Below are 57,275 nucleotides of genomic sequence, written 5' to 3'. Positions count from 1 at the left end.
GGAGCGCGGTGGGGGTGCGCGGGCAGCGGGACGGCCGGGCCGCCCTCACCGTCCTCGCACCGCTCGGGCGGCTCACGGCGGCCCAGGTCGAGGCGCTCGCCGAGGCGGCGGACGACGGCGCAGGCGAGGTGCGGCTGACGCCGTGGCGCGCGGTCGTCGTGCCCGACCTGCCGCCGGGAGCCGCGGACGCGTGGCGGGCCGGGCTCGCGGAGAAGGGCCTGGTCACCGACCCGGCGTCCCCGTGGCTCGGCGTGACCGCCTGCGCCGGTCGCCCCGGCTGCGCGAAGTCCCTCGCGGACGTCCACGCCGACATCCGCGCCGCCCTCCCCGCCCCCCGGGCGGATGCGGACGTTCCGGGCGATGCCGTACGCTCACCGTCCGTTGGCGGCGGCCCGCTCCCCGTGCACTGGGCGGGCTGCGAGCGGCGCTGCGGGCGGCCGCGCGGCCGGGTCGTGGACGTGATCGCGACCGTGCACGGATACCGCGTCGAGGCGGACGGCGTCAGCCGTACGTTCGCCGACGCCGAGCAGACGAGCGCCGCCGTCGCGGCGACCAGAGAGGGACAGTGATCGACTACATCCGGGACGGGGCGGAGATCTACCGCCGGTCCTTCTCCACCATCCGCGCCGAGACCGACCTGAGCGGGATGCCGCCGGGCGTGGCCCGGGTCGCCGTCCGCATGATCCACGCCTGCGGCATGGTCGATCTGGTCGACGACCTGGCCTGGTCGCCGGGCGTCGTGACGGCGGCGCGCGAGGCGCTGCTCGCCGGTGCGCCCATCCTGTGCGACGCCATGATGGTCGCCTCCGGTGTGACCCGGCGCCGCCTCCCGGCGGACAACGAGGTGATCTGCACCCTCGGCGATCCCCGGGTTCCCGAGCTGGCCGAACGGCTCGGCACCACCCGCAGCGCCGCCGCGCTGGAGCTGTGGCGCGACCGGCTCGACAACGCGGTGGTCGCGATCGGCAACGCGCCGACCGCGCTGTTCCGCCTCCTGGAGATGGTCGAGGAGGGCGCGGGCCGCCCCGCCGCCGTGCTCGGCGTCCCCGTCGGCTTCATCGGCGCCGCCGAGTCCAAGGCGGCCCTGGCCGAGCACCCGTCCGGCCTGGAGCACCTCGTGGTGCGCGGGCGCAGGGGCGGCAGCGCCATGGCGGCGGCCGCCGTCAACGCGATCGCGAGCGAGGAGGAGTGAACGGCATGAGCGGACAGCCCGGTCGCCTGTACGGGGTGGGCCTCGGCCCCGGAGACCCGGAACTCGTGACGGTGAAGGCGGCGCGGCTTCTCGGCGCCGCCGACGTGATCGCCTACCACAGCGCCAGGCACGGGCGCAGCATCGCCAGGTCGGTGGCCCTGCCGTACCTGCGGGGCGACCAGATCGAGGAAGCGCTGATCTATCCGGTCACGACCGAGACCACCGACCACCCCGGGGGCTACCAGGGCGCGCTGGACGACTTCTACGTCGAATGCGCCGCCCGCCTGGCCGCGCACCTGGACGCGGGCCGGGACGTGGTCGTGCTGTGCGAGGGCGACCCGCTCTTCTACGGCTCCTACATGCACATGCACAAGCGGCTCGCCCATCGCTACGCGACCGAGGTGGTGCCGGGGGTGACCTCCGTCAGCGGGGCGGCGGCCGTGCTGGGCCGCCCGCTGGTCGAACGGGACGAGACGCTGACGGTGCTGCCGGGCACCCTCCCGGCCGGCGTCCTGGCCGAACGGCTCGCCGCCGCCGACTCCGCCGCCGTGCTGAAGCTCGGCCGCACCTTCGAGAAGGTCCGTACGGCTCTCGCCGAGGCGGGGCGGCTCGACGACGCCTGGTACGTCGAACGGGCCACCACCGAGAAGCAGCGCGTCGAGCCGCTGGCCGACGTGGACCCGGCCACCGTCCCGTACTTCTCGCTCGCGCTGCTGCCGAGCCCGCTCGGCGCTCCGGTGACGCGGACCGGCGGGCCGGCGCGGGGATCGGGCGAACGCGACGCGGCGGCGAGCGCCGGAGGAACCGGCCCCGGCGTGGAACCGGTCGCGGCCGCCCACCCCGGCACCGACCACGCGGGCGTCGGCGAGGTGGTGGTGGTCGGGCTCGGCCCGGCGGGGCGGCCGTGGCTGACCCCCGAGGCGCAGGAGGCCCTCGCCGCCGCCGACGAGCTGGTCGGCTACGGCCCCTACCTGGACCGGGTGCCGTCCAACCCGCGCCAGCGCCGCCACCCCACCGACAACCGGGTCGAGGCCGAGCGCGCCGCGCACGCGCTGGAGCTGGCCGCCGCCGGATCGCGGGTGGCCGTGGTCTCCTCGGGCGACCCCGGCGTGTTCGCCATGGCGAGCGCGGTGCTGGAGGCGGCGGCCGAGCCCAGGTTCGCCGGCGTCGCCGTACGCGTGCTGCCCGGACTCACCGCCGCCCAGGCGGTGGCGAGCCGGGCCGGCGCGCCGCTCGGCCACGACTACTGCGTGTTGTCGCTGTCGGACCTGCTCAAACCGTGGGAGGTCGTCGCCGGACGGATCACCGCCGTGGCCAGGGCCGACCTCGTGCTCGCCATCTACAACCCGGCGTCGCGCAGCCGGACGTGGCAGGTGGCCGCCGCGCGCGACCTGCTGCTCGAACACCGCGCCCCCGACACCCCGGTCGTCATCGGCCGGGACGTCGGCGGCCCGCGCGAGAGCGTCCGCGTCGTCGAGCTGGGCGCCCTCGACCCGGCGGAGATCGACATGCGTTGCCTGCTGATCGTGGGCTCGTCCACGACGAGGGTCGCCGAGCGGGACGGGCGGCCCGTCGTCTACACGCCGCGCCGCTATCCGGCGTGAGCTCCCACCCAGGCCACGGCCGCCTCGACGGTGTCCACGAGCGGGACGCCGCCGGGCGGTGGCGGCCGCCGTACGACGACCACGGGAAGCCCCAGCTCGCGGGCGGCGGCCAGCTTGGCCGTGGTCATCTCGCCGCCGCTGTCCTTGGTGACCAGCACGTCGATCCGGTGCTCGCGCATCAGCGCCAGCTCGCCCGGCACCGTGTACGGCCCGCGCGACAACACCACGTGCGTGCGCCGGGGCATCGGCGGCTCGGGCGGGTCCACCGACCTGGCCAGGAACCACAGGCCGTCCAGCCCGGCGAAGACGGCCAGGCTGCGGCGGCCGGTGGTGAGGAACACCCGACCGCCCTCGCCCGCCAGGCCGGGCAGCAGCGCGGCGGCCTCCTCCAGCCCGGCCGCCCAGCGCCAGTCGTCGTCCGGCCGCTGCCGCCAACCGGGACGTCGCAGCACCAGCAGCGGCACCCCCGTCTCGGCCGACGCCGTGACGGCGGAGGCGGTCATCCGCCGGGCGAAGGGGTGCGTGGCGTCCACGACGGCGTCGACGCGGTGCTCCCGCAACCAGGCGGCCAGGCCCTCCGGCCCGCCGAAACCGCCCTCGCGCACCTCGCCGACCGGGAGCCGGGGGTCGGCCACCCTGCCCGCCAGCGACGACACCACATGCAGTCCCGGACGCCCGGCCAGCCGCTCGGCGAGCCCCCTGGCCTCCGCGGTGCCGCCCAGGATCAGGAGCCGCCTCGTCATGCCTCCACCTCCGTCATCCCTTCCCGATCGGCGATGCTCCCCGGGGCGACGGTTCGCTCCGGGACGATGACCCCTTTCGGGGGCGCCGGCCCGCCGGCCGCGGTCGTCCGCCCCGCCTCCGACGTCCCCTTCACCTCACCGAGGCCGATGCCATGAGCACGCCACTGCGCCACGGATGGACCACCGGCGCCTGCGCCACGGCCGCGACGACCGCCGCCTACACCGCGCTGCTCACCGGCGCCTTCCCCGACCCGGTGGAGATCGTCCTGCCGAAGGGGCGGCGCCCCGCGTTCGCCCTGGCCCGCGAACGGCTCGGCGACGCCGAGGCGACCGCCGCGGTGGTCAAGGACGCGGGCGACGACCCCGACGTCACCCACGGGGCGCTCATCTCCGCGACCGTACGGCACGGCGCCCCCGGCAGCGGCGTGACCTTCCGCGCCGGGCCCGGCGTCGGCACCGTGACCAAGCCGGGGCTGCCGCTCGACGTCGGCGAGCCCGCCATCAACCCGGTGCCCCGGCGGATGATGCGCGAGCACGTCGCCGAGGTGGCCGCGCGCTTCGGCGGGACCGGCGACGTGCTCGTGGAGATCTCCGTCGAAGGAGGCGAGGAGCTCGCCCGCCGCACCTGGAACCCCCGGCTCGGCATCCTGGGCGGCCTGTCCATCCTGGGCACGACCGGCGTCGTCGTCCCCTACTCGTGTTCGGCCTGGATCGACAGCATCCGGCGCGGCGTGGACGTCGCCCGCGCGGCCGGCCGCACACACGTGGCGGGCTGCACCGGGAGCACCTCCGAGCGGGTGGCCGCCGAGCTGCACGGCCTGCCCGAGGACGCGCTGCTCGACATGGGCGACTTCGCCGGAGCCGTCCTGAAATACCTGCGCCGCCATCCGGTGCCGCGGCTCACCGTGGCCGGCGGCATCGGGAAACTGTCCAAGCTCGCCGACGGGCACCTCGACCTGCACTCCGGCCGCTCCCAGGTCAACCCCGACCTGCTCGCCGGGCTCGTGCTCGGCGCGGGCGGCGACCAGGCCCTCGCCGAGCGGGTACGCGCGGCGAACACGGCGCTGCACGCGTTGCGGCTGTGCCAGGAGGCCGGCCTCCCGCTCGGCGACCTGGTCGCGGAGCGGGCGCTGCGCACCGCGCTCGGCGTGCTGCGCGGCGCGCCGGTCGAGGTGGACGTCGTGGTCATCGACAGATCCGGCGTGATCGTCGGCCGCGCCGGCCCCGAGGGCGGCCCGGGCGTACGCATCGCCGGAGAGCGGGCGAGCCGGGCCGGCGACGAGGGCGGCGCCGGTCACTCGCGGCATCGGTCCGCCGAGTAGAGGTGGCTGTCGGGGAACGCCGACGCGGTCAGCACCCGCCCCACCACGATCACGGCGGTGCGCACCACCCCGGCCTCGCGGACCCGCTCCGCGATGTCGGCCAGCGTGCCGCGCAGGATCATCTCGTCGTCCCTGCTCGCCCGGGCCACCACCGCGACCGGGCAGCCCGCGCCGTAGGCGGGGAGCAGCTCCTCGACCACCGCCTCGATCCGCTGTACGGCCAGGTGCAGCACCATGGTCGCCCGGCTCGCGCCCAGCGTGGCCAGGTCCTCACCCTCCGGCATCGGCGTCGCGCGCGCCGCCGTACGGGTGAGGACGATCGACTGGCCCACGCCGGGCACCGTGAGCTCCCGCTTGAGCGCGGCGGCGGCCGCCGCGAAGGCCGGGACCCCGGGCACCACCTCGTACGGCACGCCGAGCGCGTCCAGTCTCCGCATCTGCTCCGCCATCGCGCTGAACACCGACGGGTCGCCCGAGTGCAGCCGGGCGACGTCCAGCCCGGCGGAGTGCGCGGCCGCCATCTCGGCGACGATCTCGTCCAGCGTGAGCCGGGACGTGTCCACCAGCCGAGCTCCCGGAGGGCAGTCCTCCAGCAGCTCCCGGGGCACCAGCGACCCGGCGTACAGGCACACCGGGGAGGCGGCGAGCACACGCAGGCCGCGCACGGTGATGAGGTCGGCCGCGCCCGGCCCCGCCCCGATGAAGCGCACCACGCCCGTCCGCGTGTCCGTCACGATCGTTCCTCCTCGTTCACTTCCTCCGCCCGCCCGGCTGAGGGGGCACGCCCGACCGTCCCGCCGGCGTGGTGTCCGCCTGTCCCGACGGCCGCGCCGAAAGCTCCCCACCCGACGCCGGCTCCACGTCCGGCTCCGGCTCCACGTCCGACGCCGGCTCCATGTCAGGGTCCGTCACGGGCTTCACCACCGACCAGACGGTCACGGGCATCATGGCGCGCCAACCGGTGAAGCCGCCGACCGGGGCCGCGCGGTTGACCGCCAGACGCACCAGGTCTCCGCCGAGCCTGCCGTACCAGGCGGCCACGACGGCCTCCGACTCCATGGTGACCGCGTTGACGACCAGCCTCCCGCCGGGCCGCAGCGCGGCCCAGCAGGCGTCGAGCAGGCCGGGGACGGTCGCGCCGCCGCCGACGAAGACGGCGTCGGGGACCGCGAGCCCGGCGAGCGCGGCGGGGGCGGCTCCGACGACGACCTCCAGGCCGGGCACGCCCAGCGCCGCCGCGTTGCGCGCCGCGCGTTCGGCCCGCTCACGGCGGCTCTCCACGGCGATCGCCCGGCAGGCCGGATGGCTGCGCATCCACTCGATCGCGATGCTCCCCGCGCCCGCGCCCACGTCCCACAGCAGTTCCCCGGGCACCGGCGCGAGCCGCGACAGCGTGACCGCGCGCACCTCCCGCTTGGTGAGCTGCCCGTCGTGCTCGAACGCGTCGTCCGGCAGCCCCGGCACGCGCGGTAGCGGAGTCACCCCCGGATCGGCCCGGCACTCCACCGCGATCACCCGCAACGGGGACGGTCCCCGCGGGCGGGGCGATCCGGCCGCGGCGGCGAGGACGCCGGCCTGCCCGGGCCGGTCGGGGGAGCCGGACGCCGTGTGGGCGGCGGCGGAAGCCGCCCACCGCTCCGCCGTACCGGAGGACCGGCTCTCGCCGGGACCGCCGAGGTCGGACAGCACGGTCATCTCGCTCCGGCCGTACCCGCGCGCGGCGAGGAGGGCGGCCACCCGGGCCGGGGCGTCCCTCGCCGAGCAGAGCACCAGCACCCTGCGTCCGGGCAGGATCGCCGGGTGCAGCAGTTCGTCCGGGCGGCCGACCAGGCTCACCACCTCGGTCTCCTGCACCGCCCAGCCCATCCGCGCGCAGGCGAGCGACAACGACGACAGGTGCGGGATCACTCGTACGCGGCCGGCGCCGAGGAGGCGGACCAGCGTCGAGCCGATGCCGAAGAACAGGGGGTCGCCGCTGGCCAGGACGCACACGGTCCGTCCCCGGTGCGCGGCGAGCAGGCCGGGCAGCGCGGGAAGCAGCGGCGACGGCCAGGTCACCCGCCGCGCGCCGGTCTCCGGGACCAGGCCGAGCTGCCGGGCGCTGCCCATGAGCACCTCGGCGTCCTGGAGGGCCGCGCGAGCCGCCGGGCCGAGGCCGTTCCACCCGTCCGTCCCGACGCCGACGACGGTGACGGCAGGTCCGCCGCCGTCGCGGACGTCGGGATCCACCTGCCCCTCAGGTGCCGTGGGAAGACCGTCGCCGGGAGCGCCGGGGAGGCGGGGGAGGCCGTGGGGCGGCTCAGACATTGCCGAGCACCCGGGCGATCCGGATCTCGATCACGACGCGGCGCGGATTCTCCCTCGGGACCTTGTACCGCAGCGCGTACCGGCGCTCGGCGTCGGCGACCTCCTCCGGGGTGTCCCGGATCACGGCGCGTCCCTCCAGCGTGGACCAGCGGCGCCCGTCCACCTGGCACACCGCCACGGCCGCGCCGCCGGGTCCGGCCGCGGCCACCAGCCGGGCCTTGTGCGAGTCCCGCGAGGTGATCACGCGGGCGACCGCCGCTCCGGGGTCGAGCGTCACCCCGACCGGCACGACATGGGGTGTCCCGTCGGGACGCACGGTGGTCAGCGTGCACAGGTGCCGCTCACGCCAGAAGGCGGCGAATCCCTCGCCGAGCCCGGTCAGGTCGAGCGGCGCGGCTCCCGCCGGCATCACGTTCACCTCGAACAATCCTCAGTGTGGTCGCGGGAGGCGCGAACGATCACGGGCATCCCCTTGGCGGGGCGTCAGTTTACGGGAGTGATCGGCGCGGCCCGCAGGCGGGCGTGCCCGCCCCACATACCGCGCGGTGGGACGATCATCAGCCACCCTTCCCCGCTCTCCTCGTCCCCGATGCCTCCTCCCGGCGGCCCGCGGCGCGCTGATAGCGGGCGGCGAGACCGGCGAGGTGCTCGTCGAGCCCGGGCGGCTCGACGACGTCGAAGTCCTCGTCGAGAAAACCCAGGATCACCGCGATGGTCCGGAGCGAGTCGCCGGAGACGGTCAGCGCGCAGCTCCGGTCGTCGATCGGCTCCACCACCCCGCTGATCCTCCCGGCGACGGCCTCGGCGGGCGCGTGGACCCGCACCCGCGCCCGGCACGGCCACATCTCGGCGCCCATCCGCCGCGCGACGAAGGCGACGACGTCGCCGCCGGGGAAGTCCCGAGGAGCGAACCTGGGGCCGGTAGGAGTGCGGGGCCGGATCCGGTCGGCCCGGAAGACGCGCCAGTCGCCGCGGCCGAGGTCCCACGCCACCAGATACCAGCGGCCGTCCCGGCTCACCAGGCGGTGCGGCTCGACGAAGCGCTCGCTCGCGGAACCGTCGTGGCCGGTGTAGTCGAACCGCAGCCGCTCATGGTCGCGGCAGGCGGCCGTCAACGCGGTGAGCACGTCCACGTCGACGGCCGGGCCCGTGCCGGGCATCGCGACGGTGAACGCCTGGAACGCGTTGACGCGGCGCCGCAGCCGGGATGGCAGCACCTGTTCGAGTTTGGCGAGGGCGCGCACGGAGGTCTCCTCGATCCCGGCGACGCCTCCGGCGGCTCCCGACCGGAGCGTCACCGCGACCGCGACCGCCTCCTCGTCGTCGAGCAGCAGCGGCGGCAGGGCGGCGCCCACGCCGAGCCGGTATCCGCCCGCGACGCCGGGGGTCGCGTGGACCGGATAGCCGAGGTCGCGGAGCCGTTCCACGTCCCGGCGGAGCGTGCGCGCCGACACGCCGAGCCGTTCCGCGAGCTCTGGGCCGCCCCAGTCACGGCGCGTCTGGAGCAGCGACAGCAGGCGGAGCAGGCGGGCCGAGGTGTCCAGCACGCCGCCAAGTCTCGCACCGATCGCGGCCGGAACCTGACCGCGATCGTTCCTACGGTCAACCTATGGATGACATGGACGACATGAACGCCATGACCGAGATCCGCCCGTTCCGCATCGACATCCCCCAGGCCGACCTGGACGACCTGCGCGCCCGCGTCGCCGCCGCCCGGTGGCCGGACGAGATCCCCGGCACCGGATGGTCCTACGGCGTGCCGCTCGCCCGGGTGAGGGAGCTGGCCGGCTACTGGACCACGGGCTACGACTGGCGTGCCCACGAGGCGGCGCTGAACGCGTTCCCGCAGTTCACCACGACCATCGACGGCCAGAACGTGCACTTCCTGCACGTGCGCTCGCCCGAGCCCGGCGCGCTGCCGCTGGTCCTCACCCACGGCTGGCCCGGGTCGGTGGCCGAGTTCCTGCACGTGATCGGGCCGCTGGCCGATCCCCGCGCGCACGGCGGCGACCCCGCCGACGCGTTCCACGTGGTGGTCCCGTCGATCCCCGGCTACGGGTTCTCCGGGCCGACCACGGCGACCGGGTGGGACGTCCCCCGCGTCGCCCGCGCCTGGGCGGAGCTGATGCGCCGCCTCGGCTACCAGCGGTACGGCGCCCAGGGCGGCGACTGGGGCGCGCGGATCTCCCCGGAGCTGGCCAGGACCGCGCCCGACCACGTCGCCGGCCTGCACGTGAACGCGTTCTTCGCGCTCCCGTCGGGCGACCCGGCCGAGACGGACGGGTTGACCGACGCCGAACGCGCCCGCCTTGCGGGGGTCGCCCGCTGGCAGGGGGAGCGGTCCGGCTACGCCGCGATCCAGAGCACCCGCCAGCAGACCCTCGCCTACGCCCTGCTCGACTCGCCGGTCGGGCAGCTCGCCTGGAACCTCGAATGGTTCGACGGGTACGGGGAGGACGTCGGCGGTGTGGACCGGGACGCGATCCTCACCAACGTCACGCTGTACTGGCTGACCCGCACCGCCGGCTCGGCGGCGCGCCTCTACAAGGAGGCCGCCGCCTCCTGGGGACGGCGGTCCGAGCACTGCCCGGTCCCGACCGGCATGGCGGTCTTCCCCGGAGACTCCACCGTGCGGGCCTTCGCCGAACGCGAGCACGCCGTCGTGCACTGGACGGAATTCGACCGCGGCGGCCACTTCGCCGCGCTCCAGGCGCCGGACCTGCTGGTCGGGGACGTCCGCGCCTTCTTCCGCCGAGTCCGGTGAGTCCGCCGGGACCCGCGCCCACGACCGGAAGGGGCGCGGCCCGCACGGTCGCGTCTGACACCGTTGCGGCCGGCACGTCCGTCCTGACATCGCCCACCATCCGGGAGCCGAATTCTGATACTTGACATTTGATATCAGATACTTGACGATCCTCTCCCAAGAGCGCGACTTTTGGGAGGTTTCGGGTGAATGCTCCGACGGGCCACGACGGAGTCGTGCCCGCGCACTGGCTACGTGACGCGGTCGGCGCGGTTTTCGCGGCGGCCGGGTTCAGCGCGGGCGCCGCGCGGGACGTGGCCGAGGCGCTGGTCGAGGCCGACATGCGCGGCGTCGCCTCGCACGGCACCATGCTCGTGCCGATGTACGTCGACCGGGTGCGGGCCGGCTCCGTCAGCCGCCGCGAGCAGGCCGACGTCGTCGTGGACAAGGGCGCGGTCGCCGTGCTCGACGCCGGGCACGCGCTCGGCCAGCTCACCGGCGACCAGGCCATGGCCCTGGCCGTGCGCAAGGCGCGCGACTTCGGCGTCGGAGCGGTCACCGTGCGCCGCGCCTTCCACTTCGGCGGCGCGTTCCGCTACGTCGAGGCGGCGGCGCGGGAGGGCTGCGTCGGGATCGCCGCCGCGAACACCCGCCCGCTGATGCCCGCGATCGGCGGTGCCCGCCCTGTCGTCGGGAACAACCCCCTCGCGGTGGGCGTGCCGGTCGCGGACGGCGCGCCGATGGTGCTCGACATGGCGCTCTCGGAGGCCGCCCTCGGGAAGATCAGGCTCGCCGGGCAGGAGGGCCGGGAGATCCCGCCGACCTGGGCCACCGACGCCGAGGGCCGTCCCACCACGGACCCGGCGGCCGCCATCGCCGGGATGCTGCTGCCCGCCGCCGGGCACAAGGGCTTCGGCCTCGCCCTGGTCGTCGACGTGCTGACCGGCGTGCTCTCCGGGGGCGCCTTCGGGCAGGGTGTCCGGGGACTCTACGCGGACACGTCGGTGCCCAACGACTGCGCCCACTTCTTCCTCGCGCTGGACGTCGCCGCCTTCGGCGACCCGGACGAGTTCGCCGGGCGGCTGGCCCGGCTCACCGGCGAGGTCACCGGTTCGCCCACCGCCCCGGGCGTCGACCGGGTGCTGCTGCCCGGCCAGATCGAGGCGGAGCGGCGCGCCGCCGCGCTGGCGGGCGGCGTGCCGATCGGGGCGAGCGTGCTCGACGCGCTGCGCCGCACCGCCGCCGACGTGGGGGCCGCGCTGCCCCCGATGCCCGGTGCCGACGACCCCGCCGGCGCGTGAGCCGGGCCGGGCGACAGGAGGAGACGACCATGAGGATGAGTTTCGACGCGACCGGCCAGGTGGTCGTGGTCACCGGCGGGGCGAGCGGCATCGGCGCGGCCCTGGCCCGCGCGGTCGGCGCGGCGGGCGGCACGGCCGTGGTGCTCGACGTGCTCCACACGGCCGACCTGGACGGCGCGCCCGGCGTGGAGCAGGTCGCCGTGGACGTGTCCGATCGCGACGCGGTCACCGCCGCCGTGGCCGGGGTGCTCGCCCGGCACGGACACGTCGACGGCCTGGTGGCCGGCGCCGCGATCCAGCCGCGTACCAAGGTGGCGGACATGCCGGCCGACGAGTGGCGGCGGGTGCTCGGGGTCAACCTCGACGGCGTCGTCTGGGCCTGCCAGGCCGTCCTGCCCTCGATGACCGAGCGCCGCTCCGGCTCGATCGTGGTCTTCAGCTCGGGCCTCGCCCACATGGGCCGGGCGGAGGCGTCCGCGTACGCCGCGAGCAAGGGCGCGCTGGTCGCGTTCGCCAAGTCGCTGGCCGCCGAGGTCGCCGAGCACCGGATCCGGGTCAACGTCATCGCCCCCGGGGTCGTCGACACCCCGCAGTTCCAGGCGGCCAACCCGACCGGGGGCGAGCGGGAGCACTGGCTGCGCACTACCGGCATCGGCACGCCGGAGGACGTCGTGGGCCCCCTGCTCTTCCTGCTCTCCGACGCCGCGACCATGACGGGCTCGCTGCTGAGCCGCGACCGCGCCTACCCGAAGGAGTGAGACGACGTTGACCGAAACGACAACGCGGGCCGGAGCGGGCGGGGAGATCCTCCCCGTCGCGGTCGTCGGCGCCGGCCCGGTCGGCCTCATCACCGCGCTCGGCCTGGCCCACTACGGCGTGCCGGTGGCCGTGTTCGAGGAGGACGACCGGCTGTCGCTGGACACCAAGGCGGGCACCGTCCTCACCCGCACCCTCGAGGTGCTGCACCGGTACGGCGCGCTGCCGGAGGTGTTGCGGGCGTCGCTGCGCATCGACGAGATCGGCGAGATCGACCGGGTCACCAACGAGCCGACCCTGAGCGTGCGGACCGGCGAGCTGACCGAGGACACCCGCTTCCCCTTCGTGATCAACATCCCGCAGCACCATCTGGAGCCGGTGTTGCGCGGCGCCTTCGAGCGGCGCGCCCCCGGCGCCCTGCGGATGGCGCACCGGCTGACCGGTTTCACCCAGCACGACGATCACGTCGAGCTGACGCTGGACACACCGGACGGCGAGACGACCGTGCGGGCGCGCTACCTGCTCGCCTGCGACGGCGGCCGCTCCCAGGTCCGCGAACGGCTCGGCATCACGGTCGAGGGGCACACGCTCGAAGACCGCTACATGCTGGTCGACCTCAAGGTGGACCTCGACGTCGGCAACCCGCGCGACTACCCCTACCTGGCGTACTTCTCCGACCCGTCGGAGTGGATGATCCTGGTCCGCCAGCCGCACTGCTGGCGGTTCCTCTACCCGCTGGCCAGGGACGCCGCCGAGCCGACGCACCGGGAGCTGTGCGACAAGGCGCTGCGCTTCATCGGCGAGGTGGACGACATCGAGGTGCTCGGCACCAACGTCTACACCGTCCACCACCGGGTGGCGGGGCGGTGGCGGGACGGCCGGGTCTTCCTCATGGGCGACGCCGCCCACCTGATCACGCCGATGTGGGCGCTCGGGCTGAACACCGGGGTGCTCGACGCCTCCAACCTCCCGTGGCGGCTCGCCTGGGTGCTGCGCGGCTGGGCCGACGAGTCGCTGCTGGCCGGCTACGAGGTCGAGCAGGCGCCGGTCGCGATCAAGGGGTCCGGCGAGATGGCCGAGGCCGCGCGGGCGTACATGAGCCACCGCGGCGAGGCGGTCGACGCGATGACCGAGGGCAACTGGGGCAACGCGTTCACCCGCGGCCTGCTCGGCGTCAGCCTCGACGTGGACGGCACCGGCGACTGGTCGATGGTGAAGACCGGCGACGAGCCGGCCCCGGTGCGCGCCGGGGACCGCGCCCCCGACCTGCCGCTCTTCGGCGCGGACGGCCCGGTCCACCTGCACGACCTCACCTCGGACGCGTTCGTCGCGCTGTACTTCACCGACACCCGGCGCCGCCCGCGCGTCCCGGCCCAGGACAGCCCGGCGCTGCGGCGCTACGCGGTGTCCCGGTGGGACGCGCCGCACGACTCCGGCCTGCGCGACCGCGCCCTGTTCGACCCGGCCGAGCGGGTACGGCGGCGCTTCGGCGTCGGCCCCGACACGCTCGTCCTGCTGCGCCCGGACGCCCACGTCGCGGCGATCCTGCCCTACGACCCGGCCTCGGACGAGGACGCCGCCGGGGCGGTCTACGAGCGGATCACCGGCCGCAGGCCGCCCCTGACCCCGTGAACGACGAGTCCCAGTCCCTAGCCACCCCGACCACTGGAGGAAGCATGACCGGTCCCGACCCCGCGAACGAGCCCCTGACCGGGCCCGACGGCGCGCCCGTCACCCTCGGCCCCGTCGGCCAGGAGATCGTCTTCGAGAACGAGCAGGTGCGCGTCTGGGAGATCGAGCTGACCCCCGGCCAGTCGCAGCCCTGGCACCACCACCTCAACCCGTACCTGGTGATCGCCCTGGAGGCGGCGGACAACCGGATCGACTCGATCAAGGGAGGCGAGCCGCGGCTGGTCCACGAGGCCGTCGGCGGCGTGGTCTACCGCGAGCCCGGCGAGATCCACATGCTCACCAACCACGGCGACACCCGCTACCGCTGCCGCCTGGTCGAGCTGAAGTGCCTGGGGGAGAACCGTGGCTGAGCGCGTCCGCCCCGCCCGCCCGGAGGGGATCTCGCAGGAGGAGTGGGACAACAACCTCTCCGAGCCCGCGGCGTACTCCGGGGAGGCGCCCGACCGGTCCCGCGAGCGGGAGGCGACCGGCCCGGACGGCGAGGCGCTGGCCCGCTTCCGGGAGATCCTCCTGCACACCGGCGACCTGGAATGGGCCGACAAGACCCTCGCCGGGTTGTCGCACAAGATGTTGTGGCGTGACGACGCGACCGGCGCCTCGATCGCGCTGGTGCGCTTCGCCCGCGGATCGGGCATCCCGTCGCGGCACTCGCACGCCTCGAACCAGTTCATGTTCTGCCTGAGTGGCCGCTACACGTACGTGCCGACCGGGCTGACCCTGACGGAGGGCTCCTTCTACTGGAACCCCAAGGGCAGCCTGCACGGCCCCACCCGCGCCGAGGAGGACACCGTGCTCCTCGAGGTGTACGACGGGCCGCACTATCCCACCCAGCCGGAGTGGTACTCCGACCCCGACGACGCCCGCTGACCCGCGGCTTCCCGACAGCCAACCCCCAGAAAGCAGGAGCACCCATGCCCAAGCGAGAGATCCGCAGTCCCGAGCTGGCCGTGCCGAACGGGCACTTCGCCCAGGCCACGACGACCGAGGCCCGGGGACGGCTGGTCTTCATCTCCGGGATGACCGCCCGCAACAAGGACGGCGGCGTCACCGGAGTCGGCGACGTCAGCGCGCAGACCCACCAGGTGTGCCAGAACCTCAAGGCGGCGGTGGAGGCCGCCGGGGGCACGCTCGACGACATCGCCAAGGTGGACGTCTACGTGCGGAACATGGAGGACTTCGCCGCCATCCACGAGGTGCGGCGGCAGTACTTCACCGGCGTCGCGCCCGCGTCCACGCTGGTGGAGGTCTCCAAGTTCGTCAACAAGGACTACCTGATCGAGATCAACGCGATCGCGGTCGTGGACGACGGGGACGGCCGATGAGGCTGGCCGCCGTCCGGCTCGGCGGCGAGGTCCGCACGGCCGTGGTCGCGGACGGCGAGGCCGCGGTGCTCCCGGCGGCCGCGCCCTCGGTCGACGACGTCGTACGCGGCGGGGCGGAGGCGCTCGACGCCGTGCGCCGCGCCGCCGCGTCCGCGCCCCGGCGCCCCCTCGACGGCCTGGACCTGGCCGCGCCGCTGCGCCGCTTCAACCGCGACGTCCTCTGCACGGGGTGGAACTACTGGGACCACTTCGAGGAGTCCAAGGGCAGACGGGAGGGCCAGGACCCGAAGGAGCGGCCCGAGCACCCCACCTTCTTCACCAAGGGCCCGGACACCGTGATCGGCCCGTACGACGACATCGCCTGGGACCCGCGGATCTCCGCCAAGTGGGACTACGAGGCAGAGGTCGCCCTGGTGATCGGGCGGGACGGCAGGTCCATCCCCGAGGAGCGGGCGCTCGACCACGTCGCGGGCTACCTGGTGGCCAACGACGTGTCGCAGCGCGACCTGCAGCGGGCCCACGGCGGCCAGTGGCTCAAGGGCAAGAGCGTGGACCGCACGATGCCCCTCGGCCCCTGGCTGACCACCGCCGACGAGGTGCCCGACCCGCACGCGCTGGCGATCAGCTGCGAGCTCAACGGCGAGCGGCTCCAGGACGCGAGCACCCGGCAGACCGCGTTCTCGTTCGCGCGGATCATCGCCGAGCTGAGCTGGGGGATGACCCTTCGGGCCGGCGACGTGGTCCTGACCGGCACACCCAGCGGCATCGGCAACGCGCGCGACCCCCAGGTCTTCCTCACCGGGGGAGACGTGCTCGTCACCCGGGTCGAGGGGCTGGGCGAGCTGCGCAACCGCGTGGTCCACGTTCCGCTCACCAGCGACTGAGGAGGCCCGGCGCGATGGCCGGCATCGATCTGCACACCCATCTGGCGCCCTCCCTGGGCGCCGCCGAGCCGGCCGGGCTGCCGGGCCTGGCCGCCGTCGACGGGCGGCTGTCCGTCGACGGCGCGCCCGTCGGCCCGCCGTCGCTCTACCGCCCCGAGGCGCTGGAGGCGTGGCTCGGCGAGCGCGGCCTCGACGCGGCCGCGGTCTCGCCGCCGCCGCCGTTCTTCCGCCAGCACCTGCCCGCCCACGAGGCCGCGACCTGGGTCCGCGCCCTGAACGACGGGATCCTGCGCGCCGTCGCGGACCGCCCCCGGTTGCTGCCGATGGCGTACCTGCCGCTGGAGCACCCCGAGGTCGCCGCGGCCGAGTACGACCGGCTGCGCGACGCGGCACCGCCGGGCGAGGGGCGCTGGGCCGGGTTCGCGGCCTCCGCCGGAGGCCGGTCGGTCAGCCTCGCCGACGCCTCCCTCGAACCGCTCTGGTCCCGCCTGGCCGAGGACGGCCGCCCGCTCCTGCTGCATCCGGGGGCGAGCCCCGACGAGCGGCTGGAGGAGTTCTATCTCGCCAACCTGCTCGGCAACCCGTACGAGACGGCCGTGGCGGTGGCGCAGCTCCTCTTCGGCGAGGTGACGGCCCGCCACCCCGGGCTGCGGTTCCTCCTCGTCCACTGCGGGGGATGTGTACCCGCGGTGCTCGGGCGCTGGCAGCGCGGCGCCGACACCGCCCGGCCGGGCGTGCCCGCGCTTTCGGCGCCGCTCCGGGAGGCGATCCGCGGCTTCTACGCCGACTGCCTCGCCCACGACCCGGCCGTCGTCGATCTGGCCGCGGACCTCTTCGGGGCCGACCGGATCGTCCTCGGCAGCGACTGGCCGTTCCCGATGGGCAGCGACGACCCCGCCGTGCTGGTCGCCCACCGCGGGCCCGAGTTCGTACGGCGGGCCGGCGTGGAGAACGCGCGGGCCCTCCTGGGCGGGAGTGACCCCGTCCGGCGTCTCGGAATATGAGATACGCCTTCCGGTCATCAGATATTTGATATTCGATATGCGCTTATTGAAGGGAGTGTCAATGAAGGTCACCTGGTTCGCCCGCCTGGCCGGCGCCACCGCGGTCGTGCTCGTGACCGCCGCCTGCGGCTCGGGCGGCGGCTCCGGCGACGGGGGCTCCGGCGCCCCGGCCGCCGAGAAGGTCGAGTACCTGACGTCGTTCAACACGTTCGGCCGCGACGCGTACGCGTACGTGGCGCAGGAGAAGGGCTACTTCAAGGAGGCGGGACTCGACGTCTCGATCAAGCCGGGCAGCGGCACGGTCGACGTCATGAAGCTGCTGGCGAGCGGCCGGGCCGACTTCGGCGCCGGCGACTTCACCACCGTCCTGATCACCGCGGCCAGGGAGAAGCTGCCCGTCACCGCCGTCGCCATGGTGCAGCAGAAGTCGCTCGCCGCGATCGTGGCCCTCGACGGCGGCGGCATCAAGGCGCCCAAGGACCTCGAGGGCAGGACGGTCGCCGACCAGCCGGGCTCGACCAACCAGGTGACCTTCCCGGTCTACGCCAAGGCCGCCGGGGTCGACGCGGCGAAGGTGAAGTTCGTGCCCTCCGCCCCGCCCGCGCTGCCGCAGCTCCTGGCCGGCGGCAAAGTCGACGCGATCGGCCAGTTCGTCGTCGGCAAGCCGCTCGTCGAGAAGGCCGCCCAGGGCAGGACCGCCGTCCTGCTGCCCTACGGCGACGCGCTCCCCGACCTGTACGGCAACGCGCTGCTGACCTCGGCGAAGCTGGCCAAGGAGAAGCCCGAACTGGTCGGGAAGTTCACCGCGGCCCTGATGAAGGGCCTGGAGTACTCGGTCGCCCACCCCGAGGAGACCGGCGAGATCCTCAAGAAGAACCAGCCCACCCAGGACCCGGCCGTCGCCGCCGCCGAGGTGCGGGCGATGGCGCCGTACGTCCCGTCCGCCGACGGCAAGGTCGGCGTCGTCGACAGGGCGCGGGTCGAGACCAACATCAGGCTCCTGACCGAGGCGGGCGCGATCACGGCCGGGGTGACGCCCGACCAGGTCGTGGACTTCGCCGTCACCCCGCGGGGCTAGGGAGGCGCGATGATCCAGCTCTCGCACGTCTCCCAGGTCTTCGCGGGCCGCCAGGGCCAGGTCCACGCCCTCGACGACATCGACCTGGAGGTGCGCCGCAACGAGTTCGTGACGCTGGTCGGCCGCTCCGGGTGCGGCAAGTCCACGATGCTCCGGATGATCGCGGGCCTGCTCACCCCCACGTCCGGGACGGTGACCGTCGCCGGCGAACCGGTGACCAAGCCGCGCCGCGACGTCAGCTTCATGTTCCAGCGACCGGCGCTGCTCCCCTGGCGTCCGGTCCTGGAGAACGTGCTGCTGCCGGTGGAGATCCTCGGCCTCGACCGGGACTCCCACCGGCGGCGGGCGCACGAGCTGCTCGAACTCGTCGGCCTGGCCGGCTTCGAGAAGCGGCTGCCGCACGAGCTCTCCGGCGGGATGCAGCAGCGGGTCTCGCTGTGCCGCTCCCTGATCCAGAACCCCAACGTCCTGCTGATGGACGAGCCCTTCTCCGCGCTCGACGCGCTCACCCGGGAGGAGCTCTCGGTCGAGCTCCAGCGGATCCGCATGGAGCAGGAGACGACGATCGTCTTCGTCACCCACTCGATCGAGGAGGCGGTGCTGCTCGCCGACCGTGTGGTCGTGCTCAGCGCCCGCCCCGGACGGCTGCGCCGGATCGTGGAGGTCGACATCCCCCGGCCGCGCACGCTGGGGCACAACGCGCACGCCGACCGCGTCACCGAGGTCAGCGCCGAGCTGCACGAGCTGCTCATGCCCGTGCGGACGGGAGAGACGGCATGAGCGGGGTGGGTGGAGTGAACGGCGTGGACGCTTCGCGGGCGCGCACCGAACCGGCGGCCGCCGCCCCGGCCGAGGCCCGTGGCGCGGGCGGGACCGGGATCCGCGAACGGCTGGCCGACTGGGGCTTCCCCGTCCTCGGCATGGTCGTCGTCATCGCGCTGTGGTGGCTGGCGACGGTCGTCTTCTCGATCGAGAAGTTCCTCGTCCCCTCGCCCAAAGACGTCGTCGACGCGTTCACCGAGCACGCCGGGTTCCTGCTCGCGCAGTCCTGGGTGACCCTGCTGGAGACGGTCGAGGGGTTCGCGCTCTCCATCGTGGTCGGCGTGCCGATCGCGGTGCTGATCGCGAGCTCGCGGCTGATCGAGCGCATGATCTACCCGCTGCTGCTCGTGGTCAACGCGGTGCCCAAGATCGCCATCGCGCCCATCCTCGTCGTGTGGATGGGGTTCGGGCAGCTCCCGAAGATCGTCATGGTCTTCCTGCTATGCTTCTTCCCAATTGTGATCTCGACCGCGTCCGGTCTGCGTTCCACACCGGCCGAGCTGGTCGAGCTCGTCCGCTCGCTGGACGCGAGTCGGGTGCAGGCATTCTTCAAGGTGCGCTTCCCCTATGCGCTTCCGCAGGTCTTGGTGGGTTTCAAGGTGGCCATTTCTCTGGCGGTCATCGGCGCGGTCATCGCCGAGTTCGTCGGTGCCGACGCCGGGCTCGGCTTCGTGATCGTGCAGTCGGGAGCCAGCGCCGACACACCGCTGGCCTTCGCGGCGATGGCGTTGCTCGGGTTGATCAGCATCGTCCTGTTCTACGGCCTGGCCGCCCTCGAGCGGCGGCTGCTCCCGTGGGCGGAGGAGAACCGATGAGCGGCGGCGGGCGGGGCGGGCTCTTCGAGCTCTCCCCGGACAACTCGGGCCCGCGCCGCACGCTCGCCGAGACGGCGGCCGCGGAGCTGCACGGCATGATCCTGGCCGGCGCCCTGCCGGCCGGGTCCCCGCTGAAGCTGACCGAGCTGGCCGCCCAGCTCGACATGAGCCCCATGCCGGTGCGCGAGGCGCTGCGCCGGCTGGAGGCGCTCGGTCTGGTCGAGATCGTGCCGCACAAGGGCGCCAGGGTCCGCGAGCTCAGCGAGGCCGACCTGCGCGACACCTACGAGATCCGCATCGAGCTGGAGTCGCTGGCCGTCGCCCGCGCCGCCGCGGCCATCGGCCCCGACGACGTGCGCCGCGCGGAGACGGCCCTCGCCGAGCACGAGACCCTGCTCGCCCGGGGCGACGTCGACCGGGCCCGCCGGGCGCACACCGAGTTCCACTTCGCGATCTACCACGCGTCCGGCTCCCGCTGGCTGCCGCGGGCGATCGAGCCGGTGTGGCAGAACAGCGAGCGGTACCGCTTCGCCTCCACCCAGGACGCGGAGCGGCAGCGCCTCAGCCATCTGGAGCACCAGGCCATCCTCGACGCGTGCGTCGCGCACGAGCCCGAGCGCGCGGTGACCGCGCTGCGCGGGCACCTGGAGGGCGCGATGTCGCGCATCCTCGCCGGGATGTCCCGTACGCGCTGAGCGGGTTCGCGGCGCCCCGCCGGAACCCCGGCGGGGCCGCGCGCGTTAGGCGGACGAACAAGCGCGGAAGAACCCCGTACACCCGGCCCGACGCCGTGGCATGCCGAGCAGCGGCGACGGGCGACCCGCGTGGACCGTCGCGGACGTGGTGGAGGAAATCCCGGTGCTGGAGGTAACCGCGGTCGGCTGGGCGCTGACCATCGGAGTGGTCGTCGCCCTGTTCGCGCTCGATCTGACCCTCGGGGTGGTCCGGCCGCACACGGTCGGCTTCCGCGAGGCGGTCGGCTGGTCGGTGTTCTACATCGCGGTCGCGGTGGCCTTCGGCCTCGTCTTCGCGTACTACGCGGGCTGGGAGTACGGCGCCGAGTACTTCGCCGGGTACGTCGTCGAGAAGAGCCTCTCGGTCGACAACCTCTTCGTCTTCGTGATCATCATGAGCACGTTCGCGGTGCCCGGCGAGTACCAGCGCAAGGCCCTGACCTTCGGCATCATGATCGCCCTCGTGCTGCGGGTGATCTTCATCGTGCTCGGCGCGGCCCTGCTGTCGCTGTTCTCGTTCATGTTCCTCGTGTTCGGGCTGCTGCTGATCTGGACCGCGGTGCAGCTCTACCGGCACCGCGACGAGGACCCGAGCGCCGAGGACAACGCGCTGGTCCGGCTGACCCGCCGGGTGTTGCCGACCTCCTCCGAGTACGTCGGCGGCAGGATGATCGCGCGGGTCGGCGGGCGGCGGGTGGTCACGCCGCTGTTCGTGGTGCTGGTCGCGATCGGCAGCACGGACCTGCTCTTCGCGCTCGACTCGATCCCCGCGGTGTTCGGCGTCACCGAGGAGCCGTACATCGTCCTGGTGGCCAACGTGTTCGCCCTGCTGGGGTTGCGGGCGCTGTTCTTCCTCGTCAAGGGGCTGCTCGACCGGCTGGTCTACCTGTCCACCGGGCTGGCGCTGATCCTCGCGTTCATCGGCGTGAAGCTGGTGCTGCACTGGGCGCACGGGCTCAGCGACGCGGTGCCGCAGATCCCGACCCCCCTCTCGCTGGGCGTGATCATGGCCGTGCTGGCCGCGACCACCGTGGCCAGCCTGCTGAAGTCGCGCCGCGACCCCGCCGCCCGCGCCCACGCGGGCACCCTGCGCGCCCCCGCCGAGGACGGGGCGGAGCCGGATGCCGGGACCGGGGCGGAGGCGGGCACGGACCGCCGCGAGCAGTGACCGGCGGTCGGCGGGTCAATCCGCGGCCGGGGTGACCGCGCGATCGACGGTGCCGGGCGCGAGCACGTGCTCGACCACCATGACCGCGGCTCCGACGACGCCCGCCCGGTCGCCCAGCTCGCTGGCCCGGATGGTCAGGTGCTGGGTGGCGAGGGGGAGTGAGCGGCTGTAGATCGCCTCGCGTACCCCGGCGAGGACGTGCTCGCCCGCCTCGGCGATGTCGCCGCCGACGACGATGACCGACGGGTTGAAGAAGTTCACGATCGCGGCGAGTACGCCGCCGATGTCCCGCCCCGCCTGCCGGATGACCTGGGCGGCCTGCGCGCTGCCCCCGCGGATGAGCTGTACGACGTCGCGGCTGCCGGCGGCGTCGACCCCCGCGGCGCGCAGCTTCGCGGCCATCGCCGCGCCGCTCGCGACCGCCTCCAGGCAGCCCGTGTTGCCGCACCGGCACAGCGCGTCGCCCGCGGAGGTGACCCGGATGTGCCCGACGTCGCCGGCCGCGCCCTGCGCGCCCCGGTGCAGCCGCCGGTCGGCGATGACGCCGCAGCCGATGCCCGTGCCGATCTTCACGAAGAGCAGGTGGTCGACCTCCGGGCTGGCGATCCAGTGCTCGCCGAGGGCCATGATGTTCACGTCGTTGTCGACCAGGACGGGGGCGGCGAGCCGCTCGCCGAGCCACTCGGGGACGGGGAAGTCGTCCCAGCCCGGCATGATCGGCGGGTTCACCGGCCGGCCGGAGACGTGCTCCACGGGGCCGGGCAGGCCGATCCCGACGCCGCAGACCTGGGAGAGCGGATGCCCGGTCGCGGCCAGCATCTCCTCGAACGAGTCGACCAGCCAGGACAGGGTCGGCTCCGGGCCGCGCTCGATCGGCAGCTCGGCCGCGCGCTCGGCCAGCACCGCCATGCCGAGGTCGGTGACGGCGAGGCGGGCGTGCGTCGCGCCGAGGTCGGCCGACAGCACGATGCGGGCGCCGCGGTTGAACGCGAACGCGGTGGCCGGCCGGCCACCGGAGGAGACCGTGTCCTCGGACGGGACGATCCAGTCGTGGTCGATCAGGGCGTCGAGCCGCTGGGACACGGTCGACCTCGCCAGGCCGGTGAGCTGAGCCAGCTCGGCCCGCGTGCGGGCCTGGCCGTCCCTGAGGATCGAGAGCAGGGCTCCCGCGCCGGGGGCCGCGCCTCCGCCGGGCCCGCTCAGTGTGCCGTGCGTCAAGCGCCTCTCCCATCACGTCCGGACCCGATGCTTCACCGTGATGTTACATCAGCAGATCAGTGCCTTTCGTTGACAATCGGCGTAAGTCGGGCTTAGCTTCCCGAAATATGGGCGACATACGACGCATGTCGCCGATAACCGCCCCCGTAAGCCGCACCCTGTAGCCGGGCCCGGACGCCCGCGCCGCCGTCGCGCCGAGACGGCGGGGCGGGACGAGTGCCACCCGGGCCCACCCTCCCCGCTCTCCGCCCCGCGCCCGGCCGACCCCCGGACGCGACACCCCCCGAGTGAAGGGAAGCCCCGCCATGTCTTCCAGGCGGCGTACCACCCGCTGGGTCGCGCAGACCTGCGCCTTACTCCTGGCTCTCACGAGCCTCACCGCATTCTCCTTGGTCACCGGAGCCGCCGCTCCCGCCCGGGCCCACGCGGCCGTCGACCCCGCCGACTACCAGCGGGTCGAGCTGGCCAAGGGCGTGGCCGAGATGGGCGAGCCGATGACGATGACCGTGCTCCCCGACCTGTCCGTGCTGCACACCTCGCGTGACGGGACGCTGCGCCGTACGGACGCGGCCGGCAACACGACGGTCGTCGGCGCGCTCAACGTCTACACGCACGACGAGGAGGGACTGCAGGGCGTGGCGGCCGACCCCGGCTTCGCCGCCAACCGGTTCGTCTACCTCTACTACGCGCCGCGCCTGAACACCCCCGCCGGGGACGCACCGGCGGCCGGCGCCGACTTCTCCGCCTGGCAGGGCGTGAACCGGCTGTCCCGGTTCACCGTGAAGGCGGACTGGACGCTGGACATGTCCAGCGAGGTGACGGTGCTCGACGTGGCCGCCGACCGCGGCATGTGCTGCCACGTCGGCGGCGACATCGACTTCGACGCCCAGGGCAACCTCTACCTGTCCACCGGCGACGACTCCAACCCGTTCGACTCGGCCGGCTACTCCCCGCTCGACGAGCGGCCCGACCGCAACCCGGCGTACGACGCCCAGCGCAGCGCCGGCAACACCAACGACCTGCGCGGCAAGATCCTGCGGATCAAGGTCAGGCCGGACGGGACGTACGAGATCCCCGAGGGCAACCTGTTCCCGCCCGGCACGCCGAAGACCCGGCCCGAGATCTACGCCATGGGCTTCCGCAACCCGTTCCGGATGAGCGTCGACAAGACCACCGGCGTCGTCTACGTCGGCGACTACGGTCCCGACGCGGGCAGCAGCGACCCCAACCGGGGGCCGAGCGGCCAGGTCGAGTTCGACCGCGTCACCAAGCCCGGCAACTACGGCTGGCCGTACTGCACCGGCACGAACACCCTCGCCGAGACCTACAACGAGTTCACGTTCCCGTCGGGGCCCTCCGGCCCGAAGTACGACTGCGCGACGGGCGGCCCGGCCAACGACTCGTTCCGCAACACCGGCATGGCCAAGCTGCCGCCCGCGCAGCCCGCGTGGATCAAGTACGGGGGCGACGAGGGCTCCCCGCCGGAGTTCGGCGGCGGGTCGGAGTCACCGATGGGCGGCCCGATCTACCACTACGCCCCGGAGCTGGACTCCCAGGTCAAGTTCCCGGCCGACCTGGACGGCCACTTCTTCGCCGGTGAGTTCGGCCGTCGCTGGATCAAGGCGATCGACGTGGCCGCCGACGGGACCCGCGGCGAGATCGCGAACTTCCCGTGGACCGGCACGCAGGTGATGGACCTGGCCTTCGGCCCCGACGGCGCGCTGTACGTGCTCGACTACGGCTCGGGCTACTTCGGCGGCGACGCGAACTCCGCGCTGTACCGCATCGAGTACATCAAGGGGCGCGACCGCGCGCCGCTCGCCGTGGCCAAGGCCGACAAGACCTCCGGCAGGACGCCGCTGACGGTCGCCTTCTCCTCGGCCGGCTCGGCCGACCCCGAGGGCGGGCCGCTCACCTACGCGTGGGACTTCGGCGACGGGACGTCCTCCACCGAGCCGAACCCGACCACGACCTACACCGAGGACGGGGAGTACACGGCCACGCTCACGGTGAAGGATCCCGGCGGCAACACGGGCCGCGCCAGCGTGCTGATCACCGTCGGCAACACCGCGCCGACCGTCGCCATCGAGACGCCCGGCCCGGGACGGCTCTTCACCTGGGGCGACACCGTCCCCTTCGAAATCAAGGTGACCGACCCCGAGGACGGGGACGTCGACTGCGCCAAGGTCACGATGACGTACGTCCTCGGCCACGACAGCCACGGCCACCAGATCACGTCCAAGAACGGCTGCTCCGGCGAGCTGACCATCCCCTCGGACGGCGAGCACGACGACGCGGCCAACATCTTCGCGGTCTTCGACGCCGAATACACCGACAAGGGCGGGCTGACCACCCATACCCAGCACATCCTGCAGCCCCGCCACCGCCAGGCCGAGCACTACACCGCGATGTCCGGCGTCTCCCAGATCGGCAAGGCGGCCGCGCACGGCGGCAAGACGGTCGGCGACGTCCACAACGGGGACTGGATCTCGTTCAAGCCGTACGAGCTGAGCGACGCGAAGAGCTTCACCGCGCGGGTCTCCTCCGGCGGCGTGGGCGGCACGATCGAGGTCCGCGCGGGCTCCGTCACCGGCCCCCTTCTCGGCAGGGCGTCCGTGCCGGTGACCGGCGGCTGGGAGACCTTCGCCGACGTCTCGGCGCCCCTGAACGGCGCGCCGTCCGGCACGACCGAGCTGTTCCTCGTCTTCACCGGCGGCTCGGGCGCGCTGTTCGACGTGGACGACTTCACCCTGCTGAAGGAGCCCGGAGGCCCCGGCCCGGCCGTCGGGCCGATCACCGGCCCCGGCGGCCTGTGCGTCGACGTCGCGGGGCCAACAGCGCGAACGGCACCAAGGTGCAGCTCTACACCTGCAACGGCACCGGCGCGCAGGTCTGGACGATCGAGGGGACGACCGTCAAGGCGCTGGGCAAGTGCCTGGACATCGCGGGCGGCGCCACGGCCGACGGCACCAAGGTGCAGATCTACACCTGCAACAACACCGGCGCCCAGCAGTGGACCGCCGGGCCGAGCGGCTCGCTGAAGAACCCGCAGTCCGGCCGGTGCCTCGACGGCGCCGACACCGGCCAGCTCGTCATCAGGAGCTGTGACGGCGGCGCCGCCCAGAGGTTCGTCCTGCCGGCCTCCGGCGGCCCCGGGGGCTCAGGCGACGTGCTCGTCTTCTCCCGTACGGCGGGCTTCCGGCACGACTCGATCCCGGCGGGCATCCAGGCGATCAAGGACCTGGGCTTCACCGTCACCGCGACCGAGGACCCGGGCGCCTTCACCGCCGCCAACCTGGCGAAGTACAAGGCCGTCGTCTTCCTCAGCACCACCGGCGACGTGCTCGACGCCACCCAGCAGGCGGCGTTCGAGTCCTACATCAAGGGCGGAGGCGGCTACGCCGGCGTGCACGCCGCCGCCGACACCGAGTACGACTGGCCGTGGTACGGCGGCCTGGTCGGCGCGTGGTTCGCCTCGCACCCGGCGGTCCAGCAGGCCACGGTCAAGGTGGAGGACCGGGCGCACCCGGCCACCGCGCACCTCGGCCCGGCCTGGAGCCGGACCGACGAGTGGTACGACTACCGGACGAACGCCAGGACTACGGCCCATGTGCTCGCCACGCTGGACGAGTCCACCTACTCCGGCGGGAAGATGGGCGCCGACCACCCCATCGCCTGGTGCAAGCCGTACGACGGGGGCCGGTCGTTCTACACCGGCGGCGGGCACACCGCGGCGTCGTTCGCCGAGCCCGCCTTCCGCGAGCACCTGCGCGGCGGCATCGCGTACGCGATGGGTGACGCGAAGGCGGACTGCCGGCCGGAGACCGGCTACACCGCGATCTACAACGGCTCCACGACCGGCTGGCAGCAGGCGGGGCCGGGCGGCTTCGCGAACGCCGACGGCACGCTGACCTCCCAGGGCGGCATGGGGCTGTTCTGGTACAAGGCACAGGAGTTCCACTCCTACTCGCTCAAACTCGACTGGAAGATGCGCGGCGACGACAACTCCGGCGTCTTCGTCGGCTTCCCCGCCTCCGACGACCCGTGGTCGGCGGTGAACAACGGGTACGAGATCCAGATCGACGCCACCGACGCCCCGGACAAGACCACCGGGTCCGTCTACGGCTTCAAGTCCGCCGACCTCGCCGCCCGCGACGCCGCGCTGAACCCGCCGGGACAGTGGAACACGTACGAGATCCGGGTCGAGGGCGAGCGGCTGCGGGTCTTCCTCAACGGCGTCCAGATCAACGACTTCACCAACACCGACCCGGCCCGTTCGCTCCAGCAGGGGTACGTGGGCATCCAGAACCACGGCGCGGGAGACGAGGTGGTGTTCCGCAACATCCGGGTCAAGGAGCTCGGGCCGGCCACCGGCGACGTCACCGTCCAGGCGGAGAACTGGTCGCAGGCGAACGGCGTGCAGACCTACCCGCACACCCCGGCACACGGCGGGACCGTGCTCGGCTACGTCGACCCGGGCGACTGGGCGGCCTACGACGACCTCGACCTGACCGGGGTCACCGGCTTCACCGCCCGGGTCGCCTCGCCGGGGCCGAGCGGCGGCTTCGAGGTCCGCACCGGCTCTCCGACCGGTCCCGTGCACGGCCGCGTCACCGTGCCGAACACCGGCGGATGGGAGTCGTACGCCGACGTCTCCACGGCGCTGACCGGCCTCCCCTCCGGTGGCGCGAAGCTGTACCTGGTCTTCACCGGGGCGAACTTCGACGTCGACGACTTCACCCTCACCCGCGCCGCAGCGGACAAGACGGCGCCGGTGACCAGCGCCGCGCTCACCCCGGAGGCGGGGCCGGCCGGATGGCACACCGCGCCGGTGACCGTCACCCTGACGGCCGCCGACGAGGGCTCGGGCGTCGCCACCACCGAGTACCGCCTCGGCGACGGCGACTGGATCGCCTACACCGAGCCGTTCACCGTCAAGAAGGACGGCGCCCACACGGTCGCGTTCCGTTCCACGGACAAGGCCGGCAACAAGGAGGAGGCCGAGAAGATCTCCCTGAAACTCGACGCCACCGAGCCGACGCTGACCGTCGGAGGACTGAACGACGACGGGAAGTACGGCGACGCCGCGCGCGTCACCGTCACCGCCGAAGGCGCGGACGACGGCTCGGGGCTCGACGCGGTCGCCGCCACCCTCGACGGCGAGAAGCTGACGCTGGGCGAGCCGCTCGACCTGCACACGCTGGCGCTCGGCGAGCATGTCCTGAAGGTGACCGCGGCCGACAAGGCGGGCAACACCGCCGAGAAGACCCGGACGCTGACGGTGAGCACGTCGTTCGGTGACGTGGAGGCGCTGCTCGACAGGTTCTCCGTCGACGGCCCGCTGGGCGCCCAACTCGCCAACTTCCTGAAGGCGGCGAACCACCAGGACGTCAAGGACCACCCGGACCAGGCGATCCACCACCTGGAGAAGTTCCGGTCCGCGGCGGCCGAGGCGACCGACGAGGCCGCGCGCGCGGTGCTCGTCCGCGACGCGGACGCTCTCATCGCGGCGCTCCGCTGACCGCCTGAATCCTGTTTAGCCGACGTGGCGCACGAGGGTATAGACCCGAAGGTCCCCCCAAACGGATAGAAGCGACGAACCGTGAAGGGGGACCCGTGCGCAACGAGGACGTCGAGAAGGACGAGAAGCAGCGGCAGCTCGACCAGCACCGTGTCGATCTCCAGGGCACCCGGCTCACCAGCGACCATGGCGTGCTGATCGACGACACCGACAACTCGCTCCGGGCCGGGGAGCGGGGGCCGACCCTGCTGGAGGACTTCCACTTCCGCGAGAAGATCATGCGGTTCGACCACGAGCGGATCCCCGAGCGTGTGGTCCACGCCCGGGGATCCGGCGCGTACGGGCAGTTCCGCGTGTACGAGTCGCTCGCCGAGTACACCGTCGCCGACTTCCTGTGCGACCCGTCGCTGGTCACGCCGGTGTTCGTGCGCTTCTCCACGGTCGCCGGCTCGCGCGGCTCGGCCGACACCGTGCGGGACGTGCGCGGCTTCGCGACCAAGTTCTACACCCGGCAGGGCAACTACGACCTGGTCGCGAACAACATGCCGGTGTTCCCCATCCAGGACGGCATCAAGTTCCTCGACTTCGTGCACTCCATCAAGCCGGAGCCGCACAACGAGATCCCGCAGGCGCAGTCGGCGCACGACACGTTCTGGGACTTCGTGCAGTGCCAGCCGGAGACCCTGCACTTCGTCATGTGGCTGATGTCGGACCGGGCGATCCCGCGCAGCTTCCGCATGATGCAGGGGTTCGGCGTGCACACCTTCCGGCTGGTGAACGCGGAGGGGCGGGGCACGTTCGTGAAGTTCCACTGGACGCCCCTCCTCGGCACGCACTCGCTGGTCTGGGACGAGGTGCTGCGCATCCAGGGCAACGACCCCGACTTCAACCGGCGTGACCTGTGGGAGGCGATCGAGCGCGGGGCCTTCCCGGAGTGGGAGCTCGGCCTGCAGCTCGTGCCCGAGTCGGACGAGCACGCCTTCGACTTCGACCTGCTCGACCCTACGAAGATCATCCCTGAGGAGATCGTGCCGCTGCGTCCGGTCGGCAGGCTGACCCTGAACCGCAACCCCGAGAACTTCTTCGCCGAGACCGAGCAGGTGGCCTTCTGCACCGCCAACGTCGTGCCCGGCATCGACTTCACCAACGACCCGCTGTTGCAGGCCAGGAACTTCTCGTACTTCGACACCCAGCTCATCCGGCTGGGCGGGCCGAACTTCGCGCAGATCCCGGTCAACCAGCCGGTCGCGCCGGTGCACAACGACAACCGCGACGGCTACCACCAGCACATGATCCACCAGAGCAGGACCAGCTACTCCATCAACTCGATCAGCGGCGGCTGCCCGATGTCGGGGATGCTGAGCGGTGACTTCTCCGGGGTCTTCCAGCACTACCAGGAGCGGGTGGACGGCCGGAAGATCCGCAAGCGGAGCCCCAGCTTCGAGGACCACTACAGCCAGGCCACGCTCTTCTGGAACAGCATGTCCTTCTGGGAGAAGCGGCACATCGTGAACGCCCTCCTCTTCGAGCTCGGGCACGTGGAGCGGCGCGACGTCAAGGAGAAGGTCGTCGAGCACCTCGTCCGGATCGACCTGGAGCTCGCCACCCAGGTCGCCCTCGGGCTCGGGATGCCGGTGCCGGCGGGCGGCCCGGCCAACCACGGCAAGTCCTCGCCCGCGCTGAGCCAGGCCAACTCGGCGCGCGAGTCGATCGCCACCCGCAAAATCGCGATCCTGGTTTCCGACTCCACCGACGCGGGCGCGCTCACGCCCGTCAAGGAGGCGCTGGAGGGCCAGGGGGCGATCTGCGAGCTGATCGCGCCGCACGAGGGGACGGTCGCCGCGATGCCCGTGGACCGCCAGCTCACCGCGACGAACTCCGTGCTCTACGACGCCGTCCTGCTCGCCGACGGAGGCGTCCTCGCCGAGGACGGCCCCGCCGTCCACTTCGTCCGCGAGGCGTTCAAGCACGGCAAGGCCATCGCCGCGCTGCCCGGGGGCGCGGCACTGCTGGAGGCGGCCCGGCTGCCGGGCACCCAGGGCGTGGTCGGGCCCGACGCGTCCGGCGACGCGCTCGTCCGGGCGTTCGCCGACGCCATCAAGGTCCACCGCCACTACGACCGGGACGTGGCGACGTTCTCGGCCTGACCCCGGTCGCGGAGGGCCGGGGGCGGCGGCGGGCCGCGTAAGGATCGGCCCCCTGGGCAGTCGCTGGACTGTGGCCGGAACCGGGCCCGGGGCGCGGGCCGAGGTGGACGCGGTCGTGGTGGGCGCCGGGCCGAACGGGCTCACGGCGGCCGTCACGCTCGCCCGGGCGGGCCTCGCCGTCCACGTGTACGAGGCGGAGGCGACCGTCGGCGGCGGGGCGCGGACGGCGGAGCTGACCCTCCCCGGCTTCCACCACGACGTCTGCTCGGCGGTCCACCCGCTGGGCGCCGGGTCGCCCGCGTTCCGGGAGCTGGGGCTGGAGGAGCACGGCCTGACCTGGGTGGAGCCGCCGCTGCCGCTCGCCCACCCGTTCCCGGACGGCTCGGCGGCGGTGCTCGCCCGCTCCGCCGAGGAGACGGCGGCCTCGCTCGTCGGCGGCGCCGCTCCGGGCGGTGCGGCTCGGGACCGCGCGGCGTACCTGAGGCTGGTGCGGCCGTTCCTCGGGCGGTGGTGGGACGCGCTCGCGCCGGACGTGCTGCGCGCGCCGCTCGCCGGGCCGCCCCGCCACCCGCTACTGCTCGCCCGGTTCGGCCTGCGCGCGGCGGCGCCCGCCGCACTGCTCGCCCGCGTCTTCCGGGGGGAGCGGGCGCGCGGCCTGCTCGCCGGGCTGGCCGCGCACGTGATCGCCCCGCTCGGCTCCCCGGCGACGGGCGGCGTCGCGCTGCTGTTCGCGCTCGCCGCCCACGACGTGGGCTGGCCGTTCCCGCGCGGCGGGTCGCAGGCGGTCTCGGACGCACTCGCGGCGCGCCTGCGCGCGCTCGGCGGGCGCATCGAGACCGGGCACCCGGTCGCGAGCCTCGCCGAACTGCCTCCCGCCCGCGCGTACCTGCTCGACGTCATGCCGGAGGACCTCGCGGCGCTGGCGGGGGACCGGCTCCCGGAGCGGTTCGCCGCCGGGCTGCGCCGCTACGCGCACGGCCCCGGCGTCTTCAAGATCGACTACGCGCTGTCCGGGCCGGTCCCGTGGCGGGCCGGGGAGTGCGCCCGCGCCGGCACCGTCCACCTCGGGCCGACGATCGGGGAGATCGGCGCGGCCCTGCGCGCCGTGTACCGGGGCGAAGCGCCGGCCGTGCCGTTCCTGATCGCCGCGCAGCCCAGCCTGTTCGACGGGACGCGGGCCCCGGACGGCCGGCACGTCCTGTGGGTGTACGGGCACGTGCCGAACGGCTGGCGCGGCGACCTCACCGGGGCGATCGAGCGCCAGATCGAACGGTTCGCCCCCGGCTTCGGCGAGCGTGTCCTGGCCCGCGCCGCCGCCGGGCCCGCCGAGATCGAGAGCCGCGACCGCAATAACGCGGGCGGCGACATCGCGGCAGGCCGGTGCGACCGGCTGCGCCTGCTGGTGCGCCCGCGCCCGGCGATCGTGCCGTACGCGACACCGGACCGGTCGGTGTACCTGTGCTCGTCCGCCACCCCGCCCGGTCCGGGCGTGCACGGCATGTGCGGCTACCACGCGGCGCGCACCGCGCTGCGGCGGGTCTTCGGGATCACGTCGGGGGAGTAGCTCCGAGGGGGTGACGATCATGGACTGGTTCGCCGCGCCGGACTACTGGCTCAGCCGCGTGGTGTTCCAGCGGGGCCTGGCCGCGATCTATCTGGTCGGGTTCCTTGTCGCGCTGAACCAGTTCCCCGCGCTGCTCGGGGAGAGAGGGCTGACGCCGGTGCCCGCGTTCATACGCCGGGTGCCGTTCCGCCGCGCGCCGAGCCTCTTCCACCTCCACTATTCGGACCGGTTCCTCTCGCTGGTGGCGGGGAGCGGCGCGCTGCTGTCGGCGGTCCTCCTGGCCGGGCTCGCCGACCTGGTCCCGCTCTGGGGCGCGATGTCGTTGTGGGCGCTCCTGTGGGTCCTCTACCTGTCCATCGTCAACGTGGGACAGGTGTGGTACTCCTTCGGCTGGGAGTCGCTGCTGTGCGAGGCCGGGTTCCTCGCGATCTTCCTCGGCAACGCGGAGGCCGCGCCGCCCGTGCTCGTGCTGTGGCTGCTGCGCTGGTTGTTGTTCCGGCTGGAGTTCGGCGCCGGACTGATCAAGATACGCGGCGACCGCTGCTGGCGGGACCTGACCTGCCTGTACTACCACCACGAGACCCAGCCGATGCCCGGCCCGCTGAGCTGGTACTTCCACCGGCTTCCCGGGCCCGCGCACCGGGTCGAGGTCGCGGGCAACCACGTCGCCCAGCTCGTCGCGCCGTTCGGGCTGTTCGCGCCGCAGCCGTACGCGAGCGTGGCGGCGGGGGTCATGATCGCGACGCAGCTCTGGCTGATCCTGTCGGGGAACTTCGCCTGGCTGAACTGGCTCACGGTCGTGCTCGCGGCGTCGGTGGTCTCCTGGGGCGACCTGGTCCGCATGGCGGGGCTCGGACCGCTGCCGCACCCCACGGCCGTGCCGCCGTGGTTCGCGGGCGTGGTCCTGGCGGCCACCGTGCTGATCGTCGCGCTCAGCTACTGGCCGGCCCGCAACCTCGTGTCCCGCCACCAGCTGATGAACGCCAGCTTCAACCCGTTCCACCTGGTCAACACGTACGGCGCGTTCGGCAGCGTGACCAAGACCCGGTACGAGGTCGTGATCGAGGGCACCCGCGACCCGCAGGTCACGCCGGAGACGGTGTGGCGCGAGTACGGCTTCAAGGGCAAACCGGGGGCGCCGCGGCGGCGGCCGCCCCAGTTCGCCCCATACCACCTGCGGCTGGACTGGCTGATGTGGTTCGCCGGGTTGTCGGCCGCGTACGCGCACCCGTGGCTCGTGCCGTTCGTGCGGAAACTGCTGGTGAACGACCGGGCGACGCTGCGGCTGCTGCGGGACGACCCGTTCCCCGACGCCCCGCCGACGTTCGTCCGTGCCCTCCTCTACCGCTACAGCTTCACCACCGGGCGGGAGCGGCGGGCGACCGGCGACTGGTGGGAGCGCGAGCTGGTGGAGGAGTACCTCCCGCCGCTCACGCTGGGCCGCTCCCGCCGGTGAGGCCACCGGACGTGGCCCGCATCCCGGCGAGCAGGCATCCGCGGCCCACTCCCGCCTTCCTGACGATGACGGTCACCCACCCCGGGAAAGGCGGTCCTCCAGTGCCCGGGGCAGCGGATAGGCGCGCTCCGGGGGGAACAGCCGGTGGGCCTTCGCGGCCTGCCCGGCCTGGATCAGGGACGCGGCCCTGTGGACCTTGGGGGTGAGGTCGGTGAGGCCGACGATCCAGTCGTCGGCGAACGTGCGGACCAGGCGGCGGCCGATGCCGACCTGGATGTTGTAGTGGTTCAACGCCGCCCCGCGCGGCGAGCGCTCCGGGTCCCACTGGACATGTACCGCCGCCTCGGCCACGGCCGCCGGGTCCGCGGTCGTGAGCACGGCCAGGGACAGGGCCTCCTCCCAGCCGTCCCGGGTCATCCGCACCGCGAGAACCCGCTCCTGACCGGGTTTGCGGCCCCAGTTGCTGCGGTGCATCAGCCACAGGAACGACGGCTTGATCCACGTCATCCGATGGAACGAGAACGGCGCGACGAAGCGGCCCGTCCGCAACGCCGCGTCGGCGATCGCGGGCGCGTACGCCTGGTAGACGACGATCGTGTGAGCGTCGTAGTCGGCACGGATCTGGTACTGGGGCGCCATGCGCCGCAGCCTGCCATCCGCCCCGCCGGCTCCGCGAGCCGTTTAGAGCCGGGCCAGGTCGGCCGCGATCGCGCGCAGCGTGTCCCGGTGGTGATGGCGGCGGATCGGAGCCGTGCTCGGTTCGCTCTGCTGGATGGTGACCGCTGCGCTGCGGCGGGCGGTTGCTCCGGCGTAAACGGTGACGGCGGCGGAACGCATGGTTTCGCGCTGCTGGACGGTGACCGCTGCGCTGCGGCGGGCGGTTGCTCCGGCGTAAACGGTGACGGCGGCGGAACGCATGGTTTCGCTCTGCTGGATGGTGACCGCTGCGCTGCGGCGGGCGGCTGCTCCGGCGCGCCGTGATAGCTGGTCTCTGGTGATTCCCCGCTTCGCGGCTTCGGGCGCGGTGGTACAGGGCACGGTCCTACGCGCGCCGGAGCAACCGCCCGCACTCCGCTCCGCTCGCCACGGCCCTGCCTTCCTCGCCGTCACCGCACCGTCTCGTCCTCGGCCTGCTTCTCGCCGCAGGCCGGAAACCAGATTCATAGCTCGCGCCGTCTGAGATCACGCTGCGCTGCGACGGGCGGGTCCTCCGGCGCGCCGTGACAGCTGATCTCTGGTGCAACCGCTTCGCGGCTCCGGGCGCGGTGGTACAGGGCACGGTCCTACGCGCGCCGGAGGCCCCACCCGCCTCCGCTCCGCTTCCCCGCCGCCCGTCGTATGCCCAACCTTCGGGGCTGCGTGTCTGACCAGGTTGCCGTGCTCTTCACGGTGGCGTTCGGGGCGGGTGTCGTGGGCTTCGGCCGGGTCGTCGGCGCTTTTCGGACCGGGTGGAGCGCAGGGAGGGGAGAACGGCCCGGGCCGCAGTCCGGACCGCGGTCGGGGTGGTCAGGGGGTTGTGGCGGCCTGCTGGTACAGGGTGATCAGACGGGCCAGGTGCCGGCCGGCGGCCTCGAGCGGCTTGACACTCCGGGAGACCTGGGCGGTCAGTTCGGCGCCCTCCAGCGTGTTGATCACTGTCCAGGCCAGGTCGTCGGCGTCCTCGTCGCGGATGCCGGCGGCGCGGAGCTTGTCGAGGACCAGGGCGTGCCAGTGCTCGAACGCTTCGGCGGCGGCCTGCTGGATGTCGGGGAAGCGGCCGGCCGTCCCCAGAGCGGTGGCCGTGACCGGGCAGCCGTCGACCCAGTCGGACTCGCGCAGGCCCTCGGCGAGGCTCCTGGTACAGGCCATGACGGCCGCCGCGGGGTCCGGCTCGCTGTCGAGGATCTCGCGCAGGAGATCGGCGAACTCGCGGTCGCCGTGGCGGACCGCCGCGACCGCGAGCTGCTGCTTCCCGCCCGGGAAGAAGTGGTAGACCGAACCGAGCGTGGCACCGGCCTCCTGGGCGATCTGCTTGATCCCGGTGCCGTCGAACCCCTGGCGCTGCATCAGCGCCGAGGTCGCCCGGACGACTCGCTCGCGGGTGCCGAGGGTGTCGTCCCGGCCGGTGGCCGTGTCGCGGTGCTTGGTTCTCACGCCCCAACCCTACTGGATAGAACGTTCGCTCCAATTCCGTGTTAGGGTCCAGGCTCTAGATAGAGCGTTCGTTCTAGGAGGTTCCCTATGGACAGGCAGGCAGTGACGGTCATCGGACTCGGCCCGATGGGCACGGCGATGGTGAACGCGTTCCTGGACCGCGGTCACCCCGTGACCGTGTGGAACAGGACGGCGAGCAAGGCGGACGCCCTGGTGGCGAGAGGGGCCGTCCGGGCGGCGACGGCCGGCGAGGCGCTGGCCGAAAGTGAGTTGACGGTGCTGAGTCTGACGGACTACGACGCGATGTACGCCATCCTCGAACCGGCCGCGGACGCCTTGCCGGGCCGCGTCCTCGTCAACCTCAGCTCGGACACGCCGGAGAAGACCCGCGCGGGGGCGCGCTGGGTCACCGAGCGCGGCGCGGTCCACATCTCCGGAGGCGTCACGGTCCCGCCCTCCGGCATCGGACGGCCGGAGTCGTCGACCTTCTACAGCGGGCCGCGTGAGGTCTTCGAGAGGCACCGCTCCACTCTGGAAGCGCTGACCGGAACGGACTACCGAGGTGAGGACCCCGGCCTGGCGGCGCTGATGTACCAGATAGGCATGACCATGTTCTGGACGTCGATGCTCAGCTACTGGCAGGCCGTCGCCCTCGCCGACGCGAGCGGCCTCAAGGCGGCGGACATCCTCCCGCACGCCACCGACACCATGACGAGCATGCCGGGCTTTCTCGACTTCTACGCGGCGCGCATCGACGCGGGTGTCCACGACGGAGACGTCGACCGGCTCGCCATGGGCGTGGCCAGCGTCGAGCACGTCCTGCACACGCATGCCGACGCGGGCGTGGACACCGCGCTCCCGGCCGCTGTCGTCGCGCTGTTCCGCCGGGGGATGGAGGCCGGGCACGCGGCCGACAGCTTCTCCAGCCTGGTGGAGCTGATGAAGAAGCGACAGGCGGCCTGACCGCCTCAGGACGCGGGCTGCCCGGAAGCCTCGATGCGCAGGCCGTCGAGGAGCGCCTGGAGCCCGGTCTCGAAGAGGTCGTCGAGGTCGAAGTCGTAGCCTTCCGTGTCGAGCCGCATGATCGTCTTGGTGAACAGGGGGTATCGGCCGGAGGCGACGAGGGCGTTCATCGCCCGTCCCTGGGCGTCGAGCCACTGGTCGCTGGACAGCCCGGTGGCCGACATCGCCTGCGCCTCCCGTTCGATGTGCACGGCGAACCCCTGCACGTAGGCGTAGATCAGGACCTCGATCGTGAGCATGGCCTCGGGCGCGAGCCCGAGGCCGTCCAGTGCGCGCAGCAGTTGCTCGCCGTGCTGGAGCAGCCCGGGCAGCGGAAGGGGGCGGTCGAGCGGAGTCAGGTGGGGCAGCCACGGATGGCGTCGATAGATCTGCCACAGCGTGCGCGCGACCGTCTCCAGCCGCTCCCTCCTGCTGAGCGTGTCCGCCGGGTAGCGCGACTCGCCGTAGGCGAGATCGGCCATGCCGCGGACCAGCTCGTCCCTGCCCCGCACGTGCCGGTGGACCGTCGCCGCCGCGACACCGAGCCGCGCGGCCACGGCGCGGATGGTCACCGCGCCGAGCCCCTCGGCGTCGGCGATCGCGATCCCCTCGCGCACGATCCCCTCGCGTGTCAGCTCCACCCGCCCGGTGCGCCGACGCGGCCGGCTCACCGTGGCGGCGACCACCGTCGCCGACCTCGGTCTGGCCTCCGCGAGGCCCTCTTCCTTGAGTACGGCCAGCGCCCGCGCCGCGGTGGCCGGCGCCACCTTGAAGTCACGGGCGACGGCGCGGGTCGAGGGCACCTTGTCGCCGGGGGCGAGTTCGCCGGTCTGGATGCGCCGCCGGAGCTCGGCCGCGATCCGCAGATAGGGGGACTCCATCGATCTGTCCTAGTACAGCTGAGCCGGGGACGGGCGCATCTGTTCTAGCACAGTTGGGCGCTTGCCCGTAGGCCGGGATACCAAGGACCCATGACTTCCATCCTCATCTCCGGTGCGAGCGTCGCCGGACCCGCGCTCGCGTACCTTCTCCGCCGTCGCGGCTTCACCGTCACCGTGGTCGAACGCGCCCCCGCCCCGCGCCCCGGCGGTCAGGCGATCGACGTGCGCGGCGCCGCGCTCACGGTCGCCGAACGCCTGGGAATCCTCGCCGACCTGCAGCGGTGCCGTACGCGCATGAAGGGCATGTCCATGCTGGACGGCGACGGCAACGAGCTGTGGCGGTCCACGGAGGTGGCGTTCTCCAGCGGCCGGCTCGACAGCGACGACGTGGAGGTGCTCCGCGACGACCTCACCGGCCTCCTCTACGACAGGACGCGCCAGGACGTCGAGTACGTCTTCGGGGACTCCATCACCTCGCTCGTCCAGGACGAGCACGGCGCGCACGTCACCTTCGAACGGTCGGCTCCGCGCACCTTCGACCTCGTCGTCGGCGCGGACGGCCTGCATTCGAACGTGCGCGGGCTCGCCTTCGGCCCGGAGCGCGACTTCGTCCATCACCTCGGGACGTACGTGTCGATCTTCTCGACAGACAACTACCTGGGCATGGAGGACTGGCAGACCTGGTTCAACGACGGCACGGTGGGCGGCGCCATCTACCCCGTGCGCGGCAACGCCGAGCTCCGCGTCAACATCGGCTTCCAGAGCGAGGACCCGGTCGAGTACGACCACCGCGACGTCCAGGCGCAGAAGCGGCTCGTGGCCGAACGCCTCGCGCACGCGGGCTGGGAGGTGCCCCGCCTGCTCAAGGCGATGTGGGGCGCGCCGGACTTCTACTTCGACTCGATGGCCCAGGTCCGCATGGACCGCTGGTCGGCCGGCCGGGTGACCCTGCTCGGTGACGCGGGCTACTGCGCCTCACCTCTGTCCGGGCAGGGCTCCAGCCTGGCACTGATCGGCGCGTACGTCCTGGCCGCCGAACTGGGCAGATCCGACCACGAAACGGCGTTGGCCGCCTACGAGGCCCGGATGCGGCCGTTCGTCGAGCTCAACCAAGGGCTGATCGAGCAGAACCGCGAGCACATGGAGCAGGACCCGACCGGCGACAGCCCGGTCGACCGCGTCAAGAACGCGATCCGGCTCCCGGAGCTGTGAGCGGCCCGAGATAGGGGACGCCGCCGTCCAGGAGGCACTGCCCGTGGCCCAACCGGAGGTGCTCTCCTGCGTCGCTCGTCAACGCCCTGCACGCCCACGGTTTGATCACACGTTCGCGCCTGCCTACGATGCACGGGCCTCGTCCTGACCACCCGATATGAGGCCACCTCCAGGGGGGACGCGATCAACACGGCCCCACCTGCCGATTCTCTGGGCGGCTCGCTCATGCCGTCGCCATACAGCCCGAGCCGAGGAGGCGAAGCGATCGTGAGCTACGGCCGCGACTGAACCGGGGCGGGAAGCGGAGCGGAGGCGGGTGGGGCCTCCGGCGCGCGTAGGACCGTGCCCTGTACCACCGCGCCCGGAGCCGCGAAGCGGTTGCACCAGAGATCAGCTGTCACGGCGCGCCGGAGGACCCGCCCGTCGCAGCGCAGCGTGATCTCAGACGGCGCGAGCTATGAATCTGGTTTCCGGCCTGCGGCGAGAAGCAGGCCGAGGACGAGACGGTGCGGTGACGGCGACGGGGGCAGGGCGGTGGCGAGCGGAGCGGAGTGCGGGCGGTTGCTCCGGCGCGCGTAGGACCGTGCCCTGTACCACCGCGCCCGAAGCCGCGAAGCGGGGATCGGCAGAGCGCAACTATCACGGCGCGCCGGAGCGGCCGCCCGCCGCAGCGCAGCGGTCGCTCTTCAGCAGCGCGAAACCATGCACGGCTCCGTTCCGCTGCCGTCACCGTTCAGCAGCGCGAACCGCGCACGGCTTCGTTGCCTGGCGGCCCGCGCCGTGACCGGGGCGCGGGCCGCGCGGAGGCGATCCCGCGGGTTACGGGCGGTAGAGCGTGGCGAAGGTGGCGCCTCCGTCGGTGGACTCGTACACGCTGCCGTCCATCGAGGCGGCGAGCAGGCGGTCGGCGGAGACGGCGGTGAAGGCGACGGCCTGCATGGGCAGCCGCCCGCGCGCCGTCCAAGCACCGCCGCCGCGCTCGGTGACCTGTACGCGGCCGTCCGGAGCCACGCCGATCAGCCCGCCTCCGTCGGTCACGTCCAGGAACGAGAGCAGGGGAGCACCCTTGAGCGGACGGAAGGTCCGGCCCGCGTCCGTGCTGACCTTCACCCCGTCCGGCGTGGTGGCGTAGACCGTGCCCGGCTCGCCGGCTCCCGCGGCCAGGTCGAGCAGGTCGAGCCGGGCCTCGGCGGTGAGTGCCCCGCCGTCGCCGCGCCACACCTGGCCGGTCTGCGCGTCGTAGCCGTACACCCTCGCGCCCGCGACCTGGAGCGCGTGGAAGTCCGCCTTCCCGGCGAGCGCCACCTGGTCCCAGGTCGCTCCGGCGTCGGCCGAGCGGATCAGCCCCAGGTGCGGCGGCTGCCCGGCGGCGACGTCCTCGGCGGACGGGTGCCCGCTGGCGTAGAACGTGCCGGGGCCGGCGACGGTGAAGCCCATGTGGTCGGCGTCCCGGTCGCCCACGCGGACCAGCTTCCCGGCCTCGACCGTGAACAGGCCGAAGTGTCCCGCGACGTACACCTTGCCGGTGGCCGGATCGACCCCGAGGCCGTGGACGTGCCCGACGCCGGGGTCCGCGGCCTCGGCGGCCGTGGTCCCGGGCGCCGGCGCCTCGCCCGAACCGCATCCGGTGAGCCCCGCCGCGAGCAGGAGGGCCCCGGCGGCCAGGCCGAACTTCTTGAGCATCTCGAGTCCCCTTTCAGACCTGGTAGCCGAGCAGGCTCATCATCCCGGCCTCGGCGTGGTAGACGTTGTGGCAGTGGATCATCCAGATGCCCGGATTGTCGGCTTCGAAGTCGGCGTTCACCGTCGCGCCCGGCAGCACGATCGCGGTGTCCTTGCGCACGCCGCTCGTCCCGAGGGCGAAGGTGTGGCCGTGCAGGTGCATCGGGTGCCACATCAGGCTCCGGTTCACGAAGGACAGTCGCACCCGTTCGCCCGGCCGGACCGGCTCGATCACCTTCGGGTCGTACTTCCTCCCGTTGATCGCCCAGTCGTACTTCGCCATGCTGCCGGTGAGCGCCAGCGTGATCGTGCGGTCCGGCGCCCTGCCGCCCAGCCGTACGGCGTCCGCCGGGACGAGCGCGTCGTAGGAGACGAGCCGGCCGTCCAGCTCGGACGGCCGCGCGCCGGCCTCGGGAGCGCGGGCGCCCGCGGAGGTGCGCACCAGCGCGCGGCCGAGCGCGCGCTTGCCCTCCGCCAGCGCGACCAGGGGGAACACCCCGTCCTTGAGGGTGACGAGCACGTCGTAGCGCTCGCCCATGCCGATCAGCAGGGCGTCGGTCTCCACGGGCGCGACCGGGTAGCCGTCGGTGTGCGTCACGGTCATGGCGTGGCCGCCCAGCGCGACCCGGAACGCCGTGTCGCCGCCCGCGTTGATCAGCCGGATCCGCAGCCGGGTGCCCGGCCGCGCCGTACGGGTCTCCGGGGACGCGGCGACCCTGCCGTTGACCAGGAAGTGCGGGTAGTACACGTCCCCGGCGTCGCCGCCGAGGAGGTCGCTCTCCGCGTTCATCATCATGTGCGGCCACCTGGCCGAGGGGGAGGGCATCGCCATGTCGCCGTGCCCGCCGCCGTGGTCCATGCCCTGGTCCATGTCCTGGCTCATGCCGTGGTCCATGCCCGCCATGGAGGTGAGCTCGGCGAGCACCTCGTCGGGGGTTCCGCTGACGCCGTCCAGCCAGTCGTCCAGGACGACGACCCACTCCTCGTCGTGGCCGAGCGGCTCGTCCGGGTCCTCCACGATGAGCGGCGCGTACAGCCCGCGGTCGAGCTGCGGCCCGTGGTGCGGATGGAACCAGTACGTGCCCGGGTGGGCGGCGGTGAACTCGTAGACCAGCTCGCCTCCGGAGGGGACGGGCGGCTGGGTGACGCCCGGCACGCCGTCCGCGTCGTTGCGCAGGGCGAGGCCGTGCCAGTGGACGGTGGTCTCCTGGGGCAGCCGGTTGGTCAGGCGGGCCCGGACCACCTCGCCGGCCCTGACCCGGATCGGCTCTCCGGGGAGCCGGTCGCCGTACATCCAGGTGCGTACGGTGGGGCCGCCCAGGTCGGCCCGCCCCTCCTGGGCGACCAGCCGGAACTCGCGCACCCGGCCGGGACGGCGGGCGGCCTCGGCTGCGCGCACCTCGTCGCCGGCCGGCTGGACGAAGGCGGTGCTCTCGCGGGAGCACGCGGTGACAAGGGCTCCGCCCGCCGCGGCCAGGCCGGCGCGCAGGAAGAGCCGTCGATCGATCGAAGGCATGGGAAAGTCCGCTCACGGTTCGCTGATGGAAAGAGGATCAGGAGGGACCGGGCGGGCGACGACGCCCGTCCGGCCGGGAGCCTCTATACGCGCAGGACCGTGACGCGCCGGAGCGAGAGGGCGAAGGGCGGCGGCGACCCGCGTACGGCGGGCAGGCGGGCGGGCCGCTCGCGCCCGAAGGCGACGCCGGCGGGCGGGCGGCCCACGAGGATCAGGCCGAGCACCGCGGCGGCGAGGACGGCGGCGACCGCCGTCAGGCAGAGCACGAAGGGGTTGGCGCCGCTCGTCCCCTCCTGCTGCGGGGCCGCGGTCTGGGAGGCCGCGGCGTGATGCGCCGTTCCGGCCCGCTCCGGCGCCGGGCCGTGCATGGAGGAGTGCGACAGGGAGGACCCCGTCATGGGCATCCCGCAGAAGTGCGCGGTCGCGTGGCTCAGGCCGACGCCGAGCAGCACGGACGCGAGCAGGACGAGCTTGGGCAGCACCGCCGCGACCGCGCTCCTGCCGGTCTCCCGCCGAGTGCGCACCGTTTCACACTACCGGCGACACACCCCGCCCCCGTATCCGCCACAGGGCCGCGGACACGGGGGCCGGGCGGTCGGCGGGCGGTCAGGCGGGGCGCAGGACGGCGAAGTCGCCGAGCGAGATCGAGATGCGGAAGGCGCGCGAGGTGATCCGCCAGCCGTCCGGGGTGCGCTCCCAGCGGTCGTCGTACTCGCCGAGGCATTCGTACGACCGGCCCTCGAACGGGCCCGCCCCCTGGTGGTAGACCCGCGCGTACGTCAGCGACCGCGCCCGGTCCCCGTCGATCTCGACGCGGTGGTTCCCCAGCAGGTGCTGGGACGGCCCGCAGCCGCCCAGGTGGTCGCGCACCGTCTCGACGATCGCCGCCCGGCCGGTGCGGCGGTAGCCGGTGGCCGTCTCGGTGAAGGCGGCGCCGATCGCGTCCCAGTCGCGCCGGTCGAGCGCCGAGGCCAGCTCGGCCAGCCGTTCCACGATCCGGTCCCGGTCCCCGGCGGGGGCGGCGGAGGTCACGCGGGCTCCCCGGCGCCGGTGAACTTCCTGGCCAGCAGCTCGGGCGACTCGGTACGGCCGTCGAGCACGCGGTTGGTCCGGTCGGTGACCCGCCAGCCGTCCGGCCCCCGGCGCAGCCGCCACAGGTTGGCGGTGGCGCGGCGCAGCGTGAAGGCGCCGGACGCCCGGTCCCGGACGATCATCAGCGTGTAACCGGTGGCGACCGCGTCGTCGCCGGTCACCGTGACGTGCGGCGCGCCGACGAAGTGGGCGCAGCCGCCGGTGATCCACCGCTGGTGCATGTCCGAGAGGACCATGGCCCTGATCTCGTCCTGGCCGGTCATCAGCAGCTCGTCGACGTCGTAGACGCCGTCCCGCTCCCACAGTGCCGCGACGGCGTCCGCGCTGCCGCTGTCCACGAGCGGGCCGTACGAGAGGATCAGCCGGGTGATCTCCAGCTCGTCCTCGATCGCGCTCAGGCGCCGTTCCAGCCTGGCGATCCGCTGCTCGGTCTCGGTCATTCCGCGCTCCCGTGATGCGTTCCGGAACTTGTTGGGGCTCACTGGTCGTGGGGGTCGAAGGCGAGGCCCATCGCGGCGCCCAGATCGCGCAGCGCGTGGAGCTGCTCGCGGTAGTTCTCGGCCGAGACCGCCGCGAGGGTGACGCCGGCGACGGTGGCGCCCGCGTCGCGCACCCGGGCCAGCGCCCGCTCGGCGTCGGCGGGCGCGCCGGCCGGGTCGAGCGGGCGGCCCGCGCTGAGCACGACCTCGAACCCGTCCGGCAGGCCGGCCTCGCCGAGCATCGCCGAGAGCCGGTCGAGGGGGAGGCCGAACGGGACCCAGCCGTCGCCGTGGGCCACGGCGCGGCGCAGGGAGCGGGCGGTCCGGCCGCCGATCCACATCGGGACGCGCTCCTGCCGGGCGTGCGGCTCGACCACGAAGCCGGAGAAGTCGTAGAACTCGCCGTGGAACTCCGGCTCCCGCCGGGACAGCGCGGCGCGGAGGGCGGCGATGGCCTCGTCCGCGCGCGGCCCGCGTCCCTCGAAAGGGGCTCCGAGCAGCTCGAACTCCTCCTGGAGGCTGCCGACGCCGAGCCCCAGCGTGACCCGCCCGCCGCTGATCCGGTCGAGCGTGCCGTACCGCTTGGCGATGGCGAGGGGGTGGTGGTAGCCGAGCACGAGCACCTGCGTGGCGAGCCGGATCCGGCGGGTGCGGGCGGCGAGGTAGCCGAGCGTGGCCAGCGGGTCCCAGTAGACGCCCCCGCGCTCCTCGGCGACGGCGGCCGGGATGCCGACGTGCTCGCTGCAGGTCAGGTGGTGGTATCCGAGCCGGTCGGCGGCCTCGGCGATCAGCCCGATCTCCTCGATCCCGGCTGAGCGCTCCCACTCGGAGTGCACGCCCGGCAGTTGCACCACCACCGGCGTGACGATCCCGATCCGCATACGGCCCACCTTTCGTCCTCGAACGGCTACTTCCTAGCGGGACGGCGGGGCCGGCGCGAGACGCGGTCCCGGTCAGCGGAACGGGACCGGAATTCCGGGTGTAACGTTGCCGAAACCCCGGCCCCGGCGAAGCGGGGGATCCCCCGCCGGACCGGCCCGTCCCCCCGGCGCACCCATGCCGGGGAGTGCGTGGGACGGCGGCAGTGACCTCGGCTTGGCCCCCAAGAACCGGTCATCCGATGACATTCGGGACGGATTTCCGCTCTTCCGTGCGGCGCGTCTCGTTGCTACATTCGCGTTAACAAGAATTCATTTCAGTTTTGGCCAGGAGGACTCTATGACCGCTCTCAGTCCTTCAGCGGAGGCCGCGGCACCGGCGCGCCGGGAACTCCCCCCTTCCATGGTCGAGCGGATGACCTTGATCATGGACGCCTTCGCCGGCCGCTCCACCCGGCTCACCCTGGAGGACGTGGCGCGCTGCACGCACCTCCCGCGCTCCACGGCCCACCGGATCCTCGACCAGCTCGTCCGGCTCAACTGGCTGGAGCACACCTCGTTCGGCTATCGGCTGGGACAGCGCGCGCTGGGTCTCGGCGGCCGGGACGGCAGCCACGGGGAGATCCGCGAGGCGGCCGCGCCGCTGCTGCACGACCTGCAGATCAAGACCGGCATGGTCGTCCACCTCGCGGTCCTCGACGGCGCCCAGGTCTTCTACCTCGACAAGGTCGGCGGCAGGTTCGCCACCTCGGTCCCGTCCCGCGTCGGCGGGCGCGCCCCCGCCCACTGCACCGCTCTCGGCAAGGCCATCCTGGCCTGGCTGGAACCCGAGCAGGTCGAGTCGCGGATCAGCGGCTCCATCAGCCGGATGACCAACCGGACCATCGGCGAGATGAGCATCCTGCACCAGGAGCTGCACCGCATCCGGCAGCGGCACGGCCTGGCCTTCGAACGGGGGGAGTGCTTCCCCACCATCGCCTGCGTGGCGGCGGCGATCCGCGGCTACGAGGGCCCGGTCGCCAGCATCTCCCTCGTGGGCGACCCCCGCACGCCGCTGGAGAAGGTCGCGCCGCTCGTGATCGACGCCGCGCGGCAGGCGTCGCTGGCCCTCTTCCCCGACCTCGCGACCCCGCGCAGGGCACGGCTCATGGTCGCCGTGCCGGACCAGACGTGGTCCTCCGAGACCATGAACCGGCTCCTGGAGAGCGGCCAGAACGGCGACTGGATGTGACGGCGCGCGCGGGGGCCGGACGGCGCCCCGCGCGGGAGAGCACCGGGTCTACCCCCAGTGGTCGCCCCAGCCCCACACGTTCGGCCCGATCTGCGGCTCGTCCTCGTCGATGCCGAACCGGCCCTTGAAGAAGATCATTGGTCGCTGCTCGGCGACCGTCTCCACCTGGAGCACCCGGCCGATCACCACGTCGTGGTCCCCGGCCACGTGCACGTCGTCCACCTCGGCGTGGACGCGCAGCAGCACGTCCCGCAGCGCCGGCGCGCCCCACCGGGAGAGGTCCCACTCCAGGCCCTCGTACTTCACGCCCTTGCTCGACCCGAACCGGCGGCAGACGTCCACCTGGTCCTCGGCGAGCACGTTCACGCAGAACCGCCCCGACTTGCGGATCCTCGGCCAGGCGCGGCCGTTGTGGTCGGCGCAGAACAGCACGAGCGGCGGTTCGAGCGACACCGACGCGAACGACTGGCAGGCGAAACCCACCGGCTCGCCGTCGTCCATCCCGGTGACCACGGTGACACCGCTGGCGAACGCCCCCATCGCGCGGCGCAGCTCCAGTGGGGTGGGTGGAGCGATTTCGGCGGGCTCCGTCGAGAGCGGCTCGGTAGTCATGGGTTTCCCCTCGTTCGGTCAAGGCCATTGTGATGGGCTCCGGAAACGAACGTAGGCCGGGGTCCCCCCCGAACAGAAGTCCGTCTCAATCAGTGGAAGGCCGGTCCGGCGGTCGAACACGCCGGGCGGGGGCGGGGGACGGGAAGATCCGCATCCCGCTCAACGGGATGACCCCGCGCGGGAGACGCCGATGCTGGCCTAGCTTCCCAGGAAGCTGACATTTCTATGACCGGAGCGGACGATGACCACGGAACTGACCTACGAGTCGACGATGCGCGAGCTCGCGACGGACAAGGGCGTCCTGCGATATCACGAGGCCGGCGACGGCCCGCCGCTGCTGCTGCTGCACGGCTCCGGCCCCGGCGTCACCGGCTGGCGCAACTTCCGCGGCAACCTCGCCGTGTTCGCCGAGCACTTCCGCTGCCTGGTCCTGGAGTTCCCCGGCTTCGGCGTGAGCGACCCCACCGACGAGCACCCGATGCTCGCCGCGAGCGCGGCGGTGGTCCGCTTCCTCGACGGGCTCGGCCTCCACCAGGTCGACGTGATCGGCAACTCGATGGGCGGCATCATCGGCGCCCAGGTCGCCATCGCCCACCCCGACCGCGTCCGCCGCCTCGTCACGATCGGCGGCATCGGCAGGAACCTCTACAGTCCCAGTCCGGGCGAGGGCATCAAGCTGCTGATGGAGTTCACCGAGGAGCCCACCCGTGAGCGGCTCGTCCAGTGGCTGCACTCCATGGTGTACGACCCGGCCCTGGTCACCGAGGAGCTGATCGAGGAGCGGTGGACCCAGGCCACCGACCCCGACACCCTCGCCAGCGCCCGCCGCATGTACGGCAAGGCCGCGTTCGCGGCCACCCAGGCCGCCGCCGCGGCCTCCGACGCCCCGCCGTACTGGGCGATGCTGCACCGGCTCAAGGCCCGGACGCTGATCACGTGGGGCCGCGACGACCGGGTCAGCCCGGTGGACATGTCGATCGTGCCGATGCGCACCATCCCCGACGTCGAGCTGCACATCTTCCCCAACTGCGGCCACTGGGTCATGATCGAGCAGAAGGCCGCCTGGGAGAGCGCGGTGCTCGCCTTCCTCACCCGGAAGGACAACGCATGAGCGCCGGATGGGACGGCGAGTACGACCTGGTCGTCGTCGGCAGCGGCGGCGGCGGCATGGCGGCCGCGCTGACCGCCGTCGACTGCGGGCTCTCCGTCCTGGTCGTCGAGAAGGGCAGGATGTTCGGCGGCAGCACCGGCATCTCCGGAGGCGGCATCTGGATCCCCAACAACCCCACCCTGCGGGCGAAGGGCCACGACGACAGCCGCGAGTCGATCCGGCGCTACCTCGACCTGCTCACCGAGGGCCGGGTGCCCGCCGCGCGGCTCGACGCGTACGTCGACAACGGCCCGGCGGCGATGGAACTGCTCGGCAGGAGCAGGTGGATGCGCTTCTTCTGGACGAAGGGATACGCCGACTACCACCCCGAGCTGGAGGGCGGCCGCCCGCTCGGCCGGTCGATCGAGGCGGTCCCGTTCGACACCCGCAAGCTCGGCGAGGACGAGAAGTACCAGCGCCCCAACAGCATGAAGGGCCCGCTCGGCCTCTGGATCACCAGCAAGGACTACCACGACCTCGCGATGGTCAAGCGCACCTGGCGCGGCCGGTGGGCCTCGGTCGTGGCCGCGTGGCGGGTCTCCTCCAACATGGTCCGCCGCCGCCACATGGCGACCGGCGGCCGCGCGCTCGTCGCCCGGCTGCGCATGGCGCTCAAGGACGCCGGCGTCCCGCTGTGGTTGCGCACGACCATGACCGAACTCGTCGTGGACGAGAGCGGCGCCGTCACCGGCATCGTCGCCGAGCGCCGGGACGAGAACGGCTCGGGCTCCCGCACCGTACGGCTGCGCGGCAGGAAGGGCGTGCTGCTCGCCAGCGGCGGGTTCGAGCACAACCCCGAGATGCGCGCCAAGTACCTGCCGGAGGGCGGCCGGGACGACTTCAGCATGGGCGCCAGGGAGAACACCGGCGACGGCATCCGGGCGGGTGAGCGGCTCGGCGCCGCGCTCGACTTCATGGACGACGCCTGGTGGATGCCCGCCGTACGGCACCCGGCCGGGGCGACGATCCCGCTCGTCTCCGAACGCTGCATCCCCCCGTCGATCATCGTGTCGTCCGAGGGCCGGCGGTTCACCAACGAGTCGTCGCCGTACGTGAACTTCGTCCACGACCAGCTCGCGGGCGGGCACGTCCCGGTGTGGTTCGTGATGGACGCCAAGGCCCGCGCCCGCTACCCGTTCGCGCAGATCCTCCCCGGGATGCCGATCCCCAAGGACTTCTACGACCAGGGGCTGGCGTTCCGCGCCGACACGATCGAGGAGCTGGCCGGCGAGATCGGCGTGCCGCCGCGGGCGCTGGCCGAGACCGTCGAGCGGTTCAACGGCTTCGCCCGCAACGGCAAGGACGAGGACTTCGGCCGCGGCGACAGCGCGTACGACCGCTACTACGGCGACCCCACGCTGAAGAACCCGAACATCGACGTGATCGACAAGGCGCCGTTCTACGCGTTCCGGATCGAGGCCGGCGACCTCGGTACCAAGGGCGGCCTCGTCTGCGACGAGCACGGCCGGGTGCTGCGCGAGGACGGCTCGGCGATCGAGGGCCTGTACGCCACCGGCAACACGTCGGCGTCCGTCATGGCCAACGAGTACGCGGGCCCCGGCGCCACCATCGGCCCGTCGATCGTCTTCGGCTACATCGCCGCGCGGCACGCCGCGGGAGTCGCGGCATGACCCAGCCGGGACCCCTGCGGGTGCGGGTCGTCGAGGTCATCAAGGAGACCGCCGACGCGCACTCGCTCGTGCTCGAACCCGAGGAGGACGGCCGGGACCGGTTCGGCTACCGCCCCGGCCAGTTCCTCACGATCCGGGTGCCGACCACCCGGGAGGGAGGGGCGGCCCGCTGCTACTCCCTGTGCAGCTCCCCCGTCAGGGGAGAGAAGCTCAAGGTGACCGTCAAGCGGGTGCGGGACGGCTACGCGTCGAACTGGATCTGCGACAACGTCGCCGAGGGCGACACGCTGGAGGTGCTGCGGCCCTCCGGCACGTTCACCCCCGACTCCCTCGACCAGGACTTCCTCCTCTTCGCGGGAGGCAGCGGCATCACGCCGGTCATGTCGATCCTCAAGTCCTGCCTGCACGCGGGGGCCGGCGCGGTCACCCTGATCTACGCCAACCGGGACGAGCACTCGGTGATCTTCCGGGACGAGCTGGTCGCCCTGTCCGCCGAGTACGGCGACCGGCTGACCGTCGTCCACTGGCTGGAGTCGGTACAGGGCCGGCCGACGGCCGGCGGGCTGGCCGCGCTCGCCCGGCCGTACACCGACCGGCAGGCGTTCGTCTGCGGTCCCGAGGCGTTCATGGACCTCGCGGTCGCGGTGCTCGCCCGCCTCGGCGTGCCGGAGCGCCGCGTCCACGTGGAGCGTTTCACCTCGCTCGCCGGCGACCCGTTCGCCGGCGCCGCCGTCGTCATCGACGACGAGGGGCCGGTCAGCGAGCTCGAGGTCGAGCTGGACGGCGACACCCGCACGGTCACCTGGCCGAGGGGCAACAAGCTGCTCGACGTGCTGCTCGACGCGGGCATGGACGCGCCGTTCTCCTGCCGCGAGGGCTCGTGCAGCGCGTGCGCCTGCGTGCTGCTCGAGGGCGAGGTCACGCTCGAGCACAACACCGTCCTCGACAAGCAGGATCTCGCCGACGGCCTGATCCTGGCCTGTCAGGCGATCCCGGTCAGCGAGCGGCTCAGGGTCACCTTCGACGCCTGACCTCCCGGCCCCGCGACGGCGACTCCCACTCAGCGGGAGACGCGGCACGGCCGGTGATCCGTGACTGGAACCTTTGACAAAGGAGCCCTGCCCGGACGGGCACGGCCCGACGACCCAGGAGGAAGTGGATGCTGGAGGCGGCACAACGCGCGGCCGCGGCCGACCGGTTGTGGGCGGCCGAGCGGGACCGGGAACCGATCGCCCCGCTGACCGAGTCGTACCCGGACATCGACGTCGTGGACGCGTACGAGATCCAGCTCGTCAACATCCGCCGCCGTCTCGCGGGCGGCGCCCGCGTGTACGGGCACAAGGTGGGGCTGTCCTCCCTGGTCATGCAGAAGATGATGGGCGTGGACGAGCCCGACTACGGGCACCTGCTCGACACGATGGTCCTGTCGCAGGACACCCCCGTCGACACCGCCGCGTACTGCTACCCGCGGATCGAGGTCGAGATCGGCTACGTGCTCGGGGCGACCCTGCCCGGTGAGGGATGCACCGAGCAGGACGTGCTCGCCGCCACCGAGTACATCGTGCCGAGCATCGAGCTGATCGACAGCCGGATCACCGACTGGAAGATCGGCCTGGCCGACACCATCGCGGACAACGCCTCCTCGGCCGGGGTGCTGCTGGGAGAGGCCCGGATCAGCCCCAAGGAACTGGACCCGTCCGGCATCGAGGCGGTGCTGTACTCCGTGGGCGCGTCGGGGGAGTCCGAGATCGCCCGCGGCAACACCGACGCCGTCCTCGGGAATCCGACCACCGCCGTGGCCTGGCTGGCCAGGAAGGTCGCCTCCTTCGGCGTGACGCTGGAGGCCGGGCACGTGATCCTTCCCGGGTCCTGCACCCGCGCCGTGGACGCCCGCCCCGGCGACGTCTTCCGCGCCGAGTTCGCCGGGCTCGGCTCCGTGACCGCTCGATTCGAATGAGGGTGAGACAGTGACCAAGGCGAGTGCCGCCATCGTCGGCTCGGGCAACATCGGGACCGACCTGATGTACAAGCTGCTCCGGTCGGAGGCGATCGAACCGCGCTGGATGATCGGCGTGGACCCCGACAGCCCCGGACTGAAGCGGGCGCAGGAGCACGGGCTGATCACCTCGGCCGGCGGCGCGGACTGGCTGCTCGCCCAGGACGAGCGGCCCGACATCGTCTTCGAGGCGACCTCGGCGTACGTGCACAAGGTGAACGCGCCGAAGTACGAGGCGCTCGGCATCCAGGCCGTCGACCTGACCCCGGCCGCGCTCGGGCCGGCGGTGGTGCCCGCGGTCAACCTCGGCGCCCACCTGGACGCGCCGAACGTGAGCCTGATCACCTGCGGCGGTCAGGCGACGATCCCCATGGTGTACGCGGTGTCCCGGGTGACCGAGGTCGCCTACGCCGAGATCGTGGCGAGTGTGGCCTCCCCCTCGGCGGGCCCGGGGACGCGGGCCAACATCGACGAGTTCACCAAGACCACCAGCCGGGGCATCGAGACGATCGGCGGCGCCGAGCGCGGCAAGGCGATCATCATCCTGAACCCGGCCGAGCCGCCGATGTTGATGCAGGACACGGTGTTCTGCTCCATCCCGGTGGACGCCGACCGGGACGCCATCGCCGCCTCCATCCGCGATGTCGTCGCGTCCGTCGCGTCGTACGTGCCCGGGTACCGGTTGCGCGCCGAGCCGCAGTTCGACGACCCGACGCCGGTGAGCGGCGGGCTGGCCCGCGTCGCGGTGTTCCTGGAGGTGGAGGGCGCCGGGGACTTCCTGCCGCCGTACTCGGGCAACCTCGACATCATGACCGCGGCCGCGACGAAGGTCGGCGAGGGGTTCGCGCAGCGGATCGTCTCCGGGCGCGTCCCGTCCTAGTGTCCCTCCCGGCGACCTTTGCCCCGTCGCGTCGCCCAGGGCGGCACCTCGCGGCGTTGTCGCCCCACCCACGGAAACTCCTCGCAAGCTCGGAGTTTCCGCGGGGCCCGGGAATGTCGCCCGTAGCTCCGCTACGGGCTCCTCCTCCGCCTTGCGATGCACCACCCTGGACACCGCTCCTTCCGGGCAAACCTCGCCGGTCGGAGCACTAGTCAGCAAGGAGATCGTTCATGTCTTTCAGTGCCGACCTCGACATCCGGGTCACCGACTCGTCGTTGCGTGACGGTTCGCACGCCAAGCAGCACCAGTTCACCGTCGAGCACGTCCGGTCGATCGTGGGCGCCCTCGACGACGCCGGCGTTCCGGTGATCGAGGTGACGCACGGCGACGGGCTGGGCGGCTCGTCGTTCAACTACGGCTTCAGCCACACCCCCGAGCAGGAGCTGATCAAGGCGGCCGTGCAGACCGCGAAGCGCGCCAAGATCGCGTTCCTGATGTTGCCCGGCCTGGGGGTGCAGGACGACATCCGGGAGGCGGCCGGGAACGGCGCGAGCGTGTGCCGGATCGCCACCCACTGCACCGAGGCCGACATCTCGGTCCAGCATTTCGGGCTGGCCCGGGACCTGGGCCTGGAGACGGTCGGGTTCCTGATGATGGCGCACAGCCAGCCGCCGGAGGTCCTGGCCAAGCAGGCGCGGATCATGGCGGACGCGGGCTGCCAGTGCGTGTACGTGGTGGACTCGGCCGGCGCGCTGATCATGGAGCAGACGAGCGACCGGATCTCGGCGCTGGTGGCCGAGCTGGGGCCGGACGCGCAGGTCGGGTTCCACGGGCACGAGAACCTCGGTCTGGGGGTGGCCAACTCCGTGCTCGCCGTACGCGCGGGGGCGCTGCAGATCGACGGCTCGACCCGCAGGTTCGGGGCCGGGGCGGGGAACACGCCGGTCGAGGCGTTCGCCGCGGTGGCGGAGAAGCTCGGCATCCGTACCGGCATCGACACCTTGAAGATCATCGACGCGGCCGAGGACGTCGTGCGGCCGATCATGGATGGGGAGTGCCTGCTCGATCGGCTCTCGCTGACCATGGGTTACGCCGGTGTCTACTCCAGCTTTCTGAAGCACGCCGATCGTCAGGCTCGCAAGTACGGGGTCTCGGGCGCCGAGATCCTGATCGAGGCCGGGCGGCGCAAGCTCGTCGGCGGGCAGGAAGACCAGCTCATCGAAATCGCAGTCGCACTCGCAGGGAAGCGGGAAGAGGCATGACCAACCAGGTACTCGAGGCGATAATCCAGCGTGCCGACGAACTCGGCGCGCTCGGTCCGTCCAACGAGAAGCTCGGCAGGCTGGACGACCAGGCGGCCAAGGTACTGCGCGAGTCGAACGTCATCCGGATGCTCCAGCCGAAGATCCACGGCGGCCTCGAGTTCCATCCCCGGGACTTCGCCGAGACCGTGATGAAGATCGCGAGCCTCGACGGCTCCACCGGCTGGGTCGCGGGCGTCGTCGGCGTGCACCCGTGGGAGATGGCGTACGCCGACCCGCGCGTGCAGCAGGAGATCTGGGGCGAGAACCAGGACACCTGGATCGCCTCGCCGTACGCGCCGATGGGCGTCGCCCGCCCCGTGGACGGCGGCTACATCTTCAACGGCCGCTGGCAGTTCTCGTCCGGCACCGACCACTGCGACTGGATCTTCCTCGGCGGCTTCCTCGGCGACGACGAGGGCAAGCCCGTCCAGCCGCCCGTCTCGATGCACCTGATCCTGCCCCGCTCCGACTACGAGATCGTCGAGGACTCCTGGGACGTCGTCGGCCTGCGCGGCACCGGCAGCAAGGACATCATCGTCAAGGACGCGTTCGTCCCCGAGTACCGCACCCTGCAGTACACCAAGGTCGTCGACGGCTCCGCGGCCAAGGAGGCCGGGCTGACCAACCCGCTCTACCACATGCCGTTCTCGGCCGCCTTCCCCCTCGGCATCACCGCCTCGCTCATCGGCATCGCCGAGGGCGCCCTCGCGCACCACATGGCGTACCAGAAGAGCCGCGTACAGGTCACGGGCACCAAGATCAAGGACGACCCGTACGTGCTGTTCGCGATCAGCGAGGCGGCCGCCGAGATCGCCGCCGCCCGGTCGGCGCTGCTCGACAACGCCTCCCGGATCTACGACATCGTCGCCTCCGGCCGCGAGGTCACCTTCGACGAGCGCGCGGTCGGGCGTCGCACCCAGGTCGCGGCCGCGTGGCGCGCGGTGCGCGCGGTGGACGAGATCGTGGCCCGCTCGGGCGGCAACGCCATGCGGATGGACAACCCGATCCAGCGCTTCTGGCGTGACGCGCACATGGGCCTGGCGCACGCCATCCACGTGCCCGGCTCGGTCTTCCACGTCTCGGCCCTCACCCAGCTCGACGTCGAGCCGCCCCACGGCCCGATGCGCTCGATGATCTGACCCCCTCCGGTCACGAACGGAACCAGGGAGGCCCCCGCGCCATAGCCGAGCGCGGGGGCCTCCCCCATTGGACGGCTGTGGTGATGGTGTTGTGCCCGGGTTTCGCGTCTGGGGAGCGGCTGTGGTGATGGTGTTGTGCCCGGGTTTCGCGTCTGGGGAGCGGCTGTGGTGATGGTGTTGTGCCCGGGCTTCGGCTCTGGGGAGCGGCTGTGGTGATGGTGTTGTGCCCGGGCTTCGGCTCTGGGGAGCCGCTGCAGTGATGGCCCCGCGGCCGGGTTTCCGTTCGCGGAGGCGGTCGTGGTCGAGGCGGTGACCGACCGTCGTGCGAGAAGAACAGAGGAGTGCGCCGAAGCCGGCGTTAGGGTGACGTCATGCCGGTGGAGGTCGTGTTCGAGACACATTCGGTGAGCCAGGACAACGAGCGGGGGCTCGCTACCGGGTGGCTACCCGGGAGCCTGTCCGAGCGGGGGCGGCGCCTGGCCGTAGAACTGGGCGAGCGGCGGCGCGAGGACGGGCTTGCCGCCGTGTTCACCTCCGACCTCACCCGGGCGGTTGAGACCGCTTCTCTGGCGTTCGCCGATACCGACATCCCGGTCCTGCATGACTGGCGGCTTCGGGAGTGTGACTACGGCGACAAGAACGGTACGCCCGCGCTTCAGGTGCACCAGAGCCGATCCCGTCACCTCGACACGCCCTATCCGGGGGGAGAAAGCTGGCGGCAGGCGGTGCACCGCGCGGGTCGCTTTCTTAGTGATCTGCCCTTGCGCTGGTCCGGCACCCGGGTCCTGGTCATCGGACACGTCGCGACGCGATGGGCGTTCGATCACCTCATCGACGGCATCCCGTTGGAAGAACTGGTGGATGCCGATTTCGGCTGGCGGGAGGGATGGGAGTACCGGCTGGTCTGACCGGCAGCCAGCTTGTGTCAGTGGTCGCGGGGATGCTTCGCGTTGCCGCGGGAGCGAGCCCGGGCCGGGGCGGTTGGTCTCGGTGGCGTTCTCTCCGGAAGGCCGGTAGGAGTGTTCGCGGCCGGTGTTCCCGAGCCCGGCGTTTCCTGATGGGATCTTCCCTGGGACCGGCGCTGCCGACTGCTCTGTTCTCAAAGGCGGCATGCCCGTCCCTGATGCGTTTCCTGATATCCGGTCCGCCGGCGCCGGCGCCGGCCCCGGACGTGGCTGTGTTGTCCGTGCCGGCTGTTCCTGAATCGGCCCCGAACGTGGCTGTGTTGTCCGTGCCGCACTGTTCCTGAACCGATCCCGAACGGAATTACGGGACGTGTTGCACAATCAGTACATCTCTGATTACTCTCCGTTGCAAATAGAACGTGTGAGCGATATATTGGCGGCAGGCCGCGTCATCAGAGCGTGAAGGGAGGCATCTCCGGTGATTGTTTCTGGCGGCGTGCTGCTTTCAGGCCGATCCGGTGACTCGCCGTCAGTGCGCTCCGCCGGCCCGCTGTCAACGTCCTCCCGATGGGAGTCGCACCGTCGGCACAAGCCGCTGAACGGGTCCCGCCCCTTCGCCGGCGACTCCTACGGTGCCGTGCTGCTCGATCGCACCCGCACCCGCACCCGCACCCGCCGCGCCGGCACGCCTGTTCCGGCCCCACCCGCCCGCACTCCCGCTGAGACTGCATCTCCCGATGCCGGTCGTCTCGAGCCCATGCAATCCACCGTGGCCCGGCCCGATGGGAGGCCGGGCGATAGGCAGAGCGGGAGGCCGAGCGGTGGACAGGGTGGCGGTGTGCCGTCGGCGGGCTGGTCCTTGTTCGATCCGGCCTCGGACGGCACCGCCAGGTCTGAGGGTGGCGAGCGGGATGCTGCGTTGTCATGGGCGCGGCGGCTGATGGGCGTCGCCGGCCCGGTAGAAGACCGGAGTCCGGAGCAGGGAGAAGGCCGCGGATCAGAGTCTGGAGCAGACCGGGGCTCGGCCGATGGAGTATGGCTGTCAGGACCGACCAGACCCGGTGCCGCACCATGTGGCGCTACAGGGCCGGGTGCTGTGAGGTCCGGTGTTACAGGGCATTCCACGATCGACGGCGGGATGGCCGATGCGGGGGCGGGGGCGGGAACCGGCGGCCAAGACGAGTCGCGGTGTCCGCAAGATGACGATGGTGGTCTTTCGGCCTGGGATGGCATCTGGCAGGGGCGTCGCTCCAGCAGTAACCAGCGGTCGACGGTCACCCCCGCCCGGCGCGGCGGCCGGGACGGCCGTCGGCGGGACGGCGGGCGACGGGGCGAGGACCGGGGGCGGCGGGTTGATGGGCAGCAGGACGGCGAGCGCTGCGGCGGCGAGTGGCGGGACCGTGTCGAGGGCTGGCGTGACGATCAGGAGTGGGATCGGGGCCGGGGTCAGGCGGGTGGGGGTCAGGAGACTCAGCCCTCTGCGGGCCGGGAGGCTCAGACTGGTGCGAGCCGGGAGGGGCAGTCTGGTGCCGGCCGGGAGGCTGCGTCTGATGGTGACGGTAGCGATGTGGATGCCCGGGCGGGTGACTGGCCCGACCCGGCGTTGGCCCGGCCTGCCGTCCGGGACCTGCTCGCCTGCGTAGAGCGGATCGCCGCCACCGCCACGGCCGCTGGGTCAGGGGATGCGTCGGGGAATGCGTCGTCGGGGGAGATGCCCGGCGGTGTGCATCGGGATGTGCCCGGGGCCGTGTTGGGGGCTGTTCCGGGAGGTTCTCCGGGCGAGGCCGAGGCCGAGGTCGATGTTGAGGTGGCGATGGCGGAGATCGTCGCGCTGGCCCGGGTGATCGATCTAGCCGAAGCAGCACTGGCAGCGCGGTTGCGGATAGCAGAGGCAGGCAAAGGCCACCAACTGTTCGGGCGGCGTTCGATCGGGTCATGGCTGGCGGCGGCGACCGGCTCCCGCTCCGCGCGGGCCGGGGAGCGCGTCACTCTGTCGCGGCAGTTGTCGCGTCTGCCGCAGGTGGCCGCCCGGCTGACCGAGGGCAGCCTCTCCTACGGGTACGCCGCCACGATCACCTCGGCCGCCCGTCATCTGGACGACGCCGAGACCGTACTGGCG

51 protein-coding genes and 1 pseudogene (1 of these 52 running past the window's edge) are annotated in these 57,275 nt (G+C 72.8%); 35 read left to right on the top strand and 17 right to left on the bottom strand.

Features of this window, described 5'->3' with window-relative positions; translation table 11 throughout:
- The 3 genes in view from AWQ70_RS40615 to AWQ70_RS23110 are tightly spaced (at most 5 nt apart) and all read left to right on the top strand, a layout consistent with a single transcriptional unit that may run on beyond the window.
- Window positions 1–569, top strand: partial view of a ferredoxin-like domain-containing protein gene (locus AWQ70_RS40615; protein ID WP_067179495.1) — the 3' end only. It extends 1,039 nt beyond the left edge of the window; 569 of the gene's 1,608 nt are visible here — the last part of the coding sequence; its start codon lies off the left edge, out of view; its stop codon occupies window positions 567–569.
- On the top strand, window positions 566–1,192 hold the full coding sequence (locus AWQ70_RS23115; protein ID WP_067179493.1) for a precorrin-8X methylmutase: 627 nt from the start codon (window positions 566–568) through the stop codon (window positions 1,190–1,192). The genes AWQ70_RS40615 and AWQ70_RS23115 overlap by 4 nt, the downstream gene beginning before the upstream one ends.
- A gap of 5 nt (window positions 1,193–1,197) precedes the next feature.
- Complete coding sequence (locus AWQ70_RS23110; protein ID WP_067179630.1) at window positions 1,198–2,796, top strand: precorrin-2 C(20)-methyltransferase; 1,599 nt, start codon at window positions 1,198–1,200, stop codon at window positions 2,794–2,796.
- On the opposite strand, the gene AWQ70_RS23105 is transcribed toward AWQ70_RS23110, so the two are convergent.
- Window positions 2,784–3,539: a cobalt-precorrin-6A reductase gene (locus tag AWQ70_RS23105; protein ID WP_067179491.1), complete on the bottom strand. Its 756-nt coding sequence runs from the start codon at window positions 3,537–3,539 to the stop codon at window positions 2,784–2,786. The genes AWQ70_RS23110 and AWQ70_RS23105 overlap by 13 nt on opposite strands.
- 152 nt (window positions 3,540–3,691) lie before the next feature.
- Between AWQ70_RS23105 and AWQ70_RS23100 the strand changes: the two genes are divergently transcribed.
- Window positions 3,692–4,861 carry a cobalt-precorrin-5B (C(1))-methyltransferase gene (locus AWQ70_RS23100; RefSeq protein ID WP_084517672.1) on the top strand — a complete coding sequence of 390 codons (1,170 nt, stop codon included), beginning with the start codon at window positions 3,692–3,694 and terminating at the stop codon, window positions 4,859–4,861.
- Here AWQ70_RS23100 and cobM read toward each other — a convergent pair.
- From cobM to AWQ70_RS23080, 4 genes are all read right to left on the bottom strand, one after another.
- Entirely contained in the window at window positions 4,834–5,595 is a 762-nt protein-coding gene (gene cobM, locus AWQ70_RS23095; protein ID WP_174552410.1) for a precorrin-4 C(11)-methyltransferase, read from the bottom strand. The genes AWQ70_RS23100 and cobM overlap by 28 nt on opposite strands.
- 16 nt (window positions 5,596–5,611) lie before the next feature.
- Window positions 5,612–7,168, bottom strand: coding sequence for a precorrin-6y C5,15-methyltransferase (decarboxylating) subunit CbiE (gene cbiE / locus AWQ70_RS23090; RefSeq protein ID WP_176580231.1), 1,557 nt, complete (start codon window positions 7,166–7,168; stop codon window positions 5,612–5,614).
- Window positions 7,161–7,577, bottom strand: a complete 417-nt coding sequence (locus tag AWQ70_RS23085) for a TIGR03618 family F420-dependent PPOX class oxidoreductase (protein WP_067179621.1) — start codon at window positions 7,575–7,577, stop codon at window positions 7,161–7,163. Before AWQ70_RS23085 ends, cbiE begins: the two co-directional genes overlap by 8 nt.
- A gap of 148 nt (window positions 7,578–7,725) precedes the next feature.
- Complete coding sequence (locus AWQ70_RS23080) at window positions 7,726–8,715, bottom strand: helix-turn-helix transcriptional regulator (protein WP_067179487.1); 990 nt, start codon at window positions 8,713–8,715, stop codon at window positions 7,726–7,728.
- A gap of 71 nt (window positions 8,716–8,786) precedes the next feature.
- Here AWQ70_RS23080 and AWQ70_RS23075 point away from each other — a divergent pair, with 71 nt between their 5' ends.
- From AWQ70_RS23075 to AWQ70_RS23010, 14 genes are all read left to right on the top strand, one after another.
- Entirely contained in the window at window positions 8,787–9,932 is a 1,146-nt protein-coding gene (locus tag AWQ70_RS23075) for an epoxide hydrolase family protein (protein WP_373282363.1), read from the top strand.
- A 185-nt stretch (window positions 9,933–10,117) separates the two neighbouring features.
- The gene (locus AWQ70_RS23070) at window positions 10,118–11,212 is read left to right on the top strand and encodes an Ldh family oxidoreductase (RefSeq protein WP_218004621.1); all 1,095 of its coding nucleotides are present in this window, start codon (window positions 10,118–10,120) and stop codon (window positions 11,210–11,212) included.
- 29 nt (window positions 11,213–11,241) lie between these two features.
- The gene (locus AWQ70_RS23065) at window positions 11,242–11,970 is read left to right on the top strand and encodes an SDR family NAD(P)-dependent oxidoreductase (RefSeq protein ID WP_067179484.1); all 729 of its coding nucleotides are present in this window, start codon (window positions 11,242–11,244) and stop codon (window positions 11,968–11,970) included.
- A gap of 7 nt (window positions 11,971–11,977) precedes the next feature.
- Window positions 11,978–13,600, top strand: a complete 1,623-nt coding sequence (locus tag AWQ70_RS23060; RefSeq protein WP_067179482.1) for an FAD-dependent monooxygenase — start codon at window positions 11,978–11,980, stop codon at window positions 13,598–13,600.
- A gap of 44 nt (window positions 13,601–13,644) precedes the next feature.
- A complete protein-coding gene (locus AWQ70_RS23055; RefSeq protein ID WP_067179479.1) occupies window positions 13,645–14,010 on the top strand; it encodes a cupin domain-containing protein in 366 nt (121 codons plus the stop codon).
- Window positions 14,003–14,527, top strand: coding sequence for a cupin domain-containing protein (locus AWQ70_RS23050; RefSeq protein ID WP_218004620.1), 525 nt, complete (start codon window positions 14,003–14,005; stop codon window positions 14,525–14,527). The genes AWQ70_RS23055 and AWQ70_RS23050 overlap by 8 nt, the downstream gene beginning before the upstream one ends.
- Before the next feature lie 44 nt (window positions 14,528–14,571).
- Window positions 14,572–14,982, top strand: a complete 411-nt coding sequence (locus tag AWQ70_RS23045) for a RidA family protein (RefSeq protein ID WP_067179477.1) — start codon at window positions 14,572–14,574, stop codon at window positions 14,980–14,982.
- Window positions 14,979–15,866, top strand: coding sequence for a fumarylacetoacetate hydrolase family protein (locus AWQ70_RS23040; protein WP_067179474.1), 888 nt, complete (start codon window positions 14,979–14,981; stop codon window positions 15,864–15,866). The genes AWQ70_RS23045 and AWQ70_RS23040 overlap by 4 nt, the downstream gene beginning before the upstream one ends.
- A gap of 14 nt (window positions 15,867–15,880) precedes the next feature.
- Entirely contained in the window at window positions 15,881–16,870 is a 990-nt protein-coding gene (locus AWQ70_RS23035; protein WP_067179472.1) for an amidohydrolase family protein, read from the top strand.
- 61 nt (window positions 16,871–16,931) lie between these two features.
- Window positions 16,932–17,948, top strand: coding sequence for an ABC transporter substrate-binding protein (locus tag AWQ70_RS23030; protein WP_067179470.1), 1,017 nt, complete (start codon window positions 16,932–16,934; stop codon window positions 17,946–17,948).
- 9 nt (window positions 17,949–17,957) lie between these two features.
- Window positions 17,958–18,728, top strand: coding sequence for an ABC transporter ATP-binding protein (locus AWQ70_RS23025; RefSeq protein ID WP_067179469.1), 771 nt, complete (start codon window positions 17,958–17,960; stop codon window positions 18,726–18,728).
- Window positions 18,725–19,585, top strand: coding sequence for an ABC transporter permease (locus AWQ70_RS23020; protein ID WP_084517670.1), 861 nt, complete (start codon window positions 18,725–18,727; stop codon window positions 19,583–19,585). Before AWQ70_RS23025 ends, AWQ70_RS23020 begins: the two co-directional genes overlap by 4 nt.
- Complete coding sequence (locus AWQ70_RS23015; protein WP_067179467.1) at window positions 19,582–20,280, top strand: GntR family transcriptional regulator; 699 nt, start codon at window positions 19,582–19,584, stop codon at window positions 20,278–20,280. The genes AWQ70_RS23020 and AWQ70_RS23015 overlap by 4 nt, the downstream gene beginning before the upstream one ends.
- A gap of 145 nt (window positions 20,281–20,425) precedes the next feature.
- On the top strand, window positions 20,426–21,487 hold the full coding sequence (locus AWQ70_RS23010) for a TerC family protein (protein WP_245647110.1): 1,062 nt from the start codon (window positions 20,426–20,428) through the stop codon (window positions 21,485–21,487).
- Between the two features lie 15 nt (window positions 21,488–21,502).
- On the opposite strand, the gene AWQ70_RS23005 is transcribed toward AWQ70_RS23010, so the two are convergent.
- A complete protein-coding gene (locus tag AWQ70_RS23005) occupies window positions 21,503–22,705 on the bottom strand; it encodes an ROK family transcriptional regulator (RefSeq protein ID WP_067179464.1) in 1,203 nt (400 codons plus the stop codon).
- A 305-nt stretch (window positions 22,706–23,010) separates the two neighbouring features.
- Here AWQ70_RS23005 and AWQ70_RS23000 point away from each other — a divergent pair.
- The 5 genes and pseudogenes from AWQ70_RS23000 to AWQ70_RS22980 form a co-directional block, all read left to right on the top strand.
- Window positions 23,011–25,398: pseudogene (locus tag AWQ70_RS23000) on the top strand (PQQ-dependent sugar dehydrogenase); the annotation flags it as partial.
- A gap of 161 nt (window positions 25,399–25,559) precedes the next feature.
- A complete protein-coding gene (locus AWQ70_RS40610) occupies window positions 25,560–28,226 on the top strand; it encodes a ThuA domain-containing protein (protein WP_218004619.1) in 2,667 nt (888 codons plus the stop codon).
- Between the two features lie 95 nt (window positions 28,227–28,321).
- Window positions 28,322–30,373, top strand: a complete 2,052-nt coding sequence (locus AWQ70_RS22990) for a catalase (RefSeq protein WP_067179460.1) — start codon at window positions 28,322–28,324, stop codon at window positions 30,371–30,373.
- A gap of 70 nt (window positions 30,374–30,443) precedes the next feature.
- Entirely contained in the window at window positions 30,444–31,937 is a 1,494-nt protein-coding gene (locus AWQ70_RS22985; RefSeq protein ID WP_245647109.1) for a phytoene desaturase family protein, read from the top strand.
- A gap of 19 nt (window positions 31,938–31,956) precedes the next feature.
- Window positions 31,957–33,393: a lipase maturation factor family protein gene (locus AWQ70_RS22980; protein WP_067179608.1), complete on the top strand. Its 1,437-nt coding sequence runs from the start codon at window positions 31,957–31,959 to the stop codon at window positions 33,391–33,393.
- Between the two features lie 72 nt (window positions 33,394–33,465).
- Here AWQ70_RS22980 and AWQ70_RS22975 read toward each other — a convergent pair whose 3' ends face one another.
- The 3 genes from AWQ70_RS22975 to AWQ70_RS22965 form a co-directional block, all read right to left on the bottom strand.
- Entirely contained in the window at window positions 33,466–34,032 is a 567-nt protein-coding gene (locus tag AWQ70_RS22975; RefSeq protein WP_067179458.1) for a DUF4291 domain-containing protein, read from the bottom strand.
- 42 nt (window positions 34,033–34,074) lie between these two features.
- Window positions 34,075–34,431: a hypothetical protein gene (locus AWQ70_RS22970; protein WP_169808724.1), complete on the bottom strand. Its 357-nt coding sequence runs from the start codon at window positions 34,429–34,431 to the stop codon at window positions 34,075–34,077.
- A 468-nt stretch (window positions 34,432–34,899) separates the two neighbouring features.
- Entirely contained in the window at window positions 34,900–35,526 is a 627-nt protein-coding gene (locus AWQ70_RS22965) for a TetR/AcrR family transcriptional regulator (RefSeq protein WP_245647108.1), read from the bottom strand.
- A gap of 87 nt (window positions 35,527–35,613) precedes the next feature.
- On the opposite strand from AWQ70_RS22965, the gene AWQ70_RS22960 reads away from it, so the two are divergent.
- Entirely contained in the window at window positions 35,614–36,489 is an 876-nt protein-coding gene (locus tag AWQ70_RS22960; RefSeq protein WP_067179454.1) for an NAD(P)-dependent oxidoreductase, read from the top strand.
- A 5-nt stretch (window positions 36,490–36,494) separates the two neighbouring features.
- Here AWQ70_RS22960 and AWQ70_RS22955 read toward each other — a convergent pair whose 3' ends face one another.
- Complete coding sequence (locus AWQ70_RS22955) at window positions 36,495–37,409, bottom strand: TetR/AcrR family transcriptional regulator C-terminal domain-containing protein (RefSeq protein WP_067179452.1); 915 nt, start codon at window positions 37,407–37,409, stop codon at window positions 36,495–36,497.
- A 90-nt stretch (window positions 37,410–37,499) separates the two neighbouring features.
- On the opposite strand from AWQ70_RS22955, the gene AWQ70_RS22950 reads away from it, so the two are divergent.
- Window positions 37,500–38,621, top strand: coding sequence for an FAD-dependent monooxygenase (locus AWQ70_RS22950; RefSeq protein ID WP_067179450.1), 1,122 nt, complete (start codon window positions 37,500–37,502; stop codon window positions 38,619–38,621).
- An 819-nt stretch (window positions 38,622–39,440) separates the two neighbouring features.
- Here AWQ70_RS22950 and AWQ70_RS22945 read toward each other — a convergent pair.
- From AWQ70_RS22945 to AWQ70_RS22920, 6 genes are all read right to left on the bottom strand, one after another.
- Entirely contained in the window at window positions 39,441–40,304 is an 864-nt protein-coding gene (locus AWQ70_RS22945; RefSeq protein ID WP_067179448.1) for a F510_1955 family glycosylhydrolase, read from the bottom strand.
- A gap of 13 nt (window positions 40,305–40,317) precedes the next feature.
- The gene (locus tag AWQ70_RS22940; protein ID WP_067179446.1) at window positions 40,318–41,859 is read right to left on the bottom strand and encodes a multicopper oxidase family protein; all 1,542 of its coding nucleotides are present in this window, start codon (window positions 41,857–41,859) and stop codon (window positions 40,318–40,320) included.
- A gap of 83 nt (window positions 41,860–41,942) precedes the next feature.
- Window positions 41,943–42,383: a hypothetical protein gene (locus tag AWQ70_RS22935; RefSeq protein WP_067179444.1), complete on the bottom strand. Its 441-nt coding sequence runs from the start codon at window positions 42,381–42,383 to the stop codon at window positions 41,943–41,945.
- A gap of 82 nt (window positions 42,384–42,465) precedes the next feature.
- Window positions 42,466–42,891, bottom strand: coding sequence for a nuclear transport factor 2 family protein (locus tag AWQ70_RS22930; RefSeq protein ID WP_067179442.1), 426 nt, complete (start codon window positions 42,889–42,891; stop codon window positions 42,466–42,468).
- Window positions 42,888–43,391 (bottom strand): nuclear transport factor 2 family protein, encoded by a 504-nt coding sequence (locus tag AWQ70_RS22925; protein WP_067179440.1) that lies wholly within the window; start codon window positions 43,389–43,391, stop codon window positions 42,888–42,890. Before AWQ70_RS22925 ends, AWQ70_RS22930 begins: the two co-directional genes overlap by 4 nt.
- 38 nt (window positions 43,392–43,429) lie before the next feature.
- Window positions 43,430–44,311, bottom strand: a complete 882-nt coding sequence (locus AWQ70_RS22920; RefSeq protein WP_067179437.1) for an LLM class F420-dependent oxidoreductase — start codon at window positions 44,309–44,311, stop codon at window positions 43,430–43,432.
- 412 nt (window positions 44,312–44,723) lie between these two features.
- Here AWQ70_RS22920 and AWQ70_RS22915 point away from each other — a divergent pair, with 412 nt between their 5' ends.
- A complete protein-coding gene (locus AWQ70_RS22915) occupies window positions 44,724–45,539 on the top strand; it encodes an IclR family transcriptional regulator (RefSeq protein ID WP_245647107.1) in 816 nt (271 codons plus the stop codon).
- Window positions 45,540–45,587: 48 nt separating this feature from the next.
- Here AWQ70_RS22915 and AWQ70_RS22910 read toward each other — a convergent pair whose 3' ends face one another.
- Window positions 45,588–46,151, bottom strand: a complete 564-nt coding sequence (locus AWQ70_RS22910; protein WP_067179434.1) for a flavin reductase family protein — start codon at window positions 46,149–46,151, stop codon at window positions 45,588–45,590.
- 241 nt (window positions 46,152–46,392) lie between these two features.
- Here AWQ70_RS22910 and AWQ70_RS22905 point away from each other — a divergent pair, with 241 nt between their 5' ends.
- The 9 genes from AWQ70_RS22905 to AWQ70_RS40605 all read left to right on the top strand — a co-directional run.
- A complete protein-coding gene (locus AWQ70_RS22905; protein WP_067179431.1) occupies window positions 46,393–47,262 on the top strand; it encodes an alpha/beta fold hydrolase in 870 nt (289 codons plus the stop codon).
- Window positions 47,259–48,932 carry an FAD-binding protein gene (locus AWQ70_RS22900; protein ID WP_067179429.1) on the top strand — a complete coding sequence of 558 codons (1,674 nt, stop codon included), beginning with the start codon at window positions 47,259–47,261 and terminating at the stop codon, window positions 48,930–48,932. Before AWQ70_RS22905 ends, AWQ70_RS22900 begins: the two co-directional genes overlap by 4 nt.
- Window positions 48,929–49,963, top strand: coding sequence for a ferredoxin--NADP reductase (locus tag AWQ70_RS22895; RefSeq protein WP_067179427.1), 1,035 nt, complete (start codon window positions 48,929–48,931; stop codon window positions 49,961–49,963). The genes AWQ70_RS22900 and AWQ70_RS22895 overlap by 4 nt, the downstream gene beginning before the upstream one ends.
- Window positions 49,964–50,091: 128 nt before the next feature.
- Window positions 50,092–50,889 carry a 2-keto-4-pentenoate hydratase gene (locus tag AWQ70_RS22890; protein WP_067179425.1) on the top strand — a complete coding sequence of 266 codons (798 nt, stop codon included), beginning with the start codon at window positions 50,092–50,094 and terminating at the stop codon, window positions 50,887–50,889.
- Window positions 50,890–50,899: 10 nt separating this feature from the next.
- Window positions 50,900–51,808, top strand: a complete 909-nt coding sequence (locus AWQ70_RS22885; RefSeq protein ID WP_067179422.1) for an acetaldehyde dehydrogenase (acetylating) — start codon at window positions 50,900–50,902, stop codon at window positions 51,806–51,808.
- A gap of 230 nt (window positions 51,809–52,038) precedes the next feature.
- Window positions 52,039–53,070 carry a 4-hydroxy-2-oxovalerate aldolase gene (gene dmpG, locus AWQ70_RS22880; protein ID WP_067179420.1) on the top strand — a complete coding sequence of 344 codons (1,032 nt, stop codon included), beginning with the start codon at window positions 52,039–52,041 and terminating at the stop codon, window positions 53,068–53,070.
- On the top strand, window positions 53,067–54,251 hold the full coding sequence (locus tag AWQ70_RS22875; RefSeq protein ID WP_067179418.1) for an acyl-CoA dehydrogenase family protein: 1,185 nt from the start codon (window positions 53,067–53,069) through the stop codon (window positions 54,249–54,251). Before dmpG ends, AWQ70_RS22875 begins: the two co-directional genes overlap by 4 nt.
- 371 nt (window positions 54,252–54,622) lie before the next feature.
- Complete coding sequence (locus AWQ70_RS22870) at window positions 54,623–55,159, top strand: histidine phosphatase family protein (RefSeq protein WP_067179416.1); 537 nt, start codon at window positions 54,623–54,625, stop codon at window positions 55,157–55,159.
- A gap of 1,810 nt (window positions 55,160–56,969) precedes the next feature.
- A partial coding sequence (locus tag AWQ70_RS40605) for a DUF222 domain-containing protein (RefSeq protein ID WP_218004618.1) occupies window positions 56,970–57,275 on the top strand: 306 nt, incomplete at its 3' end.

Origin of the sequence: Microtetraspora niveoalba, from assembly GCF_001570405.1 — a bacterium.
Lineage (GTDB): Bacteria > Actinomycetota > Actinomycetes > Streptosporangiales > Streptosporangiaceae > Microtetraspora > Microtetraspora niveoalba.
This window is presented reverse-complemented; position numbering and strand designations above follow the sequence as displayed.

What these genes read in the sequence shown, in the direction of transcription:
- AWQ70_RS22940 (WP_067179446.1), bottom strand. Translation starts at nt 41,859, where the DNA reads ATGCCTTCGATCGATCGACGGCTCTTCCTGCGCGCCGGCCTGGCCGCG.
- AWQ70_RS22905 (WP_067179431.1), top strand. Translation starts at nt 46,393, where the DNA reads ATGACCACGGAACTGACCTACGAGTCGACGATGCGCGAGCTCGCGACG.
- AWQ70_RS23100 (WP_084517672.1), top strand. Translation starts at nt 3,692, where the DNA reads ATGAGCACGCCACTGCGCCACGGATGGACCACCGGCGCCTGCGCCACG.
- AWQ70_RS23075 (WP_373282363.1), top strand. Translation starts at nt 8,787, where the DNA reads ATGGACGACATGAACGCCATGACCGAGATCCGCCCGTTCCGCATCGAC.
- AWQ70_RS22960 (WP_067179454.1), top strand. Translation starts at nt 35,614, where the DNA reads ATGGACAGGCAGGCAGTGACGGTCATCGGACTCGGCCCGATGGGCACG.
- AWQ70_RS23110 (WP_067179630.1), top strand. Translation starts at nt 1,198, where the DNA reads ATGAGCGGACAGCCCGGTCGCCTGTACGGGGTGGGCCTCGGCCCCGGA.
- AWQ70_RS23045 (WP_067179477.1), top strand. Translation starts at nt 14,572, where the DNA reads ATGCCCAAGCGAGAGATCCGCAGTCCCGAGCTGGCCGTGCCGAACGGG.
- AWQ70_RS22910 (WP_067179434.1), bottom strand. Translation starts at nt 46,151, where the DNA reads ATGACTACCGAGCCGCTCTCGACGGAGCCCGCCGAAATCGCTCCACCC.
- AWQ70_RS22955 (WP_067179452.1), bottom strand. Translation starts at nt 37,409, where the DNA reads ATGGAGTCCCCCTATCTGCGGATCGCGGCCGAGCTCCGGCGGCGCATC.
- cbiE (WP_176580231.1), bottom strand. Translation starts at nt 7,168, where the DNA reads ATGTCTGAGCCGCCCCACGGCCTCCCCCGCCTCCCCGGCGCTCCCGGC.
- AWQ70_RS22890 (WP_067179425.1), top strand. Translation starts at nt 50,092, where the DNA reads ATGCTGGAGGCGGCACAACGCGCGGCCGCGGCCGACCGGTTGTGGGCG.
- AWQ70_RS23035 (WP_067179472.1), top strand. Translation starts at nt 15,881, where the DNA reads ATGGCCGGCATCGATCTGCACACCCATCTGGCGCCCTCCCTGGGCGCC.
- AWQ70_RS23025 (WP_067179469.1), top strand. Translation starts at nt 17,958, where the DNA reads ATGATCCAGCTCTCGCACGTCTCCCAGGTCTTCGCGGGCCGCCAGGGC.
- AWQ70_RS22900 (WP_067179429.1), top strand. Translation starts at nt 47,259, where the DNA reads ATGAGCGCCGGATGGGACGGCGAGTACGACCTGGTCGTCGTCGGCAGC.
- AWQ70_RS23040 (WP_067179474.1), top strand. Translation starts at nt 14,979, where the DNA reads ATGAGGCTGGCCGCCGTCCGGCTCGGCGGCGAGGTCCGCACGGCCGTG.
- AWQ70_RS22950 (WP_067179450.1), top strand. Translation starts at nt 37,500, where the DNA reads ATGACTTCCATCCTCATCTCCGGTGCGAGCGTCGCCGGACCCGCGCTC.
- AWQ70_RS23020 (WP_084517670.1), top strand. Translation starts at nt 18,725, where the DNA reads ATGAGCGGGGTGGGTGGAGTGAACGGCGTGGACGCTTCGCGGGCGCGC.
- AWQ70_RS23015 (WP_067179467.1), top strand. Translation starts at nt 19,582, where the DNA reads ATGAGCGGCGGCGGGCGGGGCGGGCTCTTCGAGCTCTCCCCGGACAAC.
- AWQ70_RS22895 (WP_067179427.1), top strand. Translation starts at nt 48,929, where the DNA reads ATGACCCAGCCGGGACCCCTGCGGGTGCGGGTCGTCGAGGTCATCAAG.
- AWQ70_RS23030 (WP_067179470.1), top strand. Translation starts at nt 16,932, where the DNA reads ATGAAGGTCACCTGGTTCGCCCGCCTGGCCGGCGCCACCGCGGTCGTG.
- AWQ70_RS22870 (WP_067179416.1), top strand. Translation starts at nt 54,623, where the DNA reads ATGCCGGTGGAGGTCGTGTTCGAGACACATTCGGTGAGCCAGGACAAC.
- AWQ70_RS22945 (WP_067179448.1), bottom strand. Translation starts at nt 40,304, where the DNA reads ATGCTCAAGAAGTTCGGCCTGGCCGCCGGGGCCCTCCTGCTCGCGGCG.
- AWQ70_RS22980 (WP_067179608.1), top strand. Translation starts at nt 31,957, where the DNA reads ATGGACTGGTTCGCCGCGCCGGACTACTGGCTCAGCCGCGTGGTGTTC.
- AWQ70_RS23065 (WP_067179484.1), top strand. Translation starts at nt 11,242, where the DNA reads ATGAGGATGAGTTTCGACGCGACCGGCCAGGTGGTCGTGGTCACCGGC.
- AWQ70_RS23055 (WP_067179479.1), top strand. Translation starts at nt 13,645, where the DNA reads ATGACCGGTCCCGACCCCGCGAACGAGCCCCTGACCGGGCCCGACGGC.
- AWQ70_RS22975 (WP_067179458.1), bottom strand. Translation starts at nt 34,032, where the DNA reads ATGGCGCCCCAGTACCAGATCCGTGCCGACTACGACGCTCACACGATC.
- AWQ70_RS22915 (WP_245647107.1), top strand. Translation starts at nt 44,724, where the DNA reads ATGACCTTGATCATGGACGCCTTCGCCGGCCGCTCCACCCGGCTCACC.
- AWQ70_RS23085 (WP_067179621.1), bottom strand. Translation starts at nt 7,577, where the DNA reads ATGCCGGCGGGAGCCGCGCCGCTCGACCTGACCGGGCTCGGCGAGGGA.
- AWQ70_RS22875 (WP_067179418.1), top strand. Translation starts at nt 53,067, where the DNA reads ATGACCAACCAGGTACTCGAGGCGATAATCCAGCGTGCCGACGAACTC.
- dmpG (WP_067179420.1), top strand. Translation starts at nt 52,039, where the DNA reads ATGTCTTTCAGTGCCGACCTCGACATCCGGGTCACCGACTCGTCGTTG.
- AWQ70_RS22925 (WP_067179440.1), bottom strand. Translation starts at nt 43,391, where the DNA reads ATGACCGAGACCGAGCAGCGGATCGCCAGGCTGGAACGGCGCCTGAGC.
- AWQ70_RS23105 (WP_067179491.1), bottom strand. Translation starts at nt 3,539, where the DNA reads ATGACGAGGCGGCTCCTGATCCTGGGCGGCACCGCGGAGGCCAGGGGG.
- AWQ70_RS22920 (WP_067179437.1), bottom strand. Translation starts at nt 44,311, where the DNA reads ATGCGGATCGGGATCGTCACGCCGGTGGTGGTGCAACTGCCGGGCGTG.